Source organism: Umezawaea sp. (assembly GCF_057122925.1).
Genome location: NZ_DBNGPQ010000160.1, coordinates 1 through 51,518 on the forward strand (window position 1 = coordinate 1; position 51,518 = coordinate 51,518).

At 72.4% G+C, this 51,518-nt stretch carries 47 protein-coding genes and 1 pseudogene; 29 read left to right on the forward strand and 19 right to left on the reverse strand.

What is annotated here, in order from left to right; genetic code table 11:
• Window positions 1-172 precede the first annotated feature (172 nt).
• The gene (locus AC156L_RS36370) at window positions 173-2,152 is read left to right on the forward strand and encodes an amino acid transporter (protein ID WP_330878044.1); all 1,980 of its coding nucleotides are present in this window, start codon (window positions 173-175) and stop codon (window positions 2,150-2,152) included.
• Here the strand turns inward: AC156L_RS36370 and AC156L_RS36375 are convergent.
• Window positions 2,149-2,955: an alpha/beta fold hydrolase gene (locus AC156L_RS36375; protein WP_330878045.1), complete on the reverse strand. Its 807-nt coding sequence runs from the start codon at window positions 2,953-2,955 to the stop codon at window positions 2,149-2,151. The genes AC156L_RS36370 and AC156L_RS36375 overlap by 4 nt on opposite strands.
• 118 nt (window positions 2,956-3,073) lie before the next feature.
• On the opposite strand from AC156L_RS36375, the gene AC156L_RS36380 reads away from it, so the two are divergent.
• Window positions 3,074-3,445: a PH domain-containing protein gene (locus AC156L_RS36380; protein ID WP_330878046.1), complete on the forward strand. Its 372-nt coding sequence runs from the start codon at window positions 3,074-3,076 to the stop codon at window positions 3,443-3,445.
• 14 nt (window positions 3,446-3,459) lie between these two features.
• A complete protein-coding gene (locus AC156L_RS36385; RefSeq protein WP_330878047.1) occupies window positions 3,460-3,843 on the forward strand; it encodes a RidA family protein in 384 nt (127 codons plus the stop codon).
• Here AC156L_RS36385 and AC156L_RS36390 read toward each other — a convergent pair.
• Window positions 3,840-4,262: a CoA-binding protein gene (locus AC156L_RS36390; RefSeq protein ID WP_330878048.1), complete on the reverse strand. Its 423-nt coding sequence runs from the start codon at window positions 4,260-4,262 to the stop codon at window positions 3,840-3,842. The two genes, AC156L_RS36385 and AC156L_RS36390, sit on opposite strands and share 4 nt — an antisense overlap.
• Before the next feature lie 116 nt (window positions 4,263-4,378).
• Between AC156L_RS36390 and AC156L_RS36395 the strand changes: the two genes are divergently transcribed.
• A complete protein-coding gene (locus AC156L_RS36395) occupies window positions 4,379-5,641 on the forward strand; it encodes a phosphoinositide-specific phospholipase C-related protein (protein WP_330878049.1) in 1,263 nt (420 codons plus the stop codon).
• On the opposite strand, the gene AC156L_RS36400 is transcribed toward AC156L_RS36395, so the two are convergent.
• On the reverse strand, window positions 5,638-6,453 hold the full coding sequence (locus AC156L_RS36400) for a S1 family peptidase (protein ID WP_330878050.1): 816 nt from the start codon (window positions 6,451-6,453) through the stop codon (window positions 5,638-5,640). The two genes, AC156L_RS36395 and AC156L_RS36400, sit on opposite strands and share 4 nt — an antisense overlap.
• Before the next feature lie 749 nt (window positions 6,454-7,202).
• Between AC156L_RS36400 and AC156L_RS36405 the strand changes: the two genes are divergently transcribed.
• The 9 genes from AC156L_RS36405 to AC156L_RS36445 are packed head-to-tail and all read left to right on the forward strand — an operon-like array spanning window position 7,203 to window position 17,385.
• Window positions 7,203-8,423 (forward strand): serine/threonine-protein kinase, encoded by a 1,221-nt coding sequence (locus AC156L_RS36405; RefSeq protein ID WP_330878051.1) that lies wholly within the window; start codon window positions 7,203-7,205, stop codon window positions 8,421-8,423.
• A complete protein-coding gene (locus AC156L_RS36410; protein WP_330878052.1) occupies window positions 8,420-9,940 on the forward strand; it encodes a DUF4407 domain-containing protein in 1,521 nt (506 codons plus the stop codon). Before AC156L_RS36405 ends, AC156L_RS36410 begins: the two co-directional genes overlap by 4 nt.
• 13 nt (window positions 9,941-9,953) lie before the next feature.
• A complete protein-coding gene (locus tag AC156L_RS36415; RefSeq protein WP_330878053.1) occupies window positions 9,954-10,667 on the forward strand; it encodes a vWA domain-containing protein in 714 nt (237 codons plus the stop codon).
• Complete coding sequence (locus AC156L_RS36420) at window positions 10,667-11,668, forward strand: protein phosphatase 2C domain-containing protein (protein WP_330878054.1); 1,002 nt, start codon at window positions 10,667-10,669, stop codon at window positions 11,666-11,668. The genes AC156L_RS36415 and AC156L_RS36420 overlap by 1 nt, the downstream gene beginning before the upstream one ends.
• The gene (locus AC156L_RS36425; protein WP_330878055.1) at window positions 11,665-12,618 is read left to right on the forward strand and encodes a hypothetical protein; all 954 of its coding nucleotides are present in this window, start codon (window positions 11,665-11,667) and stop codon (window positions 12,616-12,618) included. The genes AC156L_RS36420 and AC156L_RS36425 overlap by 4 nt, the downstream gene beginning before the upstream one ends.
• A 1-nt stretch (window position 12,619) precedes the next feature.
• A complete protein-coding gene (locus AC156L_RS36430) occupies window positions 12,620-13,330 on the forward strand; it encodes a protein DA1 (RefSeq protein ID WP_330878056.1) in 711 nt (236 codons plus the stop codon).
• Between the two features lie 22 nt (window positions 13,331-13,352).
• Window positions 13,353-14,054 (forward strand): nucleotidyl cyclase domain-containing protein, encoded by a 702-nt coding sequence (locus tag AC156L_RS36435; protein ID WP_330878057.1) that lies wholly within the window; start codon window positions 13,353-13,355, stop codon window positions 14,052-14,054.
• Complete coding sequence (locus AC156L_RS36440; protein WP_330878058.1) at window positions 14,051-16,297, forward strand: hypothetical protein; 2,247 nt, start codon at window positions 14,051-14,053, stop codon at window positions 16,295-16,297. The genes AC156L_RS36435 and AC156L_RS36440 overlap by 4 nt, the downstream gene beginning before the upstream one ends.
• Window positions 16,294-17,385, forward strand: coding sequence for a hypothetical protein (locus AC156L_RS36445; protein WP_330878059.1), 1,092 nt, complete (start codon window positions 16,294-16,296; stop codon window positions 17,383-17,385). The genes AC156L_RS36440 and AC156L_RS36445 overlap by 4 nt, the downstream gene beginning before the upstream one ends.
• Window positions 17,386-17,421: 36 nt before the next feature.
• Here AC156L_RS36445 and AC156L_RS36450 read toward each other — a convergent pair whose 3' ends face one another.
• The 5 genes from AC156L_RS36450 to AC156L_RS36470 all read right to left on the reverse strand — a co-directional run bounded on the left by AC156L_RS36450 (window position 17,422) and on the right by AC156L_RS36470 (window position 23,108).
• The gene (locus AC156L_RS36450; protein WP_330878060.1) at window positions 17,422-18,507 is read right to left on the reverse strand and encodes a CaiB/BaiF CoA transferase family protein; all 1,086 of its coding nucleotides are present in this window, start codon (window positions 18,505-18,507) and stop codon (window positions 17,422-17,424) included.
• On the reverse strand, window positions 18,504-19,628 hold the full coding sequence (locus AC156L_RS36455; protein WP_330878061.1) for a Glu/Leu/Phe/Val family dehydrogenase: 1,125 nt from the start codon (window positions 19,626-19,628) through the stop codon (window positions 18,504-18,506). Before AC156L_RS36455 ends, AC156L_RS36450 begins: the two co-directional genes overlap by 4 nt.
• Window positions 19,629-19,636: 8 nt before the next feature.
• Window positions 19,637-20,779: an NAD(P)/FAD-dependent oxidoreductase gene (locus tag AC156L_RS36460; RefSeq protein ID WP_330878062.1), complete on the reverse strand. Its 1,143-nt coding sequence runs from the start codon at window positions 20,777-20,779 to the stop codon at window positions 19,637-19,639.
• Between the two features lie 222 nt (window positions 20,780-21,001).
• A complete protein-coding gene (locus AC156L_RS36465) occupies window positions 21,002-21,517 on the reverse strand; it encodes a DinB family protein (RefSeq protein ID WP_414719978.1) in 516 nt (171 codons plus the stop codon).
• Window position 21,518: 1 nt separating this feature from the next.
• Window positions 21,519-23,108 carry a thiamine pyrophosphate-binding protein gene (locus AC156L_RS36470; RefSeq protein ID WP_330878064.1) on the reverse strand — a complete coding sequence of 530 codons (1,590 nt, stop codon included), beginning with the start codon at window positions 23,106-23,108 and terminating at the stop codon, window positions 21,519-21,521.
• Window positions 23,109-23,586: 478 nt separating this feature from the next.
• Between AC156L_RS36470 and AC156L_RS36475 the strand changes: the two genes are divergently transcribed.
• Both AC156L_RS36475 and AC156L_RS36480 read left to right on the forward strand, forming a co-directional pair.
• Window positions 23,587-24,561, forward strand: coding sequence for a hypothetical protein (locus AC156L_RS36475; protein ID WP_330878065.1), 975 nt, complete (start codon window positions 23,587-23,589; stop codon window positions 24,559-24,561).
• A 237-nt stretch (window positions 24,562-24,798) separates the two neighbouring features.
• Window positions 24,799-25,395, forward strand: coding sequence for an ANTAR domain-containing response regulator (locus AC156L_RS36480; RefSeq protein ID WP_330878066.1), 597 nt, complete (start codon window positions 24,799-24,801; stop codon window positions 25,393-25,395).
• A gap of 3 nt (window positions 25,396-25,398) precedes the next feature.
• On the opposite strand, the gene AC156L_RS36485 is transcribed toward AC156L_RS36480, so the two are convergent.
• Complete coding sequence (locus AC156L_RS36485) at window positions 25,399-27,303, reverse strand: hypothetical protein (RefSeq protein ID WP_330878067.1); 1,905 nt, start codon at window positions 27,301-27,303, stop codon at window positions 25,399-25,401.
• A gap of 359 nt (window positions 27,304-27,662) precedes the next feature.
• Between AC156L_RS36485 and AC156L_RS36490 the strand changes: the two genes are divergently transcribed.
• The 6 genes from AC156L_RS36490 (at window position 27,663) to AC156L_RS36515 (ending at window position 34,138) form a co-directional block, all read left to right on the forward strand.
• Window positions 27,663-28,886 carry a branched-chain amino acid ABC transporter substrate-binding protein gene (locus tag AC156L_RS36490; protein WP_330878068.1) on the forward strand — a complete coding sequence of 408 codons (1,224 nt, stop codon included), beginning with the start codon at window positions 27,663-27,665 and terminating at the stop codon, window positions 28,884-28,886.
• A gap of 87 nt (window positions 28,887-28,973) precedes the next feature.
• Complete coding sequence (locus AC156L_RS36495) at window positions 28,974-29,891, forward strand: branched-chain amino acid ABC transporter permease (protein ID WP_330878069.1); 918 nt, start codon at window positions 28,974-28,976, stop codon at window positions 29,889-29,891.
• A 17-nt stretch (window positions 29,892-29,908) separates the two neighbouring features.
• Window positions 29,909-31,603: a branched-chain amino acid ABC transporter permease gene (locus AC156L_RS36500; RefSeq protein ID WP_330878070.1), complete on the forward strand. Its 1,695-nt coding sequence runs from the start codon at window positions 29,909-29,911 to the stop codon at window positions 31,601-31,603.
• Window positions 31,600-32,472: an ABC transporter ATP-binding protein gene (locus AC156L_RS36505; protein ID WP_330878071.1), complete on the forward strand. Its 873-nt coding sequence runs from the start codon at window positions 31,600-31,602 to the stop codon at window positions 32,470-32,472. The genes AC156L_RS36500 and AC156L_RS36505 overlap by 4 nt, the downstream gene beginning before the upstream one ends.
• The gene (locus tag AC156L_RS36510) at window positions 32,469-33,182 is read left to right on the forward strand and encodes an ABC transporter ATP-binding protein (RefSeq protein ID WP_330878072.1); all 714 of its coding nucleotides are present in this window, start codon (window positions 32,469-32,471) and stop codon (window positions 33,180-33,182) included. Before AC156L_RS36505 ends, AC156L_RS36510 begins: the two co-directional genes overlap by 4 nt.
• A 119-nt stretch (window positions 33,183-33,301) precedes the next feature.
• Window positions 33,302-34,138, forward strand: a complete 837-nt coding sequence (locus AC156L_RS36515; RefSeq protein ID WP_330878073.1) for a hypothetical protein — start codon at window positions 33,302-33,304, stop codon at window positions 34,136-34,138.
• Here AC156L_RS36515 and AC156L_RS36520 read toward each other — a convergent pair.
• A complete protein-coding gene (locus AC156L_RS36520) occupies window positions 34,135-34,581 on the reverse strand; it encodes a PaaI family thioesterase (protein ID WP_330878074.1) in 447 nt (148 codons plus the stop codon). The two genes, AC156L_RS36515 and AC156L_RS36520, sit on opposite strands and share 4 nt — an antisense overlap.
• Window positions 34,582-34,634: 53 nt before the next feature.
• Here AC156L_RS36520 and polA point away from each other — a divergent pair, with 53 nt between their 5' ends.
• A complete protein-coding gene (gene polA, locus AC156L_RS36525; protein WP_330878075.1) occupies window positions 34,635-37,310 on the forward strand; it encodes a DNA polymerase I in 2,676 nt (891 codons plus the stop codon).
• Window positions 37,311-37,425: 115 nt separating this feature from the next.
• On the opposite strand, the pseudogene AC156L_RS36530 reads toward polA, so the two are convergent.
• Window positions 37,426-37,872, reverse strand: a pseudogene (locus AC156L_RS36530) (transposase); the annotation flags it as partial.
• 604 nt (window positions 37,873-38,476) lie between these two features.
• Here AC156L_RS36530 and AC156L_RS36535 point away from each other — a divergent pair.
• Complete coding sequence (locus tag AC156L_RS36535) at window positions 38,477-40,063, forward strand: hypothetical protein (RefSeq protein WP_330878076.1); 1,587 nt, start codon at window positions 38,477-38,479, stop codon at window positions 40,061-40,063.
• A gap of 16 nt (window positions 40,064-40,079) precedes the next feature.
• On the opposite strand, the gene AC156L_RS36540 is transcribed toward AC156L_RS36535, so the two are convergent.
• Complete coding sequence (locus AC156L_RS36540) at window positions 40,080-41,048, reverse strand: helix-turn-helix domain-containing protein (RefSeq protein ID WP_330878077.1); 969 nt, start codon at window positions 41,046-41,048, stop codon at window positions 40,080-40,082.
• 68 nt (window positions 41,049-41,116) lie between these two features.
• Window positions 41,117-41,566 (reverse strand): DUF1453 domain-containing protein, encoded by a 450-nt coding sequence (locus tag AC156L_RS36545; RefSeq protein WP_484407679.1) that lies wholly within the window; start codon window positions 41,564-41,566, stop codon window positions 41,117-41,119.
• A 64-nt stretch (window positions 41,567-41,630) separates the two neighbouring features.
• Here AC156L_RS36545 and AC156L_RS36550 point away from each other — a divergent pair, with 64 nt between their 5' ends.
• Both AC156L_RS36550 and AC156L_RS36555 read left to right on the forward strand, forming a co-directional pair.
• A complete protein-coding gene (locus AC156L_RS36550) occupies window positions 41,631-42,242 on the forward strand; it encodes a TetR/AcrR family transcriptional regulator (protein WP_330878079.1) in 612 nt (203 codons plus the stop codon).
• Between the two features lie 4 nt (window positions 42,243-42,246).
• Window positions 42,247-42,750: an O-acetyl-ADP-ribose deacetylase gene (locus AC156L_RS36555; protein ID WP_330878080.1), complete on the forward strand. Its 504-nt coding sequence runs from the start codon at window positions 42,247-42,249 to the stop codon at window positions 42,748-42,750.
• Between the two features lie 3 nt (window positions 42,751-42,753).
• Here the strand turns inward: AC156L_RS36555 and AC156L_RS36560 are convergent, their stop codons facing one another.
• Window positions 42,754-43,203 (reverse strand): winged helix-turn-helix transcriptional regulator, encoded by a 450-nt coding sequence (locus AC156L_RS36560; RefSeq protein ID WP_330878081.1) that lies wholly within the window; start codon window positions 43,201-43,203, stop codon window positions 42,754-42,756.
• A gap of 82 nt (window positions 43,204-43,285) precedes the next feature.
• Between AC156L_RS36560 and AC156L_RS36565 the strand changes: the two genes are divergently transcribed.
• The 3 genes from AC156L_RS36565 to AC156L_RS36575 are packed head-to-tail and all read left to right on the forward strand — an operon-like array spanning window position 43,286 to window position 45,020.
• The gene (locus AC156L_RS36565; RefSeq protein ID WP_330878082.1) at window positions 43,286-43,807 is read left to right on the forward strand and encodes a GNAT family N-acetyltransferase; all 522 of its coding nucleotides are present in this window, start codon (window positions 43,286-43,288) and stop codon (window positions 43,805-43,807) included.
• Between the two features lie 50 nt (window positions 43,808-43,857).
• The gene (locus AC156L_RS36570) at window positions 43,858-44,454 is read left to right on the forward strand and encodes a P-loop NTPase family protein (protein WP_330878083.1); all 597 of its coding nucleotides are present in this window, start codon (window positions 43,858-43,860) and stop codon (window positions 44,452-44,454) included.
• Window positions 44,451-45,020, forward strand: a complete 570-nt coding sequence (locus tag AC156L_RS36575) for a Rossmann-fold NAD(P)-binding domain-containing protein (protein ID WP_330878084.1) — start codon at window positions 44,451-44,453, stop codon at window positions 45,018-45,020. Before AC156L_RS36570 ends, AC156L_RS36575 begins: the two co-directional genes overlap by 4 nt.
• A 17-nt stretch (window positions 45,021-45,037) precedes the next feature.
• On the opposite strand, the gene AC156L_RS36580 is transcribed toward AC156L_RS36575, so the two are convergent.
• The 5 genes from AC156L_RS36580 to AC156L_RS36600 form a co-directional block, all read right to left on the reverse strand.
• Window positions 45,038-45,634 carry a TetR/AcrR family transcriptional regulator gene (locus AC156L_RS36580; RefSeq protein WP_330878085.1) on the reverse strand — a complete coding sequence of 199 codons (597 nt, stop codon included), beginning with the start codon at window positions 45,632-45,634 and terminating at the stop codon, window positions 45,038-45,040.
• Entirely contained in the window at window positions 45,631-47,511 is a 1,881-nt protein-coding gene (locus AC156L_RS36585; RefSeq protein ID WP_330878086.1) for a YhgE/Pip domain-containing protein, read from the reverse strand. The genes AC156L_RS36580 and AC156L_RS36585 overlap by 4 nt, the downstream gene beginning before the upstream one ends.
• On the reverse strand, window positions 47,508-48,173 hold the full coding sequence (locus AC156L_RS36590) for an ATP-binding cassette domain-containing protein (RefSeq protein ID WP_484407681.1): 666 nt from the start codon (window positions 48,171-48,173) through the stop codon (window positions 47,508-47,510). The genes AC156L_RS36585 and AC156L_RS36590 overlap by 4 nt, the downstream gene beginning before the upstream one ends.
• A 101-nt stretch (window positions 48,174-48,274) precedes the next feature.
• Window positions 48,275-49,207: a GNAT family N-acetyltransferase gene (locus tag AC156L_RS36595; RefSeq protein WP_330878088.1), complete on the reverse strand. Its 933-nt coding sequence runs from the start codon at window positions 49,205-49,207 to the stop codon at window positions 48,275-48,277.
• 85 nt (window positions 49,208-49,292) lie between these two features.
• Entirely contained in the window at window positions 49,293-50,123 is an 831-nt protein-coding gene (locus AC156L_RS36600; RefSeq protein WP_330878089.1) for a class I SAM-dependent methyltransferase, read from the reverse strand.
• 190 nt (window positions 50,124-50,313) lie between these two features.
• Here AC156L_RS36600 and rpsA point away from each other — a divergent pair.
• Window positions 50,314-51,518 (forward strand): 30S ribosomal protein S1 (gene rpsA, locus AC156L_RS36605; protein ID WP_484407683.1); only part of this gene is annotated, 1,205 nt, incomplete at its 3' end.

Here is a 51,518-nt window from a genome sequence, read left to right on the forward strand (position 1 = left end):
GACCGACTCCAGCACCTCGGGCAGCGGCTCCACGCCAATCCGGAAGAAGCGGACTCGTCGCGGTTCACCGGATCAGTGGGACGAACCGGTCGCACAAGGGGGCTGAGCAGCGGTGTTCCGGGGCGTCGGGCATCCTGGCGTGGTCGCGGTCCGGTCAGGTGGCAGGAGACCCATGAGCACCACGCCTGAACTCGTCGTCCCCGAGAGCGTCGACTCGCCGGTGCGGCCGAAGCCGCCCGGCGGCGCGGTGGCGCGGTGGCTGCTGGCGAACCGGGTGCAGCCGGTCGGGCCGGAGAGCGACGAGTCGCACGCGACGCCGCAGCCGTGGTGGAAGGTCATGTGCCTGACGGGGGTCGACTACTTCTCGACGCTGTCGTACCTGCCCGGCATCGCGGCGCTCGCCGCGGGCGCGCTGTCACCGCTGGCGACGCTGCTGATCGTGGCGCTGACGCTGCTGGGGATGCTCCCGATGTACCGCCGCGTGGCGAGGGAGAGCCCGCACGGCCAGGGGTCCGTCGCGATGCTGGAGAACCTGCTGCCGTTCTGGCGGGGCAAGGTCTTCGTGCTGGTGCTGCTGGGTTTCGTGGCGACGTCGTGGATCATCACCATCACCCTGTCCTCCGCCGACGCGACGGTCCACGTGCTGGAGAACCCGTTCCTGCCCGGTTTCCTGCACGGGCACGCGGTGCTGATCACGGTGGTGCTGCTGCTCGTCCTCGGCGGGGTGTTCCTGCTCGGCTTCAGCGAGGCCGTCAGCGTCGCCATCCCGCTGGTGGGCCTGTTCCTGCTGCTGAACGCCGTCGTGGTCGTCGCGGGCGTGGTCGACGTCGTCGACTCCCCGGAGGCGGTGCGCCGCTGGCTCGACGCGCTCACCGCGGGCGGTGGTCCCGGCGACGTCGTCGGACCCGCGATCCTCGCGTTCCCCCTGCTGGTGCTGGGACTCTCCGGGTTCGAGACCGGCGTCAGCATGATGCCGCTGGTCGCCGCCGACGGGAAGACCGCCGGGGAACGGCTGGAGAGCCGCGTCCGCAACACCCGCAAGCTGCTCACGGTCGCCGCGCTGATCATGTCCGTCTACCTGCTGTCGACCAGCTTCATCACCACCGTGCTCGTGCCCGCCGAGGCGTTCCAGGAGGGCGGCGAGGCGAACGGCCGCGCGCTCGCCTACCTGGCGCACCGGGAGTTCGGCACCGCGTTCGGCACGCTCTACGACGTCAGCAGCATCCTGATCCTGTGGTTCGCGGGCGCGTCGGCGATGGCGGGCCTGATCAACATCGTTCCGCGCTACCTGCCGTCCTACGGCATGGCGCCGGACTGGGGCCGGGCCGTCCGGCCGGTCGTGCTGGTGTACACGGTGATCAGCGTGCTGATCACCGTCGGGTTCGGCGCGGACGTCAACGCCCAGGCGGGCGCGTACGCGACGGGCATCCTGGCGATGATGGTGTCCGGCGCGGTCGCCGTGACCATCTCCGCCCTGCGGCGCGGGCAGAAGCGGGCCACCGCCGGGTTCGCCGTGCTCACGCTCGTGCTGCTCTACGCGCTGGTGGAGAACGTCCGCGAGAAGCCGGACGGCATCGCGATCTCCGGGGTGTTCGTCCTCGGCATCGTGGTGGTGTCACTGGTGTCGCGGGTGTCGCGCACGACGGAGCTGCGGGTCGACCGGCTGGAGTTCGACGAGGCCGCGCGCCGGTTCGTCACCGACTCGATCGCGTTCGACGGCGCCCTGAACCTGATCGCGAACCGCAGGCAGGCGGGCGACGAGGCGGAGTACGACGCGAAGGAGACCGAGCAGCGGTCGATGAACCCGGTGCCGGGCCGGGCGGACGTGCTGTTCCTGGAGATCGAGGTGGACGACCCGTCGGAGTTCAGCGAGGTCCTGCGGGTGCGCGGCGTCGAGGTCGGCGGGCACCGGATCCTGCGCGCGAAGAGCCCGGCCGCGCCGAACGCCATCGCGGCGATCCTGCTGTCGCTGCGGGACGCGACGGGCGTGCGGCCGCACTGCTACTTCGAGTGGTCGGAGGGCAGCCCGCTCGGCCACCTGTTCCGCTACCTCATCCTGGGCCGCGGCGACACCGCGCCGGTCGTGCGCGAGGTGCTGCGCCAGAGCGACGAGGACCCCGCCCGCCGCCCCGGCATCCACGTGGGCGGCTAGGACGCGAAGAAGTCCACCAGCAGCCGGTTGACCTCGGCGGGCTTCTCCAGGTAGCCGAGGTGGCCCGCGTCGGCCACCTCGGCGTACCGCGCGCCGGGGATGACGTCGGCGACCTCGCGGGCCAGGTGCGGGGGCAGCGTGCGGTCGTCGGTGAACCCGACCACGAGGCAGGGCACGGTGATCCGGCGGTAGTCGGCCAGCCGGTCGGTGAAGTCGTTGAGCGCCATCTGCGCCCGCACGCCTGCGCCGACGGACGAACCGCCGTACTCGAACAGCTCCAGCCAGTCCTTCGCCGTCACGGGGTCGGCCAGCGTCGCGGGGGACAGGTAGCGCAGCGCGCTGAACGCCGCGTGGAACCTGTCGGGCAGCTTCACGCCGGAGTCGTGCAGTTCCCGCTCGCCCAGCGACAGCGTGGTGCGCACCGGGTCGGGACGGCCGTAGGTGGCCAGCAGCGCGGCGTGCGACACCAGGTCCGGCCGGGCCAGCGCGAGTTCCTGCACCACGCGCGCGCCGAGCGACGTGCCCGCGACCCTGGCGGGCCCGCCGCCGAGGTGCTCGATCAGCGCCGCGGTGTCGCCCACCATGTCGTCGACGGTGAACCCGCCCGCGCACTCGTCGGTCGGGGGGATGCCGCGGTTGTCGAACGTCACGACCCGGTAGCCCGCGTCGACCAGCGCGGGCACCTGGTGCGCCCGCCAGACACCGCCGGGGCTCCCGGTGCCCATGACCAGCACGGCCAGGTCGGCGCCGTCTCCGGTGACCTGGTAGTTGACGGTGATCCCGTTGAGGGTCGCGGACGGCATGCACGAATGCTCGCGTCAGGTCGTGGAAGTGTCAACGAGGACCGCGGCGGACTTCGGTGATCCGACCCACCGCCGCGCCGGGCGGATACGGTGGAGGTTCACCGAGCGAGGGGGTTCGATGGCGAAGAACGGTCCTGTCTTCGACCGGCGCGAGCAGTACGAGCAGATCGTGAGCGGTCTGCTCGACGGCGAACGGGTGATCGCGGTCTACGACGCCATCGGCGCGGGGACCGGGTTCATCGGCATCACCGACCTGCGGGTCGTCATCCAGGACAAATCGTTCATCGGCAAGAAGACCGCGCTGGTGTCGGTGCCGTACTCGAAGATCAGCAGCGTCGCCGTGGTGTCGAACAAGAGCTGGGGCGGCAGCTTCTTCAGCACGTCCGCCATCGCCGTCACGGCGGGCACCCACGTGCACGAGATCGAGTTCCGCGGCTCGGACAAGGCCCACCACGTGCACAACGTGGTGCTGTGGCACATCACCCGCTAGTTACGCTGGCCCGCATGGGCGACCGTCGAACCATCCTGTCCGGGTCCACGTTCGAGGAGCGGATCGGGTACGCGCGCGCCGTCGTGGACGGTGACTGGGTGTTCGTGTCGGGCACGACCGGGTTCGACTACGCCACCATGACGATCGCCGACGACGTGGTGGAGCAGGCCGAGCAGTGCCTGGCGAACGTCGGCGCGGCGCTCGCCGAGGCGGGCTGCGGGTTCGCCGACGTCGTCCGGGTCCGCTACCTGTTCCCCGACCCGGCCGACTTCGAGCCGTGCTGGCCGGTGCTGCGCCGGACCTTCGCCGACGTCCGCCCGGCGGCCACGATGATGGCCGTCGGGCTCGCCGACCCGCGGATGCGCGTCGAGATCGAGGTGACGGCCCGCAAGCGCTAGCGCGGCCCGTTGGCCGCCCACTCGATGGCGGGGCAGCGGTCCATCACCACGGACAGCCCCGCGGCGCGGGTCCGGTCGAACGCCTGCTCGTCGACCACGTCGAGCTGGAACCACACGGCCTTCGCGCCGATCGCGACGGCCTCGTCGGCGACCGCGCCCGCGTCGGCCGAACGGCGGAACACGTCCACGCAGTCCACCGGGAACGGGATGTCGGCGAGCGACGCGTAACCCCGCTCGCCGTGCACGGTGGCCGCGCTCGGGTGCACCGGCACGATCCGCTTCCCGTGCTGCTGGAGGAACTTCGCCACCCCGTAGGCCGCGCGCGCCGGGTTGTCGCCCAGCCCGACGACGGCCCAGGTGCCGCACTTCGCGAGCACCTCGCGGATGGTCTCCCGGTCGCCCCACGGCTCGTTCGTCATCCGTCGATCGTACGTCCCGGCCGAGCATGAACATTTAATGAAACACTTTCGCATCCGTCGCTCGTGCGTGATCCTGTGCGAACCCGCCCGCCGCGGAGGATCCGAGAGGACTCTTGATGCGCGTCATCCGCTCCGCCGTCGTCGCAGCCCTGCTGGCCGGGCTGGTCGTGCCGACCGCCAGGGCCGACGTCCCCGCGCCGGGCCGGTTCTACCTCCAGAGCGTCGCCACGGGCCTGAACGCGGCGGTCACCGGCGACACCGTCGACCAGCACCGGCCGAAGGGCGACGAGGACCACCAGCAGTGGAACCTCCGCTCCGACGGACGCCTGGAAGAGGGCGGCCGGTGCCTCGGCCGGTCCGGCGACCGGGCCGCGATGCAGGCGTGCGACAGCGCGGACACCCGGTGGGACATCAGCTCCGAGGGCGACCTGCTGCGGTTCAAGGTGCCCGGCGCGGACCGCTACCTCAAGCCCGCCACCCCGTTGGCGATCGGCGCGGGCGGCGACCAGTGGTACCTGACGCCCGTGACGCCGAACCGCCTGCCCGCGCTGCCGGACGGTGAGCGGACGCTCGACCAGGTCACGTTCCTGACGTCGCACAACGCCTACGCGAACGGCGTGGACGGCGGGTTCGCGCCCCCGTTCGTGAACCTGTTCCCCAACCAGGCGCGCGGGATCACCCAGCAGCTCGCCGACGGCGTGCGCGGGTTCATGATGGACGTCCACCAGACCCCCGACGGCGCGATCCTGTGCCACAACAGCTGCAACCTGGTCAGCAAGCCGGTCGCGCTGCGGGTCGACCTCCAGCGGATCGTGGACTTCCTGGGCGCCAACCGGAACGAGTTCGTCACGGTCTTCCTGGAGGACTACGTCTCCGCCGACGTGCTGCGCGCCGAGCTGGCGCGGGTCAACGGCTTGCAGGACGTGCTGTACCGGCCGGACCGGACCGGGGTGCGGCAGAACGGCTGGCCGACGATGGCCGACCTCCGCTCGCGGAACCAGCGCCTGCTGATCTTCACCGACCACGTCGCCGACGGCAGGGAGAGCTCCGGCGTGCAGTACCAGCGGGACTGGACCGTGGAGAACCACTGGTCGATGGGCGGCGGCGTCGGCGCGTCGGACTGGTCCTGCTACAGCCGCTGGAACGACGTCCCGCTGTCGCGCACCGAGGGCGGCTTCCGCAGGCTGTTCGTGATGAACCACTTCCGGGACGTCCCGATGACCGGCACGGTCACCGACGACAACACCAAGCTCGCCAACCGCGCGCAGCGCTTCTGCGAGCCCGCCGCCCGCAAGAAGCCGACGTTCCTCGCCGTCGACCACTACCACCTCGGCAACCCGAGGGCGGCGGTCGACACCCTCAACACCTACCGCTACTAGCCCAGCAGGACCAGGGCGGCGGGCTTGGGCAGGCCGCAGCCCGGCGCGGACAGCGTGAACGCGCTGTCCGCGCCGATGCACGCCACCGCGAGGTGGGTCTGCTGGCCGTACGCCGCGCCGCGCCGCACGGTGACCGCGCCCGCCTCGTCGACCTCGCACGGGTTGTTCTGCGTGCAGCGCTTGCCGTTCTCGTTCACCGTGTTGTTGACGCCGACCACCTCGCCGCTCGCGGCGTCGATGACCGGCGAGCCGGACGTGCCGCCGATGGTGTCGCACGACGCGGTGTAGCGGATCGAGTCGCGCCACGTCCACGCGCCCTCGCGCAGCTCGTGGGCGAACCCGTCCAGCTCGCACGAGTACAGCCGCTTCCAGTACCCGGACACGACCCTGATGTCCGCTCCCGCCACCGGACGCCTCGGCGACAGCTCCAGCGCCCTGGTCCCCAGCGCCTCCACCTGCGCGTAGGTCTGGTCGAGGCGGTAGAACGCCACGTCGGTGGTCGTCATCGTGGCGTAGGCGACCGACGTCGCGCGCAGCGTGCCGAGCGTCGACCCGCCGGTGGAGTCGAGCAGCGTGAACGTCCGGTCGCTCGCCTGCTCCGTGATCACCTCGCCCGCCGCCATGAGCTTCACGCAGTGCCCGTTGGACATGACCAGCGCCGCGTCGGTGGGCCTCGCCGTCGGCGTCCGCACCACCGCTCCCGAGCAGCCGCTCAGCGCCACGGTGCCGGTGAAGTCCACGCCCGTCACCGCGTGGGCGGGGGTGGAGAACAGGACCAGCAGCAGGACGACCGGCAGTGAACGCTTGACCATGGCGGAATCAAACCAGCACCGGAGTGCTTCCCACGGCCGAATCGCCTCACCCGATCGGGCTAGAAGTGCACGCGGGGACGCCGGGGTCGGTCCTCGTTCCCGCGGACCGGGTGGGGACCGCTCCCGCGCGGAAATGCGGTTTTCCCGGTGAATAGGCAGTCCATTGCGAGTGGAATTCTGTTGACGCACCGTCATTCGCGATCACCGTAGGTGGTCGTCGCATTCGGTTGGTTGTGGCCTGATCGTTGTCGAAGAGGTGTAACCGAATGGCGTTCTTCGACGAAAACGGGCTTGTGGCCGTTGTTCCGGTGCGATTCGGAAGTGCGGTCGGTCATCAACGCGGTCACCGAGCGTGCGGTGCCGTCGGCCGAATGGGGCGAATATCCGTCGAGAAGTCCCCTGGGTGGCGGTAACGAACATCGATGGTCGTTCGATTGATCTCGCGAAGAGGCACCCGGCGCATGCGTCGAGCAATGACCGATCGGTAACCCGAAAACTGCGGTCGCCTTCGTGGATTGTCCAAGGCTGAATTCCATCATTGTCGAGGAGAGGTCATCGTGGGGAAAACCTCGTCGGGCACAGCCATGTCCGTCGCGCCTGCCGACCTGGGAAAACTTGGAGTTCAGCTGGGAAAGGGCGGGGAGGCGACGGTTTTCGCGCTACCCGACCTCACCTATCCGGACGTCCGTGGACCGCTCGTCTACAAGCGTTATCAGAAGCCCCACGAGTCGCCGCAGAGCCTGCACCGGGTGGTCGCCTCGCGAAACGCCCTGGACGACGCGACGCGCGCGAAACTGGACGCCGTGACCGCGTGGCCGGTGCGGGTCGTGGAGGAGAACGGCCACGCCGTCGGCATTGTCATGCCGCTCATTCCCGAACCGTACTTCGACCTGGTCACGCGCAACGCGGGCGTGAAAAAATCGCTGCGCGAGGTGCAGAACCTGTTCGTCGCGCCGGACCGCGCCCTTCGTCTCGGACGGCCGGTGCCGACCGACGAGCAGCGGCTGCGGATCTGCCGGGACTTCGCGGGCGGACTGGCGTTCCTGCACCACGAGCTGAAGATCGTGGTCGGCGACGTCAACCCGAAGAACGCGGTCTACCGGCTCGACGCCGAACCGATGGTGCTGTTCCTCGACTGCGACGCCGTGCGGCCCACCGGCGTCGTCGCGCGGGTCAAGCAGCTCAACTTCCCCGACTGGCTGCCGCCGGAGGGCGGCGCGCTGAGCCGGGCGACCGACCACTACAAGCTCGGGCTGTTCATCCTGCGCTGCCTCACGCCCGGCGCGTACTCGTCGGTCAACACCGATCCGGCCGCGGCGGCGACCTGCCTCGACCCGGAGGGGCTCGCGATGCTCCGGCGGGCGCTGGGCCCCGTGCCCGCGGACCGGCCGACGGCGCGGGAGTGGGAGGCGCGCCTGCGGCTGCTGCTGGGCGAGAGCCTGGTCCCGCCGCGGTTGGGCGAGGTCCGGCTCGACCGTGCGGTAGTCCTGGCCGGGCAGTCGGTCGTGGTCGAGTGGGAGGCGCGGGACGCGGTCGAGGTCGAGGTCACCGCCGGCGCGGTCACGTCGCGGGTCGACGGCGCACCGGGCCGGGGCCGGACGTCGGTCGCGGTGGCCGAGTCCGGCTGGGTCGACGTCCGCGCGGTCAACAACCTCGGGACCGACCACCGGCGGCTCGGGCCGCTGACCGCGGTGGCCCCGCCCCGGATCCACCCGCTGCCGGTGCCGGTGCCGCAGGTGGCGTGGCCGCTGCTCGGGCAGGCCGGACCGCCGCGCGCCGAGCTGCCGCCGCTGCCCGCGGTCGACGTGCGGGCGATGGCGCCGGAGGCGTTCACGACGGGCGGGCGAAGACCGCCGCTGCCCTCCGTCCCGGCTCCCACGGCCGGGTTCCCGTTCGACCTGCGAGCGATGTTGACCGAATCACCGGGGTTCGACCCCTGGTTCCACGAGGGTGAGGGGGCGGGCCGATGAGCTTCTCGATGTGGCTGGCGAGGTTGTCCGGCGCGAGGGTGTCGATCCTGGAGAAGGCGCCGGGCGACGTCAACAAGCACGCCGCGATGGGCGGTGTCCTGCTCAGCACCTCCGGCGTCGCCGCCGTCTCGGCGTTCTTCGCGCTCTACTCGGTGCTGGAGCTGCCCGCCTACGCGGCGGTGCTCGCGGGCCTGGTCTGGGGCGTGGTCATCTTCAACCTGGACCGGATGCTCGTCGTCACGATGACGCGGAGCAACGGCTGGCTGCTCAACCTGTTCGCCGCGATCCCGCGGGTCGCGCTCGCGGTGGTGATCGGGACGATCATCTCGATGCCGCTGGTGCTGAGGATCTTCGAGCCGGAGATCAACAGCGAGCTGATCGCGATGCAGGCCGAGACGACGAAGCAGAACCAGGGCAAGGTCGCCGACGCGTTCGCCAAGATCACCGAACTGGAGGGCGAGGAGCGCGAGCTGCTCGACGTCCTGTCCGGCAAGTCCACCACGACGATCTCCGACGACCCGGACGTGAAGGCCGCGAAGGCGGGGCTCGACACGGCGGAGAAGGCCTACCAGGAGGCCAACCGGTTGGCGCAGTGCGAGTTCGACGGCGCCTGCGGCACCAACGTCCCCGGAGACGGCGAGTCCTACCAGCAGAAGAAGCGGGCCGCCGACGAGGCGAGGTCGACCCGCGACAAGGCGCAGACCGCGCTCGACGAGGCCACGGCGAAGGTCACCAAGCGCCTCCAGGACGGCGCCTCCACCGAGACCGACAACGCCAGGAAGCGGCTGCCGGAACTCCAGGGCGACCTCGAACGGCTGCGCGAGGACCGCGCGGACCTGGAGAAGCGCGGCAGCACGGCCACGGCGGCCGACACCGGCCTGCTGGCCCGGTTGGAGGCGCTGGACCGGATCACCGAGGGCAGCCCCAGCGGCGGCCGGGCGCACACCGCGCTGTTCCTGCTGTTCCTGTGCATCGAGCTGCTCCCGGTGGTGGTGAAGCTGATGGCCGGGTTCGGGCCGGAGACGCTCTACGACCGGATGGTCAAGCGCACCGACGACGGCACGGACGCCAACGACCGGCTGTGGGCCGACCGGGACCGCGACCTTGAGGTGGACCGCGCCGACCAGAAGCTCGCGATGGAGCGCCAGCAGCTCGACGCCCAGACGCAGGCGCACGCTCAGACCGCGCAGCTGGTCGCGGGCAAGCAGGCCGACCTCGCCAAGAAGGCCGTCGACGTCTGGGCGACCGTCGCGCAGCGGCGCACCGACGAGGAGCTGAACCGCTGGTACAACGCCAACGCGGGAGCCGACGACCGGCACACGGCGCGGTTCCCCCCGGTGGGCGTCCCGAAGCCGAAGAGGGCGGGCGGCAGCGACCCCCTCACGGTGCGCATCCCGAAGACGAGCCTGGCGAACGCCGTCGACGACCGCCTCACCAAGCCGATCCGCACGGCCAAGCTCCCCCGCGCCAACGGCACGCGCGCCAACGGCACGCCGTCCACCACCCCCACCCCCTGAACGGAGAACCCCGATGGCGAGCGACAACGCCAAGCTCCTGCCCTTCTACCTGGTGATCGACGTCTCGGTGTCGATGACCGGTGCGAAGCTCGAACAGGCCAACGAGATCATGCCCGCGGTCGTCGACGCGCTGGCCGACGCGCCGATCCTGTCGGACAAGGTCCGCTTCGGACTCATCGACTTCGGCACCGACGCGACCGTGCGCCTGCCGCTGTGCGACCTGCTCGACGAGAACGTCACCCTGCCCTCGCTGACCGTGCGGGGCGCGACGTCCTACGCGGCGGCGTTCCGGCTGCTGCGCTCGGAGATCGAGAGCAACGTCAAGCAGCTCAAGGCCGACGGCTTCCAGGTGCACCGGCCCGCCGTGTTCTTCATCAGCGACGGCGACCCCACCGACCGCGGCACGGAGTGGCAGGACGCGTTCCGCGACCTGACCGAGAACTTCCCGATCTACCCGAACTTCGTGCCGTGCGGGGTCGACGACGCGAACCCGAAGACCCTGGCGAGCCTCATCCACCCGGCCTCGGGGCCCAAGGCGATGCAGATGTACCTGATGGAGAACGGCCAGAACCCGGCCCACGCCATCGCCGCCATCGCGGAGATCCTCATCTCCAGCATGCTCGCGTCGGGCCAGAGCCTGACGCAGGGCAGCTCGGGCCTCGTGCTGCCGCAGAAGCAGGACCTGCCGTCGGGCATCGCCGCGCACTCCTCGGACGACTTCGTCTGATGGACACGACGACCGGAGCACGTGCGGACGAGGTCCGCCCGCCGCTGCCCGAACCGGAGCGGACGGTGCCGTGGCGAGGACGGGTCGAGCCCTTCGTCGTGGGCGATCCAGGCCGGGCCGCGTCCAGGACCGTGCCGATCCCCGACGAGGACGCCTGGGACCGCAGGGACACCGTCCTCGACGGCGTGGCTCTGCTCGACGGCGCCCGCGGGCGCGTGGGCGAGGTGCGCGCGGCCAGCGTGCGCGGCCTGGCGCACCGCGCGTACGGCACCGTGCGGCAGGACGAGTACGGCTTCCGGCGCACCCCGGACGGCAGGCACCTCGTCCTCGCGGTGGCCGACGGGGTGTCGTCGGGCAGGTACTCCCACCGGGCCGCGGCCCTCCTGGCGCGCCGGGGCACGGAGGTGCTGGCGAACGAGCTGGCCTCGACCCGACCGGCCGACCTGCGGTGGGCGGAGCTCGTCCGCCGGTTCGCGGGCGCTGTCGAGGCGCGGGGGCGCAGGCTGCTGGCCGCGCGGGGGATGCCGACCGCGGACAGCGCCACCGTCCGGGAGATCGCCGACCACCTGGCGTCCACGGTGCTCTACGCGGTGGTCGACCTGGCCCCGGTGGACGGGGCGCACGAGGTGCACGTGCTCTCGGTGGGCGACTCGTCGGCGTGGGTGCTGCGCGCGGGTGGCCGCTGGGAACCGCAGCACCCCGTGAAGAACGACGGCGCGGTCCTGCACTCGTCGTCCGTGCACGCGCTCCCGCTGCTGTCGAGCACCGAGCCCGTGCCGGTCAGGACGACCGTCGCCCCCGGCGAGGTGCTGGTGCTGATGACCGACGGCATCGGCGACCCGCTCGCGGACGGCACCGGCGACGTCGGGCGGTTCCTGAGCGGGGTCTGGGCGACGCCGCCCGCGTCCGGGCTGGAGTTCGCCGCCCACGTCGGGTTCGCGCGCCGGAGCTTCGACGACGACCGCACCGCCGTCGGGTTCTGGCCGGTCGCGACGGCATGAGCGCCCACGTCATCGGTCTGGACGAGATCGGCGCGCTCGGCGAGCTGCTCGGCGCGGGCGGGCAGGCGAAGGTCTACCGCGCGCCGAACGCCTCGCTCCCGGACGTGCCAGGACCGCTGGTGTACAAGGAGTACCGGGCCGGGCAGGCGCCACCGCACGGGCTGGCCGCGGTGGTGTCGCGCAGGCTGCGCGTGGACGAGGCCGTGCGGCGGCGGATCGACGCCGCCACCGCGTGGCCGGTCCGCACCGTCGAGCAGGACGGCGAGGTGCGGGGCGTCCTCCTGCGGCTCATCCCCGAGGGCTACTTCCAGGACAGGGTGAAGCCGAGCGGGAAGCGGACCCGCACGCTGCGCGAGGTCCAGCACCTGTTCGTCGAGCCGAGCCGGGCGGCGCGCCTGGGGATGCCCGCTCCGAGCACCGCGCAGCGGGTCCTCGTGTGCCGCGACTTCGCCAGCGCGGTGCACCTGCTGCACCGCAACGGCCTGGTGATCGGCGACCTCAACCCCAAGAACGCCGTCTTCCGGCTCGACGAGCGGCCGTGCGTGATGCTGGTCGACTGCGACGGCATCCGGATCAAGGGGGCCGCGGCCGTGGTGCGCCAGCTCAACGCCCCCGACTGGGACCCGCCGGAGCCCGTGCTCAGCCAGGCGAGCGACCTCTACAAGTTCGGCCTGTTCGTGCTCCGCTGCCTGAGCCCCGGCGGGTTCGCGTCGGTCGCGCGCGACCCGAGCAGGCTCGACGGGGTGCTGCCGGGGGAGGGGCCCGCGCTGCTGCGCGCCGCGCTGCGCCCCGATCCGGGTGGACGCACGACGGCGCAGACCTGGGGCCGCTACTTCGACGCGGTGCTGGCCGGGTCGGCCGTACCCGCCGCGCGGACGGCCACCGCCCGGATGAGCACGTCCGGGTGGAGGCGGGACGCGCGGACGAGGCGATGGGTTCGGGTGACCTGACATGGCCGACAGCACCTGCGTGGTGTGCGGGACACCGCCCACCGACCGCTACGTCGTGTCGCTGCACGGCGAGAAGACCTGCGTCCGGCACCCGGCGGACGGCACCTGCGCGCTCTGCGGACGACCGGGGCCCGACGGGCGGCGCGGGTGGTCGCGGTTCACCGCCACGACCGCGCGCTGCCCGACCTGCGCCCGCCAGGCGGTCGACACCCTGGACGAGGCCAGGAAGCACATCCCGCTGCTGCGCGGGGAGATGGCGGCGCTCGGCATCGCACTCGCCCAGCGGGTGCGGGTCACCCTGGTCGACCCCGACGGGCTCGTCGACGACAGCGGCGCGCTCTGCCTGGGGCGGACCCTCCAGCGCACGTGGGTGGAGACCTCGGTGACGGACGTGCTCGGCATCGAGATCGCGCGCGGGCTCACCGAGACCCACTTCGGGGCCGTGGTCGTGCACGAGATCGGGCACGCGTGGCTCGCCCAGCGCGGCGCGCCCGACCTGTCGCCGCAGGTGGAGGAGGGCGTGTGCGAGCTGTTCTCCGGCGCCTGGCTCAAGCGGAGGCCGACCGGGTTCGCCGCCGCGCTGCGCCGATCGGCGCTGGACAACCCCGACCCCGTGTACGGCGCCGGGTACCGGATGGTGCGCGACTCCGTCGTGTCCCACGGCATCACGGCCGTCCTGGACTCGGTCTGCGGGCGGGGACGACTGCCATGAGAACCAGTGGAGGGAGAACGTCGTGGACCTCGGGACGAGAAACCGGGCGATCCTGGTCGTGGACATAGAGAAGTCCAGCGAGCGCACCGATCCGCGGAAGGCGGCGCTGCGCGCGGCCCTGTACGGGGTGCTGGGGGGTGCGCTGAGGACGATGCCGCCGCACCGGGTCGACGACCTGGGCGACGGCGTGCTGGCGGTGTTCGACTCGGACGTGCTGCCGGTGCTGGACCCGCTGGTCGGCGACCTCGTGCAGGCGCTCTGGCGGCACAACGCCACCGTCGACCCGCCGGAGTGGATGAGGCTGCGCCTGGGGGTCCACTTCGGACTGGTCGCGCGCGACCCGCACGGCTGGGTCGGCGACGCGCTGACGACCGCGTTCCGCATCGTCAACGGGGCCGGGGTCAAGGCGGTCCTGCGCGCCGCGCCGCGGGCGCAGTCGATCGTGGTCCTGTCGGACGCCGTCCACCAGACGGTGGTGCGGCCCGGCTACGCCGCGCTCCAGCCGGAGACCTACCGCGACCTGCTCGACGACGGCCGCCGGATGTGGATCCGCGTCCCCGGCTACGCGACCCCGCCCGTCGCGACGGGCGCGCCCGCCGCGGAGCCGGTGCGGGTGGAGGCGCCCCCCGCCAAGTCGATCTCCATCAAGGCCAGGGGCAACGTCTTCACCGCCGACACGATCGGCACCGTCGACGCCCGCGTCGGCCTCGGGCCCGCGTCGTGAGCGACGAGGAGGCCGCGGAGCAGCCGGAGGCGGGCGCCGGCACCGGCTCCGACGACTCGGCGAAGCAGGCGCCCGAGGACGGGGAGAAGGCGAAGCCGGACGCCGCCGCGCCCGAGCCGGAGGGGCCGAGCGCGAAGGACACCGCCTCGGACGCGACCAACGCGCGCAAGCTCCACCAGGACGCCCGCGCGATGGAGAACGCCATCGCCTCGCTGCTGGGCGTCCGGGGCGGTGTCGGCAACGTCTTCGTGGCCAACACGATCGGCCTCGTCGACGCCGGCCTCCCCCGCACGACCGGGTTCCACCACGGATCGGTGCCCACCGGGCCGATCCCCGCGGAGGCGCTGCGGGCGGCGGCGGTGACGTTCGTCGAACCCGCGAACTACCGCGAGCTGCGCGACCGGCTGCGCGACCAGCGGCTGGTCCTGCTCCGCGCGCCGTCGGGCTGGGGTCGCACGGCCACCGCGCTGAACCTCCTGGGCCTGGAGTGCGCGCAGGGCGTGGACAAGCTCAGCCCGGACACCGACCTGCGCTCGCCCGCCGCCCCGGTGGACCTGGAGGCCGACCGCGGCTACCTGCTGGAGACGCTGGAGTTCGACCAGGCGGCGTCGCTGCGGGAGTTCTCGCTCGACCAGTGGCGGCGCAGGCTCACCGAGGCCGGGGCGCGGATGCTCGTCCTCCTCGGCGCGGACGCTCCGCTGCGGGAACGGGAGCTGACCGCCTACGTCGTGGACGGCGCGCAGCGGTCGGACGACCGGACGCTGGTGCTGAGCCACTTCCAGGCCGGGCTCGTGGCCGCGGGCCGACCCCGGCAGGACCTGGTCGACTTCCCCGAGTTCACCGAGCTGGTCGAGGAGGTCGTCGGCCGCACGCTGCGCGCGGGCGACCTGGCGGACTTCGGCCGCGGCCTCTGCGCGGTCGTGCTGGGGGAGGCGGGCGTCGACGACGTCCGCCTCCGCTACGCCCGCGGCGCCGAGTCGGCGTTCCGCGAGTGGTTCGACTCCCTGCCGGACAACGAGTACCGCGCCTTCGCCGTCGCGCTCGCCGTGCTGGACGGGATGCCGCTCGCCACCGTCGCCGAGGCGGGGACGATGCTCGCCAGGGCGATCCAGGAGGCCGAGGTCCCCGACCTGCGCGACCGCACCCGCTCGGTGTTCGCGGTGCGCACGGCCAACCTCGTCGAGCGGATGGAGGCCGAGATCACCCTGGCCGTCGACGACAGCGACCTCGGGACGCTGGCCGCGGAGGTCGCCCGCTACCTCGACCCGCACCGCCCGCGCAAGGTGCTCGAACACGTCTGGCGCGAGTACACCGAGGCCCACGGCGTCGTGCGCGACTGGCTGCGCGACCTCGGCAGCTCGCCGGACCGGCACGTCCGCATCCGCGCGGGGGTCGCGGTCGGGCTGCTGAGCCTGTCGGAGTTCGACCACGCCCGCAGGCACGTGATCGAACCGTGGGCCGAGGAGAACGACTACTGGGAGCGCCAGGCCGTGATCGGCGCGCTGCGGCTCCCCGCGCTGCAACCCGAACTCCAGCCGCTGATCAACCGCATGATCGACCAGTGGCTCAAGGGGAGCGCGGCGACCGGGAGGCGGGTCGCGGCCGTCGCCGCGATGGGCGTCCTGCCGATCATGACGACCGCGCAGGTCCTCAAGCGGCTGCGGAGGGCGGCCGACACCGACGAACCGCGCATGATCATCGCGGTCGCCGACTCGGTCACGAACCTGTCGCTGGAACCCGACCGGCTCGACCCGGTGCTCGGCGCCCTGCTGTCGTGGAGCAGGTCGAAGAAGGCCGACCTGCGCAACACCGCGCTGAACTGCGTGCTGCAACTGGTCGTCTACCTCCAGGTGTCCGAGGACGGCAGCACCGACCCGTGGCCCGGACTGCTGTGGGTCGCCGACCTGGACCGCCGGACGCGTCACCCCGCGCGGGGGGTGGTCGTGGGAACGCGCCGGACCACCAGGCGGGAGGCCGTGGTGTCGCTCGTCGCGCGGGTGCTGGAAGCGCCCTACTTCATGGGCGAGGCCTACCGGGTCGTCCACCAGTGGGTCAAGACCGCCGAGCGCGACCCCGCCCAGCGCGAACCGCTCGGCGCGCTGCTCGCCGACGTCGCCAGGGCCACCGGCGGCCCGGCCACCCTGCGGCTGTACCTGACCGAATGGGCGCGCGCCCGGCGCGGCCCGACCGAAGCCGCGAGCGCGCTGCTCGCCGCACTCGACCGCGAGGAGGTCCCCGCATGATCGCCAGGAACCCCGTCCAGCCCGACCCGCCGCTGCTCACCCGCGTGGAGATCAAGGTCGGCGAGCTGATGTTCAAGAACCGCCCGGTCCCCAGCCACGACCGCGCGACCGTCTTCCTCGACCGCTACGGCCAGTACCACCACCTGACCGAGCAGCTGCCGCTCGGCGGGGGCGCGGGCTACAAGGCGCTGTTCCTGGTCAACACCTCGGTGTTCTGCCTCGACCTCCAGCTCACGCTGCCCAGCCTGGACCAGGCGTCCTGCTTCGCCGCGAAGGTGACGGTGACCTGGCGGATCACCGACCCCGTCGAGGCGGCGAAGACCAACCTGGTCGACGCGGGGCCGGTGCTGCGACCGCACGTCGAGCGGGTGCTGCGGGACATCAGCGTCACCTACCCGATCGAGGACGGGACGGCGGCCGAGCGGGCCATGACGCACGCGTTCACCGGCGGTCGCGCCCGGCAGGGGCTGCGGCAGGGCGTCAGCGTGCTCAGCTGCACCACCGCCCTCACCCTCGACGCGAGCACCATCAACTACATCCGGCGGCGCACGGAGGGCGTGCGGTCGCACGAGGTGAAGAAGGACGCGCTGCGGCACTCGGCGATCGAGCAGACGGCCGAGGAACGGCTCGCCGAGATGAAGAACGAGCACGAGATGCAGATCGAGGCGATGCGGCACTCGCACCAGCTCGAACTGGACCGGCAGCGCATGGCCATGTTCAGCGGCGTCGGGCAGAACCCCGAGAGCCTGATCGCCATCACGCTCGCGCAGGACCCCGGCAAGGCGGCCGACCTCCTCCAACTGGTGCTCAAGCAGCAGCAGGCGGAGCTGGAGGACGCCCGCGGCGTGCTCGACGTGACGCTCAAGCACGGGCTGGTGAACCGCAGCGACGTCGCGGCCATCGTGGGCAGGGCGACGTCGGCCATCGCCCAGGGGATGGCGGGCGACGGGCGGGGCGCGTCGCTGCCGCGCGCGCCGCGGGCGGCGGGCTGCCTGGAGGACGCGCTGACCGCCGAGGTGGTGCCCGAGGCGGCGGCCGCGGTGTACGCGCCGCTGGACGACGACGAGGAGGACGAGGACGACGTCTAGAGCCGCTGCCCGCGCACCCCCGCTCGGCAGGGGGCACTACCCCAGCGGGGGCGGCGGGAGGCGGTAGGTCGCGGGCGTGCGGGACATCCTGATCGGGTTCGCCACCAGGTCGAGCCCGTCCAGGGACACCACCGGCTCCAGCCCGAGGTCGCCGGCCAGCTCGAACGCCCCCGCGAGGTCGTTCACGGGGCCGCAGGGGACGCCCAGCGGGGTGAGCGCGTCGAACCAGTGCCGGGCCGTGCCCGTGCGGAGCCGCGGCCCCAGCAGGGCCATCAGCTCGTCCACGTGCGCCACCCGGTCGGCGTTCGCGGCGAACCGCGGGTCGGTCGCCAGGTCCGGCACGTCCAGCGCCGAGCAGAGCCCGGCGAACTGCCGGTCGTTGCCCACGGCCAGCACCACCGGCCGGTCCGCGGTCTCCACCAGCTCGTACGGCGCGATCGACGGGTGCCGGTTGCCCATGATCCCCGGCACGACGCCCGCCGCCGTGTACCCGGTGCTCTGGTTGACCATCGACGACAGCAGCACGGACAGCAGGTCCACCTCGACCAGCTGGCCCTCGCCGGTGGCGTCGCGGTGCCGCAGCGCGGCCAGGATCCCCACCGCCGCGTGCATCCCGGTCAGCACGTCCACCAGCGCCACCCCGGTCTTCACCGGCTCGCCCGGCCGGGAGCCGGTCACGCTCATCAGCCCGCCGACGGCCTGCACGAGCAGGTCGTAGCCGGGCAGGTGGCGGCCCCCGCCCGAGCCGAAGCCGGTGACCGAGCAGTACACGAGTCCGGGGTGGACGGTCCGCAGGTCCTCGTAGGACAGTCCGAAACCGGCCATCGTGCCCGGCCGGAAGTTCTCCACCACGACGTCCGCGCCGAGCACCAGCTCCCGCGCCGCCGACCGCCCTTCCGCGGTGGAGAGGTCCAGCACCGTCGACGTCTTGTTCCGGTTCACCGACAGGAAGTACGTGGCCACGCCGTCAGCGTGCGGCGGGCCCCAGGCGCGGGTCTCGTCGCCGCGCGGGTGCTCGACCTTGACCACCTCGGCGCCGAGGTCGGCGAGCAGCATCGTGGCGTAGGGCGCGGCCAGCACCCGGCCGAAGTCCGCGACGACCAGCCCGCCGAGCGCGCTCACGGCACCTGCCCCTTGAGCCGCATCGCGGCCAGCACCCGGTCCTGCGCCAGCGCGCGGGCGGCGTCGTGCGTGGTCACCCCGAGCCGGGCCGACTCGCGCACCACGAGCGCGGCGTTCGCCCGCAGCTTCGACGACACGGCGGTCATCACGGTCGACGGCGCCACCGGGGACGGCGAGCAGCGCGCGTCCACCCCGAACGCGGCGGCGATGATCCCGCCCGCGTTGGCGATGAAGTCCGGCACGACGGTGATCCCGCGCGCCGCCAGCACCTCCTGCGCGGCGGCGGTGGTCGGCAGGTTCGCGCCCTCCACCACCATCGCGGCGTTGATCCGGCCCGCCCAGTCCTTGTCGATCACGTCCTGCGTCGCGGCGGGCACCAGCACGTCGCACGGTGCCAGCAGCTCCTTGCCCAGCGGCAGCACCCGCCCGTACTCGGCGACCGCCGCGTCCCCGTGGCTCTCCCGCAGCGCCAGCAGGCGCGGCACGTCCAGGCCGTCGGGGTCGTGCAGGGCGCCGTGCACCGACGACACCGCCACCACCGAGGCACCCAGCTCGGCGAACCGCTTCGCCGCCGCGGCGCCGACGGCCCCGAACCCCTGGATGGCGATCCGCTTGCCGCCCACCGACTCCGACAGCTCGTCGGCCACCTCGGCGACCCCGAAACCGGTCACGCCCAGCTCGTCGTACGGCAGGCCGCCCAGCGCGGCGGGTGCGCCCATCATCGCGCCCCGGTCGCCCAGCTCGTCCTGCACGATCGCCGCGTCCCGCTCGTCGAGACCGACGTCCAGGCCCAGCACGTACTCGCCGGGGACCTCGTTGGACAGCGCGCGGGCGAACGCCCGCAGCGCCCTCTCCTTGCCCGGTGACGCGGGGTCGAACACGATGCCGGCCTTGGCGCCGCCGAAGAACAGGTCGACCGCCGCCCACTTCCACGTCATCACCCGCGCCAGCCGGGCCACCTCGCCGGTCGTCACGTCCGGCCCCATCCGGGTGCCGCCCTTGCCCGTGCCGCGCGCCGTGTTGTCGATGACCAGCACGCCCTTCATCCCGGAACGGCGGTCGGACACCACGACGACCTTCTCGGGTCCCCACTCGTCCATGAGGTGCAGCACGTCGGTCATCGGGTCCCTCAGACGGTGTTGAGCTCGGGCCGGTGGGCGTTCGCGGCGAACCGGTTCGCGTCCAAGGTAGACACGTCGATCTCCGGCTCGCGCCCGAGGTACAGGTCGCGCACCACCTCGCCCACCGCGGGACCCTGGAGGAACCCGTGCCCGGAGAACCCCGTGGCGTAGAGGAACCGGCCCGGTGCCTCCCCGATCAGCGCGTTGTGGTCCGGCGTCACCTCGTAGAGCCCGGCCCAGCCGCTCGCGACCCCGACGTCCAGCAGGCCCGGCGCGCGCACCCCGATCGCCTCGCCCAGCCGGGGCAACCACTCGTCGGACCGGTCCAGGTGGAAACCGGGCTCCTGCTCGGGGTCCGACATGCCCATCAGCAGCCCGCGGCCCTCGCGGTGGAAGTAGAACGACGACGCGAAGTCGATGGTGAACGGCACGACCGGGGCCAGGTCGGGGATCGGCTCGGTGCACACGACCTGCCGCCGCAGCGGCGTGACCGGCAGGTCGACGCCCACGAGCCCGCCGATCCGCCGCGACCACGCGCCCGCGGCGCACACCACGGTCGACGTCCGGATGGTCCCGCGGTTCGTGACGACGGCGGTGATCCCGCCTGCGTCCGACTCGATGTCCAGCACCTCCGTGCGCGTGCGCAGCACCGCCCCGAGCCGCCGCGCGGCCGTCGCGTACCCGAGCACGACCGACTCCGGCGTGCAGTGCCCGTCGTCGGGGGAGTAGGTGGCGGCCAGCAGCCCGTCGGTGGAGATCAGCGGCGACATCGCCTTCGCCTCGGCCACCTCCAGCATCCGGCTCGGCACGCCCAGGCCGTTCTGGAGCACCACGTTCCGCTCGAACGCCGCCACCGCGTCCGGGTCCGACAGCAGGAACAGGTACCCGGTCCGGTGCAGGTCGATCTCCTGCCCCGGCCGGTCGCCGAACCGCGCGAACGCCTCCAGGCTGCGCGCCCCCAGCCTGATGTTGACCTCGTCGGAGAACTGCGCCCGCACCCCGCCCGCGGCCTTGCTGGTGGACCCCGACCCGAGTTCGTCGCGCTCCACCAGCACGACGTCGCGCACACCGGCCTCGGCGAGGTGGAAGGCGATGCTGACGCCCATCACCCCACCGCCGACCACGACGACCTCGGCGGAGTCGGGAGTCACGGCCGACCCCCCTCTCGACGGTGTCCACCCGGAACCGCCCGCCGCGCCGACCGGACCCCGGTCACCCCGTCGTCCACGAGCGGTCCGGTGGGGGCGTAGGCGCGTCCAGGTGGCATGAGCCCCAGCGTGCAGTGCGCGCCGCGGCGCTGCCAAGCCCCCGCGGGGCGAAACCGCGGGTTTTCGAGCGGGCGCGCCCGAGGACCGCCGTCGAGGCGACCCCGGCTACTCCCCCTTGACCCCGTCGGCCAGCTCCCGCAGGAAGTCCAGGTGCCCGACGTGCCGAGCCGTCTCCTGGATCACGTGCACCATCACCCACCGCACGGTCTTGTCGTCCGGCAACCGGGTCGGCTCGTCCGGCCCGAGCCCGGCCAGCGCCCGCCCGGACAGCTCCCACTCGGCCTGGTACTCCGCGGTCACCGTCTCGGGGGTCTCCCCGGCCCCGAACGCCCACGAGGCGTCGGCGTCGACGCCCCACAGCGAGGGCAGGTCGACCCCACCGCCCACGATGGACATCCAGTACCGCTCCACCGCCGTCAGGTGCTTCAGCACCCCCATGGCGGTCACCACGGGCGACGTGGGCAGCGGGGCGGCGGCCCCCAGGTCCCTGCTCAACCCGGCGACCTTCGCGACGGCCGTCAGCCGCAGGAAGTCCAGGAACTCCCACTGCAACCGCAACTCGTCCGTCGCGTACGTCCGCGGCCAGCGGCGTTCCGGCACGTTCGAACCCATGTTCGACACCCTAGCCCCGCCGGTACCACCGCGGCGAGGTGGTCGGCGGCGGTGTGAGCCGCGAGCGGACCACCAGCACGTTGGGCCCCTCCGCCGCGACGAACTCGGCCAACCGGGCCCCGAAGACCGACCCGAACCCGTCCACGGCCACCGCGGGCACCCCGAAGCTCTCCGCGAGCGCCACGAAGTCCGGCGTGCGCAGGTCCACCCCGGTGGCCGGGTGCCCGGCGACCTCCTGGTCGTAGCGCAACATCCCGTACCCGCCGTCGTCCACGACCACCGCGGTCACCGGCAGCCCCTCCTGCGCCACCGTGGCGAGGTCCCCGCAGGCGAACAGGAACCCGCCGTCCCCGCAGACCGCCACGGCCCGCCCGACGACCGAGGCGCCCACCGCGGCCGGGAACCCGAACCCCAGCGTCCCCCACCCCACCGGGTAGGCCAGCCCGCGGGGCCTCGGCACCCGGTGGAACCCGCCCACCCAGTACCCGGCCACGCACATGTCCGCCACCAGCGTCGCCGACACGCCCTCCAGCGCCGCCAACAGGTACGCGGCCTCCGGCGACTCGTCCGCCACGGTCCGCCGCACCGCCGCGTTGACCCCGCTCACCAGGTCCACCGGCGGCGGAGCGGGCGGCAGCGCCGAGACCAGCGCCGACACCACCCGCCGGGCGTCACCGACCAGCACCGCGTCCGCCGGGTAGTTCTTCGAGGCCTCGTCGGCGTCCACGTTGACGGCCAGCAGCCGAGGGGGCGGCGGCAGCGCCCAGTTCTGCGTCGACATCCCGTCGAAGTCCGTTCCCACGGCGACCACCAGGTCCGCGGCGTCCCACAGCGCGCCGACCTCGGGCACGTGGACGGGCCCGTGCACCGCGCACGGGTGGTCGAGCGGCAGCAGGCCGCGCGCCCCGAACGTGGTCAGCACCGGCGCCCCGATCCGCGAGGCCAGCTCCCCGACGTCGGCGCCGGAGCGGGCCGCGCCGCCACCGGCCCAGATCACCGGCCGCCGGGCACCGGCGATCAGCTCCAGCGCCTCGGACAGGTCCGGCACGGGGGACTCCGCGGCGGGCTCGGCGGCGGCGGGAGCGGCCGGGGCGACGAGGAGGTCCGCGGGGATCCCCAGGTACACCGGCCCCTGCGCGCCGGACAGCGCCGTCCGCACGGCCCGGTGGGCGGAGGCGGCGAGCGAACCGGCGTCCGGCACGGTCCACGCGTCCTTGACCACCGGCCGGAACATCCCGGCCTGGTCGCGGGTCTCGTGCAGCACGCCGCGGTGCACGCCCGGAACCCGCAGCGTGGACGGGATGTCCGTGGCGACGACCAGCACCGGCGACCCGGACGCCATCGCCTCCCCGACGGCGCCCAGCGTGTTCGCCGCGCCGGGCCCGGTCGTCACGACCGCCACCCCGAGGCGTCCGGTGGCCCGCGCGTAGCCGTCCGCCGCGTACGCGGCCGTCTGCTCGTGCCGGACACCGATCATCCGGATGCCGGAGTCGCGCAGCGCCTCCCAGACGGCCAGGTTGTGCACCCCCGGCAGGCCGAACACCACCTCCACGCCGTGCGAGGCGAGCACTTCGAGCAGGCGGCGGGCTCCGGTGACCATGGACCCGACGGTAAGCAGCGCCGCTCAGCGGGGCAACGCGCGTGCGGCGGCCCCGGTGCTCGGGCCCGTCCGAGCGGGTGCCTCGACACCTCCACGTCGAGGCCTCGGCCGATCAGCGCCCGTCCGGACCGCAGCCGGACGGGGGTCGAGCCCTGGCTGCTCCGGGGCGTCCCACCCCTCGACCGCGCACCGCCCGGCGGCGCGCAGGCGCTCCTCCGCCACCTCCCGCCCGTCCGCCGAACCGGTCCGGCCGCACCCGTTCGCCGAATTCGCGGAGGAACGGGTGCGGCCGGAGGTATGGTGGTCACCGGCGTGCGTGAGCAGACGTGAGGCTGGAGCCACTCCCCGGCAACCGGGTGGCAGATCCGCCGCGGGGTAGAGGTACCCCTGCTCATCGAGCAACACCTGACCACCAGACCGACGCACGAGTGCGCGCGTCCTACTTCGCCGAGCCGGGCGGTGCGAGCGGGAGCCCACCGTGTCACGCACGTCCCTCACCGACCAGCTGGTCGACCTCCGCCGGGTGTACACCGGCGAGAACCTCACCCAGGCGGTGCCCGCGGTCAAGGCCGCGCTCTCGGCGTTCACCGCGGACGACCGCGACCTCGTCGTGGACGCCCTGCGCGGCCGGGGCGCGCTGCCGGAGCGGCTGAGCCTGGAACTGCTGCCCGGCGCGCTGTCGCGGGCGCAGCGGGAACTGGAGTCCGCGCTGCTGCGCGTCGCCTCCGACGCGGCGGCCCACTTGCAGCTCCGCCCTCCGGCGAGCATGCTGCGCCCGGCGCACGCGTTCCGCGCGGTGGAGCCCTTCGCCGTGCCGCGCGTGCACCTGGCGGACCACGCGCTCGGTCCGCTGCTCTACGAACTCCTGCCCCGGCTGGAGGAGACGTGGGTGGCGGGCCTGGCGGGCGTCCGCGTCCGCAGGCACCCCCGCGCGGTCGAGCTGCACGTGCTGGACGACCCGGACGCCCGGATCGTCCTCGCGGGCGTCGACACGACCGCCTGGGACACCGCGATGGCCTACGTGCGCAGGCTGCTGGCCGACCGCGGTCTCACCTCCACGTTCGCCGAGGGCGACCTGACCGGGCCGGAGCGGGCGCACCTGGCCGAGCACGGCCGCACGCCCGGTCCCTCGGGCATCGGCAGCGCCCTGCTGCGCCGCGTGGCCCTGTTCGCCAGGGCACCCTGGCTGCGCTCGTGGTCGCAGGGCGAGCAGTGGTGGCTGGAGTGGCCGGGCGGCCTCGGCCTGCCGTGGGTCGCCGACCGGCTGTCCGACGGCGTGTTCGGCCTGCCCGGCGCGGTCGAGGTGCCCAGCTCGGCGGGCGGCCTCGGGCTGGCGGTCGGCGGCGACGCGCTGTTCCTGCGCGAGGTCGACGCCCCCGATCCGGCGAACGAGGAGGCCCTGGCGGCGTTCGAGTGGCCGGACGGCGTCACGGGCTGGTCGGCGATCACGTAGTCGCGCCGCGGGGGGCGTGTGCCTTGCGCCCCCTGCGGTTCGCGCCGCGAGTCCGTTGTGGACCGAACGGTGCGGTCGGCCCGGCCGACCGTCCCGCCGTGCCGGGGCGGCGCCGCCGGGGGCCGCTCGTGTCCGCGATCACGGCGCTTTGCGATGGTGGGGGCCACCGGCGTCGGTAGACTGCCCTCGACCAGCCGCGACCGCGTCCGGTCGGGCAAGACCGTCAGGAGGACCCCGGTGACCCAACCGGCCGAGGCCCACCCCGCGCCGCGCCGCGTGCTCGTCGCGGAGGACGAAGCGCTGATCCGCCTCGATCTCGTCGAGATGCTGCGGGAAGAGGGCTACGAGGTGGCCGGCGAGGCCGCCGACGGTGACGAGGCCATCAAGCTCGCCACCGAACTGCGCCCGGACCTGGTCATCCTCGACGTCAAGATGCCGAAGGTCGACGGCATCGAGGCGGCCTCCGCCATCGCGGGGGGCCGCATCTCCGCCGTGGTGATACTGACCGCCTTCAGCCAGCGCGAACTGGTCGAGCGCGCGCGCGACGCCGGCGCCATGGCGTACCTGGTCAAGCCGTTCGCCAAGCGCGACCTGGTGCCCGCCATCGAGCTGGCCATGAGCCGCTTCGCCGAGCTCCAGGCGCTGGAGAACGAGGTCGCGGGCCTGACCGACCGCCTGGAGACCCGCAAGGTCGTCGAGCGCGCCAAGGGCCTGCTGATGAGCAAGCAGAACCTGTCCGAGCCCGAGGCCTTCCGCTGGGTGCAGCGGACCGCGATGGACCGCCGCACGACCATGAAGGCGGTCGCGGAAGCGGTCATCGAGAACTTCGGCTGACCCTCAGCCCTCCAGCGTGACGAGGGTGGACCGCTCCCGTTCCGCCGGGTCGACCGGCACCACCTCCAGCTCCACCCGGTGCCGTCCGGCGGGCAGCCGCCCCAGTTCCAGGCCGACGGTGTACGTGCCCCCGAGCCCAGGGCCGTCCCGCGCGGTGTTCACGGTCGCGGCGAGCTGCCCGTCGATGCGCAGCCGGAACCCGGCCACGCCCGCGACGGACCCGCTGACGGCCTCCGCGCCGAGCGGGTCCAGCGTGATGGACAGCACCACCCTGCGCTGGCCGAGCGGCTGGTCCGGCGGCAGGACCTGGTTGTTCTGGTCGCGCACGACCAGCGAGCCCGCGGGCAGCTCGTCCGCCGGTGTCGACCGGGGGCGGCCGGTGGTCGCGGGCGGCGCCTCGGTGGTCGTGGTGTCGACCTCCAGGTAGCTCGACCGGACCGTGCCCATCGCCGCCCTGCCGCCCGCCACGCGCAGCACGAACGGCGACAGCGAGTCGGGGCCGGTCTCGGCCAGCAGTTCGGGCGGCAGCTCCGCCACGACGGTGATCGCCGTCCCCTGGCGCACCACGCCCGCCACGACCGGGGCGGGGGCCGCCTGCACGGCGGGCAGCCGGGCGTCGCCGAGCTGCACCACCACCGCGGCCGGGTCGACGGGGCCTGCGAACGTCACGGTGGCCCGCAGCCGGGCGGCGGTCGCGCCGCGCAGCGGGGCGCGGGAGATCCCGACGCCGGGCGCCTGGTCGTCCAGGTCGAGCACCTGCTGGGTCGCGGGCACGGTCGGCGTCTCCACCACGCCCCTCACCGGGGTCTGCGCGCCGCTGAACCCGGCGGCGTCCAGGCGCACGGTGCTCCGCCGCCCCCTGGCGCCGCGCAGTCCCAGCAGGACGGTCGCCTCCCGCCACGCGGGCACCGCGCCGGACGAGCCGATCTGCCTGCCGTCCTGGAGCACCCGCACCCCGGACTTCGTCAGCAGCACGTCGAACCGGTGCAGCACACCGGTTCCGCGCCGGGTCGCGGCCTCCGAACCCCGGTCCGGCACGGTCGGGACGTCCGGGGCCGCCAGCACGCGGGCGCCGTCGTCGTCGAGCGCGACCCGGACCGCTCCCGGTGGCAGCGCCGGGTCGGACACCTCCTCCGAGCCCACCTGGTCCGGGCCGCCGGGCACCAGGTCCACCGTGAGCCCTCCGCGGGCGCCCGCCGCGTCGGTGACCACGCCGACCCGGCCGAGGACGTCGTCGTCCACTTCGGACAGCACCAGCGGGCGGCGGGCGCGCAGGACGGCGGAGTCCGCGCCGCAGTTCATCTCCACCAGCAGGTGCCCGCCCGCGTTGTCGGTGTTCACGCAGCCGCGGTAGCCGTCGACGTGCCACAGCGAGCCCGAGCGGCGCGCGTCGGTGGTGGCGGGGTCGTCGAAGTCGTCCAGGAGCCCGGTCAGCCCGTCGCGCCAGTCGCCGTCGTCGCCCACGCGGCCGGTGGTCTCGACGGCGGGCGACCGGCGGCCGACCGCGTCCACGGTGCGCACGGCGATCCGGTGGTCGACGCCCTCGGCCAGCCCGTCCAGCTGCACCTCGCTGCTCGCGACCCGCCGCGTCCTGGCCGGTTCGCCGTCGCGGTGCCAGCTGACCTCGTACCCGGCGGCGTGGGCGGGGTCCTGCCCACCCGGCAGCGCCGAGCCCCAGGCGACCCTGATCCAGCCGTGGCCGCCGAAGGCCTCGACCTCCGCGGGCGCGGCGGGCGGCTCGCCGGGGTTCGGCACGAGGAGGTGGGGCGCGGTGAAGTCCGCGAGCGAGACCGGCGGGGGCGCGGGCGGCCCGGTCGAGCCGCTCTGGGCGTGGCGAAGGGCCGCGACCACTGCGGCCAGGACGGCGAAGGCCACGAACGCCGTGGCTAGCCGCCTCCGCGGTGTCATGAGGCAATGTTATGCCGACATCACCCGCTCGATGGATACAAGTGGCTTAAGATCCGCACGTATTGTGACTGCACTATCACAGCAGGCACTCGATCCGAAAATCGTTCGGGTGGTCTGCTGGCGGCGTCCTGACCAGCGACGACAGCGGCAAGCGGCAGAAGCGCGCTGGTGTTACGGGGTGTATAAATTATCAAGTCAAACATAACACCGCGTTGCGTTATGGTCACGAGCACCTTGCCTGTGGTGACGGTGACCCACTTCATCGCCTAGGTTCCGGCCAACCCTCAGTGAGAGGGATTTAAGCGCGGTACGCGGTGACCTCGCTGCCGCCAAGAGCTTGGATTGAGGAGGGACATCACGTGCGTAAGCACTCAGTGAAGTCCGCAGCAATCGTCGTCGGTGTTCTGCTCGTCGCGGGCGCATGCGGCACGAACAAGACCGAGTCCGGTGCTTCCGGTGGTGCGTGCGACACGAGCAAGGGCACCCTCATCGTCGGCGTGATCGCCCCCCAGTCGGGTGGTCTTTCGGCCCTCGGCCTGGGCATCAAGAACTCGGCCCAGCTCGCCGTGGACGAGGCCAACGAGAAGTGCACGGTCAAGGGCTACAAGCTGGCCGTCGACACGCAGGACGACGAGGCGAACCCGGCCAAGGGCGCCCAGGCCGCGACCAAGCTGTCGTCGGACCCGAACGTGGTCGGCGTCGTCGGCACGCTGAACTCGTCCGTCGCCCAGACCGTGCAGCCGATCCTCTCCCAGAAGAAGATCGTCCAGGTCTCGCCCGCGAACACGAACCCGACGCTGACCCGCGGCGAGGCGTTCGCCACCGCTCCGAAGCGCGCGTTCGACACGTACTTCCGCGTGTGCGCGACCGACGAGCTCCAGGGACCGTTCGCGGCCAACTACCTGGTCGGCAAGGCGGGCAAGAAGAAGATCGCGATCATCACCGACGGCAAGACCTACGGTGAGGGCCTCGCGGCCGAGTTCGCCAAGCAGGCCACCGCCAAGGGCGCGCAGATCGTCGCCCAGGAGAAGGTCGGCGAGAAGGACACGGACTTCGCGGGCGTCATCGCGAAGATCGCGGGCTCCACGCCGGACGCCCTGTACTACGGCGGCGAGTACCCGCAGGCCGCCCCGCTGAGCAAGCAGATGAAGAGCTCCGGCCTCAACATCCCGCTCATGGGTGGCGACGGCATCTACGACGACAAGTACATCAGCCTCGGCGGCGGCGACGGTGACCTCGCCACCTCGGTCGGCGCCCCGACCGACAAGCTGGACAGCGCGAAGGCGTTCGTCGACGCGTACGCCAAGAAGGGCTACAAGGACGCCTACGGCGCCTACGGTGCCTTCTCCTACGACGCCGCCAACTCCATCATCGGTGGCCTCGCCACCGCCCTCAACGGTGGTGACTGGGCCGAGAGCAAGCGCGAGGACCTGCTGAAGGCCGTCGGCGCCTACAGCGGCAGCGGCGCGACCGGCAGCATCAAGTTCGACGAGTTCGGCGACAGCACCAACAAGGTGCTGACGGTCTACCAGGTCACCGGTGGCAAGTGGAACTCCGCCGAGACCGGCGAGTTCACCGGCTGAGTGCACGACTACTGATCGTTTGACGTCAGATGCGGTGGGGGCGGACAGTTCTGTCCGCCCCCGCTGTCTACGGAGGTAGAGGTAGTCGTGTCAACCCTGCTTCAACAGCTGGCCAACGGGGTGGTGCAGGGCGCGTTGATCGCCCTGATCGCGCTCGGGTACACCATGGTGTACGGCATCATCCAGCTGATCAACTTCGCGCACGGTGAAGTCTTCATGGTCGGCGCCTACGGCGGCCTGGCGACGTACACCTGGCTCGTGCCGGAAGCCGTCAAGGACGTCTGGTACGTGTCGCTCCCGCTCGTGCTCCTCGGAGGCGTCGCGATCAGCGTCGTGGTCGCCCTCCTGATGGAGCGCTTCGCCTACCGGCCCCTGCGCAACGCCCCCAGGCTCGCACCGCTGATCACCGCGCTGGGTGTCTCGGTGTTCCTCCAGGAGTTCGTGCGCAACTTCTACCCGAACGCCACCGCGGCCCTGCCCTTCCCCGGTGCGTTCGTCCAGGGCCAGCTCTCGCTCGGTCCCATCAAGATCAGCTGGACCGGTGTCCTGCTGATCTTCGTGTCGATCATCCTGTCGCTGCTGCTCCAGACCTACATCAACCGGTCCCGCATGGGCCGCGCGATGCGGGCGACGGCGCAGGACCCCGACACCGCGAAGCTCATGGGTGTCAACCCCGACCGCGTGATCGTGCTGACGTTCGTCCTCGGCGCGGCGCTCGCGGGTGTGGCGGGCGTGCTCTTCGGCACCTACTACACCAACATCAACACCGACATGGGTTTCCAGACGGGCATCTTCGCCTTCACCGCGGCGGTGCTGGGCGGCGTCGGCAGCATCCGGGGCGCCGTGGTCGGTGCGTTCATCATCGGTCTCGTCAAGACCCTCGCGGGTCAGTACATGCCCGGTGGGACCTCGTACGACTACGTCTGGATCTTCGTCGTGCTCATCCTGGTGCTGGTGTTCCGGCCTCAGGGCCTGTTCGGTGAGCCGGAAAGGGTGCGCGCGTGAGCAAGATCGCCAATACAGTGAAGCCCTTCGCGCGTCCGTTGGCCGTCGTCGGTGGCGTGCTGCTGATCGTGGCCGCGCTCCTGCCGTGGGTGACGTTCTCGCTCAACTCGGGCAACTACCCGGACCGGGCCACCCTCCAGTACTTCGACGCCCCGTTCGGGGTCACCGGGTTCCGGTGGCACATCCTGCTGCTCGGCGTGCTGGTGCTGATCGCGACCTTCGCGCCGATCCCCAACAAGGGTCGGGTCATCAGGTCCCTCGGCTGGGGTGGCCTCGCCGTCGCGTTGATCAACTCGGTCTTCATCGTCGCCGAGGGCGGTGGCCTCGGCGCCATCACCGCCGCTGACGGCAGCTCCGCCTTCGGCGGGGTCGTCGGCGTCGTGGCGGGCATCGCGGTGATCCTCGCGGGCACGGGCCTCGGCATCGAGCCGCCCACCAAGTGGAAGCTCACGCTGTCCACGCCGCTGGCCTACCTCGTGCTGCTGGTGACGTTCGCCGCCGTGCTCGTCGCCGTCTCCGCGACGCTGACCGCCGGTGGCCAGGGCGGTCCGGCCAACCCGTACGCGGGTGGCCTGTTCCTGTCGTTCCTCGGCTTCGCGGCGGGCCTGCTGACCGCCCTCAACGGGGTCGGCCTGGTCGGCTGGATCTCCGAGCTGTCGGAGAAGCACCGCATCTTCAGCGTGGTCGTCCTGTTGGCGTGCGCGCTGCTGCTCCCGTTCACCGGGGCCGGGTCCGAGTACTGGATGACGGTCGCCGCGAACATCGGCATCTACGCCGCCACCGCGATCGGCCTCAACATCGTGGTCGGCCTCGCCGGTCTGCTCGACCTCGGGTACGTGGCGTTCATGGGCATCGGCGCGGTCGTCGCGGCGAACCTGTCCGGCGCCGCCGCGTCCAAGATCGGTCTCGACCTCCCGTTCCCGGTCGCCGCCGTCATCGCCGCGATCATCGCGGGCATCTTCGGCGCCATCGTCGGTTCGCCGACGCTGCGCGTGCGCGGCGACTACCTCGCGATCGTGACGCTCGCGTTCGGTGAGATCTTCACCAGGTCCGCGCAGAACAACATCGGCGGGCTCACCAACGGCGCCAACGCCATCCCCGGCGTGCCGCCGCTGGACCTGTTCGGCAAGGAGTTCAACCAGTCCCTGTCGATCGGCTCGGTGCAGCTGCCCGCGGGCGTCCTGTACTACGTCCTGATCGTGCTGCTCGTCGCGGGCGTGATGGCGATCTTCGCGAACCTCAAGTTCAGCCGCATCGGCCGTGCGTGGATCGCGATCCGCGAGGACGAGGACGCCGCCCGCGCGATGGGCATCAAGACCGGCAAGGCGAAGATCCTCGCCTTCCTGGTCGGTGCCACGCTCGCGGGTCTGGCGGGCGCGGTGTTCGCGCACAAGAACGGCACCGTCTCCTACGAGAGCTTCAAGTTCCTGGAGTCGGTCACGCTGCTCGCCGCGGTCATCCTGGGCGGCATGGGGTCCATCCCCGGCGCCGTCCTCGGCGCGTCGCTGCTGTTCGTGCTGCCCGAGAAGCTGCGCGAGTTCAGCGACTACCGGCTGATGATCTTCGGTCTCGCCCTGGTGCTGATCATGCGGTTCCGGCCGCAGGGGCTGGTGCCCGACCGGCACCGCAGGGCCGAGCTCGCCGATGAGGACGTCGGCGGAGTTCCGGTCGACGAGGTGCACGAGCACGACACGAAGGGGGCCAAGGCGTGAGCACGCCAGTCCTGGAAGCGCGCGACGTCTCGATGGTCTTCGGTGGCCTCAAGGCGCTGCAGAACGTGTCGCTGAAGCTCGACGAGGGCAAGGTCGTCGGTCTCATCGGCCCCAACGGGGCGGGCAAGACGACGTTCTTCAACTGCCTCACCGGTCTCTACACGCCGACCACGGGCAGCGTGCTGCTCAAGGGCGACGTGCTGCCCGGCGACCCCGCGAAGGTCACCACCGCGGGCGTGGCCCGCACGTTCCAGAACATCCGGCTGTTCCCCAGCATGACCGTGCTGGAGAACGTCATGGTGGGACGGCACGTGCGGATGAAGCAGGGCCCGCTGGCCTCGCTGTTCCACGGTCCCTCGTACCAGAGGGGCGAGAAGGCGGCGCGCGAGCGCTCGACCGAGCTGCTGGAGTTCGTCAACCTCCCCGGCATCGAGGACGAGCTGGCGCGCAACCTGCCCTACGGCGACCAGCGCCGCCTGGAGATCGCCAGGGCACTGGCGACCGACCCGGCCGTGCTGCTGCTGGACGAGCCGACCGCGGGCATGAACCCGCAGGAGACCGAGGCGACGCGGCAGCTGATCCTGGCCATCCGCGACACCGGCGTCTCCGTGGTCGTGATCGAGCACGACATCAAGTTCATCTTCAGCCTGTGCGACTCGGTCTCCGTGCTCGTGCAGGGTGAGCTGCTCGTCGAGGGCAGCCCCGAGGTAGTGCGCCGTGACCCGAGGGTCATCGAGGCCTACCTCGGCAAGCCGCCGGACGAGGTCGAGGCCGAGGTCCAGGCGATGGTCGAGGAGACGCAGCACAACAGGGCTGCCGACCCGCACACCGCCGCCGACACCACGAAGCCGGAAGGGGAGCAGGCATGAGCGCGCTCCTTGAGGTCCGCAACCTCAGCGTCGCCTACGGCGCGATCGAAGCCGTCCGCAACGTCTCGTTCACCGTCGAGGCAGGCCACATCGTCAGCCTCATCGGCAGCAACGGCGCGGGCAAGACGACCACGCTGCGGACCATCTCCGGTCTGCTGCGGCCGACGGGCGGCGAGATCCTGTTCCAGGGCCAGGCCATCCACGACCAGCCCGCCCACACCATCCTCGGCAGCGGCCTCGCCCACTGCCCGGAGGGCAGGCGGCTGTTCCCCCGGATGACCGTGGAGGAGAACCTCCAGCTCGGCGCCTACGTCCGCAAGGACGACGGCGTCGAGGCGGACATGCAGCGCGTGTACGAGTTGTTCCCCGTGCTCGGTGAGCGCAGGCACAACAAGGCGGGCCTGTTCTCCGGCGGCGAGCAGCAGATGCTCGCCATCGGCCGCGCGATGATGTCGAAGCCCCGCCTCCTCATGCTCGACGAGCCCTCGATGGGCCTCTCGCCGATCATGACGCAGCTGATCTTCGACACCATCAAGGAGTTGCAGACCCTGGGCACCACCATCCTCCTGGTGGAGCAGAACGCCCTGGCGGCGCTCGCCCTGTCCGACCACGCGTACGTGATCGACCTGGGCAAGACCACCCTCGAAGGCCCCGGCCACGAGCTGCTGGCCGACGAGCGGGTCCGCGCGGCCTACCTCGGCGAGGACTAGGACCGACCGCACCACCTCGGCGCCCCGTCTCCCCTGCGCGGGAGGCGGGGCGCCGTCGTGCGCGCGGTGGGTCGGCTCCGGTCGCCGGACCGTTCGGCGGGTGTGGCAGCGTGCACGCCGTGAACCCGCTCATGTCGGCGAACCTGGTGCGCAGCGCGGAGCTGCTCGCGGACACGTGGTGGTCGAGCGCCGTGGAGGCCGTCGCGCAGGGCGCGGTGTACGCGCTGCTGGCCGTCGCCTGCACCCGCCGCGCCCGCGCCGTGGACCCGGCCCAGCTCGGCGCGTTCGGCCTCGGGCTGTTCGCCGCCTACCTGACCTACCGGGCGCTGGGCTTCCGCCCCGGCCCCACCCCGGACGTCGCGCTCGCGCCGCTGCTGGGCTTCCTGGCGCTCGGCCTGCTGGCGGCGGTCGCCGCGGCCACCGCGCTGTCGTTCGTCGCGGGCCGGTCGGTCCTGGCGGGACTGGCGGCCTTCGCCGCGGTGGAGCTGGGCGCGTGGCTGCTGCTCGGCGACGCCGCCGCGCCCCCGGTCCGCCTCTTCCGGCCGCACGAGCCGCTGCCCGGTGTGGACGACGTCCAGCTGACCGTCGTCGCGCTCGCGGCACTGGCCCTCGCCGTCGCGCTGCGCGACGGCGTCCGCCCGTTCGTGGCGGGCGGCCTGCTCACGGGCACGGCCGCGTTCCTCCACCTGCTGAAGGTGCCCGGCTCGGCCTGGTACCTGACCGCCGTGCTCGTGGGCGTCTACGCCGTGACGGCCGCGCTGCTCGCCCGCACCGCGCGGGGCGTGGTCGTCGCCGCGCTCGCGCTGGGCTGCGTGCAGGTCGTGGCCGAGGCGGTGGTGGGTCCGCGCTGGTGGCTCCCGTTCTCCCTCGGCCTCCTGCTGGTCGCGCTCGTGGTCCGGTGGCTGCGGAACCGGTTCCGGGCGCGGAGGACGGTGCCCTCCGCGCCCAGGGGCTAGGCCTTCGGCTCGCCGGGGGGCCGCTCGCGCAGGATGCACGTCAACCGGGCGGTGCAGACCGCCCTGCCGTCCTCGTCGCTGACCGCGATCTGGAACGTCGCCGTGCTCCGCCCGACGTGCAGCGGCGTGCAGACGCCCGTCACGAGCCCCTCGCGCGCGGCGCGGTGGTGCGTGCAGGACAGCTCCAGGCCGAGCGCCACGCGGTCCGGCGCCGCGTGCATCGCCGCGGCCACCGAGCCGAGCGTCTCCGCGAGCGACGCCGTCGCGCCCCCGTGCAGCAGCCCGTAGGGCTGGCGGTTGCCCGCGACGGGCATGGTGCCGACGAGCCGGTCCGCATCCCATCGGGTGATTTCGATGCCCAGTTTCGTCGTGAGCTGCTCGGCGGCCAGGTCCAGGTTGAGGCCGGGGAGCTGGTCGGGCGTGGGTGGGACGGCGGCGGTCACCGGCTACCTCCGGTCGGTGCGGAACTGTCGGTGCTCCACCCTAGACTCGGGCCGTGAGCACTTCCGACGCACCGCGCCTGCTGCTGATCGACGGCCACTCGATGGCGTACCGGGCCTTCTTCGCGCTGCCCAAGGAGAACTTCTCCACGAACACCGGGCAGACGACGAACGCCGTGTACGGGTTCACCTCGATGCTCATCAACCTGCTGCGCGACGAGGCCCCCACGCACGTCGCGGTGATGTTCGACGTCTCGCGCAAGACGTTCCGCTCGGAGGCGTTCGCCGACTACAAGGCGAACCGCAGCTCGTCGCCGGACGAGTTCAAGGGGCAGGTCAGCCTGATCCAGGACGTGCTCGCGACGCTGTCGATCCCGACGATGGCGAAGGACAACTTCGAGGCCGACGACCTGATCGCCACGATCACGACGCAGGCCGTCGCCGAGGGCTTCAAGGTCGCGATCTGCACCGGCGACCGCGACGCCCTCCAGCTCGTCAGCGACTCGGTGACCGTGCTGTACCCGGTCAAGGGCGTGTCCGAGATGGCCCGGTTCACGCCCGAGCTGGTCGTGGAGAAGTACGGCGTGACGCCGGAGCAGTACCCGGACTTCGCGGCGCTGCGCGGCGACCCGTCGGACAACCTGCCGAAGATCCCCGGCGTCGGCGAGAAGACGATCACCAAGTGGATCCAGCAGTTCGGGTCCCTCAACGGGCTCATCGACCGGGTCGACGAGGTCAAGGGCAAGGCGGGCGAGGCGCTGCGGGACAACATCACCAACGTGATGCTGAACCGCCACCTGACGGAGCTGGTGCGCGACGTCGAGCTGCCGCTCGGGCCGCACGACCTGGAGAAGAAGCAGTGGGACCGCGAGGCGGTGCACCGCCTGTTCGACGAGCTGGAGTTCCGCGTGCTGCGCGACCGGCTGTTCGCGACCCTGCCGTCCGAGGAGCCCGAGGTCGAGGACGGGTTCGAGGTCAACGGTGGCGCCGTCCCGACCGGGCTGCTCGGCGGCTGGCTGGACGAGTACGCGCGCGGCGCGCGGGTCGGCATCGCGTTCCGCGAGAGCGCGGGCGACCTGGAGGGCATCGCGTTCGCGACGGCCACCGGTGACGGCGGGTACGTCGAGGTCGCCGGGCTGGACGAGGCCGACGAGAGGGCGCTGGCCGCGTGGCTGGCCGACCCGTCGGTCCTGAAGGCCGGGCACGACCTGAAGCTGCCCCTGCGCGCCCTGCGGGCTCGGGGGTGGACGCTGCGCGGGTTGACCAGCGACACCGGGCTGGCCGCCTACCTGGTGCGGCCGGGGCAGCGGTCGTTCGCGCTGGACGACCTGGCGATCCGGTACCTGCACCGCGAACTCCGGGCGGAGGAGTCGTCGGACGGGCAGCTCTCGCTGCTGGCCGACGAGGAGGAGGAGCTCCAGAAGACCGCCACCGGCGCGATCATCCGGGCCCGCGCCGTCGCCGAGCTGGCGGACGCGTTGGACGAGCAGCTGGTGGACATCCACGGGACCCGGTTGCTGGCCGAGCTGGAGCTGCCGTTGATGGCGGTGCTGGACGAGGTCGAGGCGGTGGGGATCGCGGTCGACTCCGCGCACCTGGCGGAGCTGGAGGCGCACTTCGCGGCCGGGGTGAAGCAGGCCGCGCAGGACGCCTACGCGGTGATCGGCAAGGAGATCAACCTCGGCTCGCCCAAGCAGCTCCAGGTGGTGCTGTTCGACGAGCTGAACATGCCGAAGACGAAGAAGACCAAGACCGGGTTCACCACCGACGCCGAGGCCCTCCAGGACCTGCTGGAGAAGACCGAGCACCCGTTCCTCCAGCACCTGCTGGCGCACCGGGACGTCACGCGGTTGAAGTCCACCGTGGACGGACTGCTGAAGTCGGTGGCCGACGACGGTCGCATCCACACGACGTTCCACCAGACGATCGCGGCCACCGGACGGTTGTCGTCCACCGATCCGAACCTCCAGAACATCCCGATCCGGACCGACGAGGGGCGGCGGATCCGGGAGGCGTTCGTGGTCGGCGACGGGTACTCGGAGCTGATGACCGCCGACTACTCGCAGATCGAGATGCGGTTGATGGCGCACCTGTCGAAGGACGCCGGGTTGATCGAGGCGTTCAACTCGGGGGAGGACCTGCACACCTACGTCGCCTCGAAGGCGTTCTCGGTGCCCACCGCCGAGGTCTCCGGGGAGATGCGGCGGCGGGTCAAGGCGATGTCGTACGGGTTGGCGTACGGGTTGTCCGTGTACGGGTTGGCGCAGCAGCTGAGGATCCCGGCCGAAGAGGCCCGCGAGCAGATGGACGCGTACTTCTCCCGGTTCGGGGGGATTCGGGACTACCTCCAGGAACTGGTGGTGCAGGCGTCCAAGGACGGGTACACGGAGACGATCCTCGGGCGGCGGCGGTACCTGCCCGACCTGAACAGCGACAACCGGCAGCGCCGGGAGATGGCTGAGCGGATGGCGTTGAACGCGCCCATCCAGGGGTCGGCCGCGGACATCATCAAGGTGGCGATGCTGGGGGTGCACCGGGCGTTGGAGTCGGCCGGGTTGCGTTCGCGGATGTTGTTGCAGGTGCACGACGAGCTGGTGCTGGAGGTGGCCGAGGGGGAGAGGGCCGCTGTGGAGGCGTTGGTTCGGGAGGAGATGGGGAACGCCTATTCGTTGTCGGTGCCGTTGGAGGTGTCGGTGGGGTATGGGCGGTCGTGGGACGCGGCTGCTCATTAGGGCTGGGCAGTCGGGTGCTCTTCAGCGCCTGTTTCCGAGCTGCCGCGGCTGAGTCGGTCGACGGCTGGTGGTGCGGATCATCGGCCACCGCACCAAGAGTCCTGCGCGCCCAGCCGAGCAGGGCACCGGTACAGCCGCCATCGGCCCACACCACCCCGACACGTCCGCCCGCGACCGAACGCAGGCGCCGCAGGCAAGGGGCGGCGCCCCGGCCCTGCGTGGACGCTGGCGCGACCAGCGATCCCGGGGTGTCCACGACGATGTGGCGCTTGCGGCCCTGGACCTTCTCGCCCGCGTCGTAGCCGCGGGTCGCACTGCGGACGGTCTCCGCGGCCCGCACCGACTGCGAGTCGACGATCTCCGCCGACGGTGCCGCGGCACCGTCGGCGGCCAGGCGGACCCGGTCCCGCCGCGCGTCGGGCACCCGCTGGGACGCGCCCGCCCTCCACAGTGCGAACCCGCTCGTCGACCAGGTAGAGGATCGCGTCCACGACCACCCGGCGGCGGTGCTGTTCGTGGCGGTCGGAAACGGGCGCTCAGGGTTGGGGAGTGGGCTGGCCACTGGGATGTGGTGGGTGGGGCTCGCCCCGATTGTTGGTCGTTTCGATGCCCGGTGCGCACCGCGCTGGGGATCGGGGGCGGGTGGGGAGCGGGCTCGCCCTGCGGGCTTGCGCGTCTTGCGGCTGGTCTGCGCGGCGGGAAGGCCTGGTGCTCGGGTGTGGTGGCGGAGTTGCGACTTGTCGTGGTTGTGCCAGGGGCGAACTAGTGACTCGTTGAGCCGGTCTCAGCAGGCTGTGGCCATGTACCGGAACTCTTGGAAGCCGGCTGCGCTCGCGTTGGCTGTGGGTGTTGTGCTCGGGACTGGTGTGCCCGCTTCGGCTGGGCCGGTCGAGGGTGAGTCCGCTGGTCGGTCTTCGTGGGTGTCGATGGGGCCGAACGCCGGTGGTGGGGATCTCGCGTTCACGCGGGCGATGCCGTCGCGGTTGTACGTGCTGACGGCCACTGGTCGGAACGTCTACCGGACCGACGATCGTGGGAAGACCTGGCGGGCGCCCGTGGGGCTGGACCTGCCCGCTGCTGCTGGGCGGCAGATCGCGGCTGATCCGCGGGATCCGAACCTGGTTTACGTCGTCGCTGCACCGCAAGGGGGTGAGCGGGGGTTCGTTGTGCGCAGTCGGGATGGTGGGCGGTCGTTCTCGTCGGTGTTCGAGACGCCTGCCGGCTTCACGAGTGTTGTGGTGTCGCGGGACGGGCGGTCGGTGTTCGTCGGTGGTGACGACGGTGTGCACCTGAGCACCGACCGCGGGTCGCACTGGGAGTTGTTGGCCGGGTCGCCGCAGGGGGTGCGGCAGCTCGGGCTGGACGACCGGGACCTCTACATCGGTACGGGTGCTGGGGTGCACCTGGTCGAGAACGCCACGTCGCGGCCCCAGAGGGCGAAGAAGTTGGCCGTCGACCTCGCCGTGGACTCGCTGTCCGTGGGGGAACGGGTCGTGGTGGCCGCCGGGATCTTCAGCGGGGCGGTGCTGTCGACCGACCGCGGGAAGACCTGGCGGACGGTGAGCGGGCCGTGGAACGCGGACGACGCCGTGCCCTACATCGGTGTCGGCCCGGCCGGGGACGTCCAGGTGCAGACGATCGAGGGCTCGCCGGACGGCAGCGGTGCCAAGAACCTGTGGGTCAGCCGGGACCTCGGCCGCACGTGGAGGGCGAAGCCCGCGTTCGAGAAGGTCGACGTCTACAACGAGGTCGGGAGCTTCCCGGACCGGCCGGACGTGCAGGTCGTCGCCGCGTCCGCGGGCATCTTCACGACCCGCGACTCCGTCGACTTCCAGCGCATCGGCGTGCCGGACACCTCGGTGAACGCGCTGGCCGTCGCCGGGTCCGCGCTGCTCGCAGGCACGCCGACCGGCAGCTACCGCTCCACCGCGCCGCTCGGCCGCGACCTCGGGGCGGGCTACCAGGACTGGGGGTGGACCGGCAAGGTCCCGCACACGGTCGGCAACACCGTCAGCGCGCTGGAGACGTTGCCCGGCAAGGGGAACGAGGTGCTGCGGGCGCGCAACGCCTACTGCCCCGGCGAGTGCTTCTTCATCGAGGAGTCGGGTGACGGAGGACGGACGTGGACCGGGCTGGCGTCGTTCCCCGGCAACTCGCACTCGGTGGTGGCCGACCCGAAGGACCCGAGCCGCGTCTACACCGGCGCCTACCTCGCTCCCGCGCTGTACGCGAGCACGGACGGCGCCACCAGCTTCACCCCTCTGCACGACACCGAGCTGTCCGGGGTGAACGGTCTCGCGATCGACCCGACCCGCTCCGGCGGGGTGTGGATCGCGGACGTGAGCGGGCTGTACCTGAGCACCGGCGCGGACCTGCCGCTCGCGAAGGCGTTCGACGGGCGGGTCGAGGCCGTCGCGGTCGACCCGAGGAACCCCGCGCACGTGGTCGCCGTCGGCGACGGTCTGCTGAAGGTCAGCCACGACGCGGGCAAGTCGTTCGCGGACGGTGCCGGTCCGTCGCTGTTCTCCACGTCGGTGGTGTTCTCCCGCGACGGCGCGCTGTTCGCCGGGTCGCGCGACTTCGACGTGCCCGGGCTGGGCGTGCTGCGCAGCACCGACGGCGGCACGAGCTGGAGGGCCCTGCCGAACCAGCCCGCCGACCACGAGGTGCGGTCGGTGCTCGTCTCGCCGGACGGCGCGTGGTTGTTCGCGGGCACGATGGCCAGCGGGGTGCACCGGCTCGCGCTGCGCTGACCCGACCCGCGCGGGCTCACCAGCCCGAGTCGCCGAGCCAGCCGAGTTCGTTGACCCGCCACGCCAGGTGCATCCGGCTCTGCGCGTTGGCCCGCCGCATCAGGTCCTGGAGCCTGCGCTGGAGGGTGCGGCCGCTGACGCCGAGCTGCGTGGCGATCGACTTGTCGCTGACCCCGGCGAGCAGCAGTGACAGCAGCTGCCGCTCGTCCGGGGTCAGCGGCACGTCGGCGCCGCCGTCGATGCGCAGCGGGATCGCGCGTTCCCAGTAGCTCTCGAACAGGGCGACCAGCGCGCTGAGCAGGCTGCTCTCCATGACCAGCGCGGCGGTCGGCTCGCCGGTGGCGTCGTCGGTGACCAGCGGGCACAGGGCGATCTTGCGGTCCGCGACGGCCAGCCGCACGGGCAGCGCGGGCAGCGAGCGCCCGATCAGTCCCGCGCGGACCGAGGCCATCACCTCGGCCAGCTCACCCGGCTCCTCCAGCAGCGCCGTCTCGAACACGGCCTGGTAGCGCACGCCCCGTGCCAGCGCCTTCGCCTCCTCGTCGTTCTCCGGCGAGGACATCGCGATCGGCGCCTTGCGGCAGAACCACAGCATCTCCTCGCGGGCCCCGCGCTGGAGGCTCAGCAGGTGGTGCCGGATCGCCTCCGCGCCGGTCACGACGTCCACCAGCCGGGCCGAGTCGCGGCGGCGCGCGTCACCCCGGTACTCGTCCGCGAGCTGCGACACCGCCGCCCGCGCCTGCTCCAGCTCGGCCTGCCCCTTCACCAGCATCGGGCCGAGCAGCACGTCCGGCGGCGCCGCCGCGTAGTGCTCGCCGGTGCGGGTGACGAGCCCCTTGGTCAGCAGGGTCTTCAGCGTCGCCGTCACCTCGCCGCGGTCGGCGCCGAGGCTCTCGGCGATGGCGTCCGCGTCGCTGCGGTAGCCGCTGACGACGGCCCGGTAGATCCGTTCCTCGGCGGGACCCAGCCCGAGTGCTCCCAGCACGACCACTCCCCACGGTGAGGCCACCACGTTCGCGGTGGTGACGATACTTTCGCGGCCGATCGACGTGGTCACCCCGGTGTGGCGGTCGGCGCGCCCGCCCGCAGCGCCCGCAGGCCGACCGGGACGGCCTCGCCGAGCAGGCCGACGCCGATGGACAGGGTGATCGGCCGAGCGTCGGTGTAGTGGCTCGCGGCGAAGCCGACGGCCAGGTTGACCGCGGCGGACAGCCCCCAGTACGCGAACGTCCGCGCGGTGCAGCGCTGCCACGGCACGCCGTCGCGGGTGGCCAGCCGGACGGACGACCCGCGCAGCACGCCCATCGCGAGCCCGACCAGCGAGCCGACGACCAGCCACAGGACGTCGACCGCGCCCAGGTCCACCTCCAGCAGGCCGTGCACGCCGACCCCGAGCAGCACCAGCGGCGGCACGGCCAGGTCGCGGAGGTCGACCGGCTCGCCGACGGCCCGCTTCACGATCACCGCCACCACCCCGACGACGATCAGCACCCAGGTGGTCATGGTTCCCCCTCGTTTGTAACATGGTCGTGCTACTTAAATTAGCATGGGTGTGCTAAAAAGGGGAGTGCCCAGGATCGTCGACGCCGAAGCCCGCCGCCGCGCCGTCGTGGACGCGTTGTTCCGCGTGGTCCGCAGGGAGGGCGTCGAGCAGGCGTCGCTGCGCAACGTCGCGGACGAGGCGGGACTGGCGATCGGCTCGGTCCGGCACTACTTCGACAGCCACGACGAGCTGCTGGTGTTCGCGCTCCAGGAGCTGGAGGAGCGCGTCGGGGTCCGGCTGCGGACCGGGGCGGAGCGGATCTTCGCGGCGGGCACGTCCGACGAGCGCGGGCCGCTGGTCGAGGCGCTGCTGGGTGAGCTGCTGCCGCTCGACGCCGACCGCCGGGACGAGTCCGTCATCTGGCTCGCGTTCATCACCGCCGCCCGCACCCGCCCCTCGCTGCGGCCGTCGGCGCTGCGCCTGCACCGGGGCGTGCGGACGGTGGTCGGCAGGGTCCTCGCCGGGGCGGTCGCCCACGGCGCGCTGCCCGAGGGGCTGGACCCGGCCGTCGAGACCGAGCGCCTCGCGGCCCTGCTCGACGGGCTCGCCGTCAACGCCGTGCTGCACCCGGACCTCACGACACCCGAGGTCATGACCACCGTGCTGCGCCGCCACCTGGCCGAACTGGCAGGCTGACGGCGTGGAGATCGAGGTCGTCGAGGGTGACATCACCGAGCAGGCCGTGGACGTGGTGGTCAACGCGGCCAACTCGTCGCTGCTCGGCGGCGGCGGTGTCGACGGCGCGATCCACCGCCGGGGCGGCCCGGAGGTGCTGGCCGCGTGCCGGGCGCTGCGCGCCGCGCACCTCGGCGGCGGGCTGGGCGTGGGGCAGGCGGTCGCCACCACCGCGGGACGGCTGCCCGCGAAGTGGGTGGTCCACACGGTCGGCCCGGTGCACTCGGCCACCGAGGACCGCTCGGAGCTGCTGGCGGCGTGCCACCGCAACTCGCTGCTGGTCGCGGCCGAGCTGGGTGCGGAGACCGTGGCGTTCCCCGCGATCTCCACCGGCGTCTACCGGTGGCCGCTGGAGTCGGCCGCCGAGATCGCGCTGGCCGCGGTCCGCGAGCCGGTGGGACCGGTGCGCCTGGTGCGCTTCGTGCTGTTCGGCGCGGCCGCCCACCGCGCGTTCGCCGACCGGCTGTGAGCCTCAGGCCCGGTTCGGGGTGGTGACCCGCACGTCCCGCGCGGTCAGCTCCTCGCCGCAGCCGGTGCACTCCACCTTCGCGTGCACGCCGCCGCCGCAGTCCCGGTGGTGCAGCTCGAACGACGGGCCGTCCACGGGTGGCATCCACTCCGAACCCCAGTCGCGCAGGGCCATCATCACGGGGTAGAGCGCGCGGCCCTTGTCGGTGAGCCGGTACTCGTAGCGGGTGCGGGCGTCCTTGTAGGCGACGCGGCGCAGGACGCCCTCGTCGACCAGCTCCGCGAGCCGCTCGGTGAGCACGCTGCGGGAGATGTCCATCGCGGTCTGGAAGTCCTCGAAGCGGCGGGTGCCGAGGAAGACCTGGCGCAGCAGCAACAGGGTCCACCTCTCGCCGAGCAAGGCGGCGGGGCGCGCGATCGTGCACTGCGGGTCGGCGAGCTTCGCGTGTGCCATCTCTCCAGAATACGCTTGCGTTCGAAAAACAGACCCAGCTATGGTGGAGTTCTGAATCCGAACCCAACTAGGTGGTCGCACCATGACCGGTCCCAGCGTGCGCGCGCTCGACCGCTGGAGCGCGCCGGCAGCCGTCGACGCCGTCTTCGCCGGGCTCTCCGACCACAGCCGCTACCTGCGGTTCCACGCACCCGTGCCGCGGCTCACCAGGTCGTTCCGCGACAAGCTGATCGACCTGGACGGCGACCGCCACGCGGCCGTCGTCGCCGAGGTCCTCGGGCAGCCCATCGGCATCTCCCGGTTGGTCAGGACCGGCCGGGGCACGGCCGAGGTCTCGGTCGCCGTCGTCGACCGCTGGCACCGCCGCGGTGTGGGCCGGATGCTGCTCACCGAGATCACCGCGCTCGCGGGCGGGCTCGGCTACCTCGAACTGCACGGCGACGTGCTGCCGGAGAACACCCCGGTGGTGCGGCTCGTTCGCGGCGCGATGCCCGGTGCCCGCACGGTCCACGCGGACGGCGTCGTCCACTTCTCGTTCCCCGTCGGCTGGGCGTTCGGCCTGCCGACCCACGAGGACCTGCTGGCCGCGATCAGCCGTCCGTAGGGCTCGTCCAGCACCCGGTTCCTGTCGGTGCCCGCCGGTAGCCTGGGCGCGTGCCGATCCTGGGACCCTCCGATCCGCTGCCGCACGCTCCGAGACGGGTGCTCGTGGCGGGCACGGCGGGCGCGGGCAAGTCGACCATGGCCGATCGGATAGGCCGCGTGCTCGACCTGCCGTACGTGGAGCTCGACGCGCTGTTCCACGGCCCGCGGTGGACACCGAGGCCGGAGTTCGCGGCCGAGGTGCGCCGGTTCGCGCGCGGACCGGCGTGGGTGACGGAGTACCAGTACCGGGAGGTGCGACCCCTCCTGCTGGGCGAGGCGGACACCGTCGTCTGGCTCGACCACCCCCGGCACGTGGTGATGAGGAGGCTGGTCCTGCGCACGGTGCGCAGGAGGCTGCGGGGCCAGCACCTGTGGAACGGCAACTACGAGCCACCGCTGCGCACGGTGTTCACCGACCGCAGGCACCTCTGGAGGTGGGCGTGGAAGTCGCACGCGAGCCTGCGGCGGAAGTTGGCCGTGATGCGCGATGGTGAGGACGGGGCACGGCTGGCGATCGTGCGGCTGTGCGGCCAGAGGGAAGTGGACCGGTGGCGCGCGGGCCCGCTGCGCCACGCGGCAGGACTCAACGAGGAGTCATCGCTATGAGTGACCGGATCGCGTTGGTGCTGGGTGGGACGGGGATGTTGGCCGGGTGCGCGTCAGCGCTGCTGGCCGACGGCTGGAAGGTGGTGCTGCCCAGCCGCAGACCTCGGTTCGGCCTGGCGGCGCGGGCCGCGGTGGTGGCGGCGGGCCACCGGCCGACGGCCGCGGAGCCGAGAGCCCGTGAGATCGCCGCCGACTGGGCGCGGCCCGCCGAGCTGGCCGAACGCGTGCGCACCACCCTCGACCACCCCGCCGACCTGCTGGTCGCCTGGGTGCACTCGACCTACCGCGAGTCGGTGCTGAAGGCCGTCGCGCCGCTGCTGGCCCCGCACGCCCCGGTGGTGGAGGTGCACGACTCGGGGGCGGCGCACCGCGTCCACGGCCTGCCGGAGCCGATCCTCGACGGCCACCCCACCCAGCAGGTGGTGCTGGGGCACGTCAAGCACGGATCGGGCAGGCGCTGGCTCTCGCACCGGGAGACCTCGGACGGCGTGCTCGCCGCCGTGCACCGGGCGCTGGAGGGCAAGCCGCCGTCCACCCACCACGTGGGCGACGTGGACGTGTGGTGACGCCCGCCTGAGCCCGGTCAGCCACGGGGGCCGAGGCCGCGCACCAGCAGCAGCACGGATTCGCGGACCTCGGCCAACGACCGCTCGGGCTGGAACACCTGCCAGTCGAGGGCGATCACGAGCAGCGTGCCGAACAGCGCCGCCGACGCCGTGCCCACCTGGACCCCCTCGGGGAGGCGGCCCGCGTCGTGCGCCCGCTGCATCTGCGCCTTCACGATGGACACGATGTCGTCGCGCAGCAGGCTGAGCGTGCCGTGCCACTGGCCCGGCGTCCGCCACAGCTCGCTGACGAGCAACTGGCCGAAGGCGGGGTACTCGGCGAAGAAGCCGAGCATCCCGTCCACCAGCGCGGCCAGCGCGTCCTCGGTGCCCTCCTGCTCCTGCGCCGGGCGCAACCGCGCGGCGAGCAGGTCGACGCCGTGCCGCAGCAGGGCGTCGACGAGGGCGTCCTTGCTGCCGAAGTTGTAGTAGACCGTGCCCTTCGCGACCCCGGCCTCGGCGGCGATCTCGTCCACCGTCACCGAGGCCGCGCCGCGCTCGCCGACGAGCTTCAGCGCCGCGTCGAACAGCTTCTGCTTGGTGACCCCGGTGCGACCGGGCCGGGGCGTGCTCACAGCACCAGTTCCGGCTTCAGCCGCGACGGCGTCCAGACCCGCTGCCGGTGCGCGGCGAACGTGGAGACCGCCAGCGCTCCGACGAGGTAGGCCACCAGCACCAGCGCGTCGTGGCCGACACCGCTCAGCTCGCCGCCGTACATGAGGTGGCGCAAGCCGTCCACCGCGTAGCCCATCGGCAAACCGTAGTGCAGCGGGTACAGCGGCTCCGGGATGGTCTGCCACGGGAACGTGCCGCCGGCGCTGACCAGCTGGAGGATCAGCAGCACGAGCCCGACGAACTTGCCGACCGCGCCCAGCAGCGCGTTGAGGGCGTGCAGGACCGCGACGAACGTCATCGACGTGAGGAACAGGAACGCCAGCGTGCCGACGGGGTCGCTGGGCCGGATGTCCACGACCAGCGCCACGACGGAGAACATGACGACCACCTGCGCGAGGCCGAGCAGCGCGCCGGGCAGCCAGCCGCCGACCGCGACCCGCACCGCCGACTGGCCCGAGGCCAGCGCCCGCCGCGACAGCGGTCGCAGCAGCAGGAACAGCACGAACGCGCCGATCCACGTGGCCAGCCCGAGGAAGAACGGGGCGAGGCCCGCGCCGTAGGTGCCCGCGGCGGTCTGGCTGACGCCGCGCACGTTCACCGGGTCGCCGATGGTCTTCGCGGTGGCGTCGCGGGTGGGGTCGTCCGGGTTCGGGATCTGGCCGACGCCCTCGTTGAGCCCGTCGCGCAGCTTCGTCGTGCCGTCGACGAGCTGCTGCTCGCCGTCGCGCAGCGCGGTGGCGCCGTCGCGGAGCCGCACGGCACCGGACGCGAGGATGCCCGCGCCGTCGTCCAGCCTGGTGATCGCGTCGGTCAGCGCGGGTGTCGAGGCCGCGAGCCGCGCGGCCCCGTCGGACACCTGCTCGGCGCCGTTGGCGAGCTGCCGGAGCTGGCCCGCCGCGCCCTGCACCTTGCCGTTGGCGTCGTCGACCGGCGCCTTGGCCTGACCGAGCGCCGTCAGCACCTTCTGCACGTCCTCCTCGGGCATCCCGCCCGCCCGCAGCTTCGCGGCGATGTCGCCGTTGACCTGGTCGAGACCCGTCACCAGCGCCTGCGCCTTCGCGGCGTAGTCCTCGGCGGTCGTCGCGGCGGTCGCGTTGCCGTCGGCCACCTGCTTGGCGCCGTTGGCGAGCTGCTGCGACTTGAGCGGCAGGTCCTTCGTCTGGGCCTGGAGCTGGTCCAGCCCGTTCGCCAAGGTCCCGGCGCCGTCCGCCAGCGGGGTCGCGCCGTCCACGAGCTGCTGCGTCCCGGTCAGCGCGGACTGCTGCGCGTCGGCGAGCCTGGTCGCGCCGTCGGCCGCCTCGACGGTCTTCTGCCGGATCGTCGAGAAGCCGAGCAGCAGCCGGTCCGCGGCCTCCTCGCCGATCTTGACCGACACCGACCGGCGGACCTCCGCGACGACCTGGTTCGCGATGGTGCTGCCGAGGTAGTTGTTCGCGTCGTTGGTGGTCAGCGTGATCACGCCCTGGCGCGGGGTGAAGTCGCCGGAGGACGAGAGGGCCTGCGAGAAGTCCTCGGGCAGGGTCAGCGCGAACGTGTAGGTGCCGTCGCGGACGCCCTTCTCGGCGTCGGCCTCGCCGACCTGGTGCCAGTCGAACCTGCCGCCCCTGACCAGCTCGTCGGCCACGTCGCGACCGGCGTGGACCTGGTCGGTGCCCCGGTCGGCCACGACGAGCGCGGCGGGCACGTTCTTCAGGTTCGAGTACGGGTCCTTGTTCGCGTACAGGTAGAGCGACGCGTACAGCAGCGGCACGAGCGCCAGCGCCAGCAGCGCGAGCTTGGGCAACGTGCCGGAGCTGACCCGGCGCAGTTCGTTGAGCGCCATCCGAATCGCGGTCACGCCGTCTTCTCCTGGGCTTCTTCCTCGTCGTCGACCTCGGGGGTGTTGTCCTCGCCGAGGCGCGCGGCGGTGACGTCCAGCAGCCGCGCCGAGCTGGTCGAGCAGAGCACCACGACCGAGCGCTCCGGGGTGACCAGCGCCCTGGCCAGGCCCAGCCACGTCTCCGGTGTGCCGTGGTAGCGGTCGGGGCTGTCGAGGACGAGCGCCCCGACGCCGGGCCGGGCGGCGGCCAGCTCCAGCAGCAGCGCGCACCGCAGGTCGGCGGGGACGTGCTCGAAGCGGCTGGTCGCGTGCTCCTCGGCGCCGTGCTCGACCAGCCAGTCCGCGACGGCCTTGCGGCCGCTGCGCTCGCCGATCATGGCCAGCTCCTCGCCGACGACGGTGCTCAGCTTGAGCGCGGCCTCGGGTTCGTTGACCTCGGGCGCGTCCACGAGCGCGACCCGTCCGCGCAGCTCGGAGGGGTTGTCGGTGCCGTCGAGCAGCACCGAGCCGGTGCTGGGCCGCAACCTGCCGGACAGGGCGAGGCCGAGCGCGGTGTGGCCCGCGCCGGGCTCGCCCGCGACGAGCACGAACTCGCCGGGGCCGACCCTCAGGGTGGTCGGCCGCAGCAGCGGGCCGTGCGCCCCCGTGACGCCGACGCGCTGGGCGTGGATCTCCACCATTACCTCCTTGAACTGACCGGTCAGTTCAAATAGTGGTCCGCGGGGGAGCGGCTCGCAACCGGAGGTGGTGTGACGTTCTCGGCAACCTCGCGAAACGGACGTCAGCGCAGCGCGAAGGCCGGGCGCACTTCCCACACGGTCCACAGTGGACGATAGCCCTGGCGCGGCCAGAACACCGAGGAGAGCGGGTTCGGCGGGTTGTAGTAGAGGTAGCTGCCGACCGTGCCGAGCCGTTGCAGCTCGCGGTGGGCGAACGCCATGAGCTGCTGGCCGATCCCGGTCCCGCGCGCACCCGGCAGCACGGACAGGCAGTTCACGTACCCCCAGCGGCCGTGCGGCAGCCTGGTCGACGTCCAGTTGCCCGGCTCCGACGACACGACCGCGCACTCCGCCAGCGCCACGGCGATCCCGTCCCGCTCGGCCAGCCACGCGGGCCCGCCCGACGCGAGCCGGTCGCTCAGCGTCCTGCGCTTGAGCGCGACCGCCTCCGGCCGGGCGACCGTCGAGCCGACCAGCGACGAGTAGTGCAGCTCCGCCAGCGCGAGCTGGAGCACGGCGTCCAGGTCCTTCGGCGTGGCCCTGCGGATCCGCAGCGTCGGCGGCGGACCCCCGTTCGGGTGACCCTGGTTGCGCCGGACCGCTATCACCGACAGCGGCACCATGCCGTGGTCGAGGAACGCCTTGGCCGACTCGGTGTCCCGGCTCGGCCACGTCACCACGCAGGACGAGTCCGGTCCGGCCCCGCCGACCCGCTCCACGGTCCGCCGCCACGCCCGCAGCAGCGCGTCCATCCCGCGCCCGCCCGACGCGCCGAGCAGCGGCGTCAGCTCCCACACCTCGGTCGCCGACCACAGGCGGTGCAGCGACGTCCGGTCGTACACCTGCCGCTGGAGCACGCCCGCCACGCGCGTGCCGTCCGGGAGGGCCGCGGTGAGCACGTCGCCGTCCGGCGGCTCCGGCACGGCGGGCAGCACCGGGTCGAGGGAGGCGAACCGCGCGGACTGCGCGTCCAGCAGCGCTCGACCGACCGTCATGGGGCCAGGTTACGACGTGGGGACCCCCGGACCGGGCGCCCCGCCGGTCCACCGGGACGACCGGGCCGCCGGGCGCGTCGAGCGGCTACCGCTTGCGGGTCAGGAAGATCGCCGTGCCGGGGAACAGCTTCCCGCGCAGCGGGCTCCACTGGCCCCACTCGCGGTCGTGCCCCGCGGGCCACTCGGGTTCGAGCAGGTCCACCAGCTCCAGGCCCGCGGCGGCGAGCTGCCGCACGTAGTCGCCCATCGTCCGGTGGTGCTCCACGTAGGTGGCCCTGCCCCGCTCGTCCACCTCGACGTACGGCGTCCGGTCGAAGTACGACTGCGTGACCGTGAGCCCGCCGGGGCCGGGGTCGTCCGGGAAGATCCACCTGATCGGGTGAGTCACGGCGAACACCCACGGCGCCCCCGGCCGCAGCACCCGCGACACCTCGCGCATCACCGTGCCGGAGTCCGCCACGAACGGCACCGCGCCGAACGCCGAGCAGGCCGCGTCGAACGACCCGTCCGCGAACGGCAGCTGGTCCGCCGACGCCTGGACCAGCGGTACGTCGATCCCGGTCTCGCGGTTGGCCGCGGCGGCGTGCCGCAGCATGCCCGCGGAGATGTCGAACGCGACCGCCCGCGCCCCCTGCGACGCGAGCCACCGGGCGCACGGCGCCGACCCGCAGCCGACCTCCAGCACCCGCTTGCCCGCCACGTCGCCGAGCAGCCGCGCGTCCTGCTCGCGGACCCCCTCCGGGCACCACACGAAGTCCGCCGCGCCGAGGAAGTCGCCGTGCTCGGCGTGGTAGTCGTCGGCGTCGGCGTCCCACCAGATCCGGTTGGCGGTGCGCGACTCGGCGGCGTCCACGGGCCTCTTGGCGATCCCGGTCGTGCCGAGGGTGAGTTCGGCACTGGCGTGCTGCGTGGACACACTGCTCCTAACGTGGGGGTACCGGTTTGCCCGCTGGTCGCGAAGCCGCGTACGATACCGCCTGCGTAGTGGGTTAGCTCTGCCCATGATCCAGTAGCACGAAAACTGGCCTGTGGGGGTCGGGTGTGCCCGCCGCGCGACGCACTTTGCAGGCCACCCAATCCCAATCCGTACCGGAGCCACCTACCTAATGTCCACCGACACCACCATTGTCCCGGTCGCCAAGGCGCCGAAGCAGGTCGCGATCAACGATATCGGTACGGAGGAGGACTTCCTCGCCGCTATCGACAAGACGATCAAGTACTTCAACGACGGCGACATCGTCGAGGGCACGATCGTCAAGGTCGACCGGGACGAGGTCCTGCTCGACATCGGCTACAAGACCGAGGGCGTCATCCCCTCGCGCGAGTTGTCGATCAAGCACGACGTTGACCCCAACGATGTTGTGAAGGTCGGCGACGAGGTCGAGGCCCTCGTTCTCCAGAAGGAGGACAAGGAAGGTCGGCTGATCCTCTCCAAGAAGCGCGCTCAGTACGAGCGGGCGTGGGGCACCATCGAGGCGCTCAAGGAGAAGGACGAGCCGGTCAAGGGCACCGTCATCGAGGTGGTCAAGGGTGGTCTGATCCTCGACATCGGCCTGCGCGGCTTCCTCCCCGCGTCGCTCGTCGAGATGCGCCGCGTGCGCGACCTCCAGCCCTACGTCGGCCGCGAGCTCGAAGCCAAGATCATCGAGCTGGACAAGAACCGCAACAACGTGGTCCTGTCCCGCCGCGCGTGGCTGGAGCAGACCCAGTCCGAGGTCCGCAGCGAGTTCCTCAACCAGCTCCAGAAGGGCCAGGTCCGCAAGGGCGTCGTGTCCTCGATCGTCAACTTCGGTGCCTTCGTGGACCTGGGTGGCGTGGACGGTCTGGTGCACGTCTCGGAGCTCTCCTGGAAGCACATCGACCACCCGTCCGAGGTCGTCGAGGTCGGCCAGGAGGTCGAGGTCGAGGTGCTCGACGTCGACCTGGACCGCGAGCGCGTCTCGCTGTCGCTGAAGGCGACCCAGGAAGACCCGTGGCGCCAGTTCGCCCGCACCCACGCGATCAACCAGATCGTGCCGGGCAAGGTCACCAAGCTGGTTCCGTTCGGTGCGTTCGTCCGGGTGGACGACGGCATCGAGGGCCTGGTGCACATCTCCGAGCTGGCCGAGCGGCACGTCGAGCTGCCCGAGCAGGTCGTGCAGGTGGGCTCCGACGTCCTGGTCAAGGTCATCGACATCGACCTGGAGCGCCGCCGGATCTCGCTCTCGCTCAAGCAGGCCAACGAGGCCTTCGTCGAGAACGAGGAGCAGTTCGACCCGACGCTGTACGGCATGGCCGCGCAGTACGACGACCAGGGCAACTACATCTACCC

Bases quoted from the DNA above. Each gene is read 5' to 3' on its own strand.
- AC156L_RS36385 (WP_330878047.1), top strand. From the start codon at position 3,460: ATGGGCGACCGTCGAACCATCCTGTCCGGGTCCACGTTCGAGGAGCGG.
- AC156L_RS36370 (WP_330878044.1), top strand. From the start codon at position 173: ATGAGCACCACGCCTGAACTCGTCGTCCCCGAGAGCGTCGACTCGCCG.
- AC156L_RS36420 (WP_330878054.1), top strand. From the start codon at position 10,667: ATGGACACGACGACCGGAGCACGTGCGGACGAGGTCCGCCCGCCGCTG.
- AC156L_RS36565 (WP_330878082.1), top strand. From the start codon at position 43,286: ATGACCGGTCCCAGCGTGCGCGCGCTCGACCGCTGGAGCGCGCCGGCA.
- AC156L_RS36455 (WP_330878061.1), bottom strand. From the start codon at position 19,628: ATGACCGACGTGCTGCACCTCATGGACGAGTGGGGACCCGAGAAGGTC.
- AC156L_RS36595 (WP_330878088.1), bottom strand. From the start codon at position 49,207: ATGACGGTCGGTCGAGCGCTGCTGGACGCGCAGTCCGCGCGGTTCGCC.
- AC156L_RS36510 (WP_330878072.1), top strand. From the start codon at position 32,469: ATGAGCGCGCTCCTTGAGGTCCGCAACCTCAGCGTCGCCTACGGCGCG.
- AC156L_RS36375 (WP_330878045.1), bottom strand. From the start codon at position 2,955: ATGCCGTCCGCGACCCTCAACGGGATCACCGTCAACTACCAGGTCACC.
- AC156L_RS36430 (WP_330878056.1), top strand. From the start codon at position 12,620: ATGGCCGACAGCACCTGCGTGGTGTGCGGGACACCGCCCACCGACCGC.
- AC156L_RS36485 (WP_330878067.1), bottom strand. From the start codon at position 27,303: ATGACACCGCGGAGGCGGCTAGCCACGGCGTTCGTGGCCTTCGCCGTC.
- AC156L_RS36410 (WP_330878052.1), top strand. From the start codon at position 8,420: ATGAGCTTCTCGATGTGGCTGGCGAGGTTGTCCGGCGCGAGGGTGTCG.
- AC156L_RS36470 (WP_330878064.1), bottom strand. From the start codon at position 23,108: ATGGTCACCGGAGCCCGCCGCCTGCTCGAAGTGCTCGCCTCGCACGGC.
- AC156L_RS36575 (WP_330878084.1), top strand. From the start codon at position 44,451: ATGAGTGACCGGATCGCGTTGGTGCTGGGTGGGACGGGGATGTTGGCC.
- AC156L_RS36445 (WP_330878059.1), top strand. From the start codon at position 16,294: ATGATCGCCAGGAACCCCGTCCAGCCCGACCCGCCGCTGCTCACCCGC.
- AC156L_RS36380 (WP_330878046.1), top strand. From the start codon at position 3,074: ATGGCGAAGAACGGTCCTGTCTTCGACCGGCGCGAGCAGTACGAGCAG.
- AC156L_RS36390 (WP_330878048.1), bottom strand. From the start codon at position 4,262: ATGACGAACGAGCCGTGGGGCGACCGGGAGACCATCCGCGAGGTGCTC.
- AC156L_RS36425 (WP_330878055.1), top strand. From the start codon at position 11,665: ATGAGCGCCCACGTCATCGGTCTGGACGAGATCGGCGCGCTCGGCGAG.
- AC156L_RS36415 (WP_330878053.1), top strand. From the start codon at position 9,954: ATGGCGAGCGACAACGCCAAGCTCCTGCCCTTCTACCTGGTGATCGAC.
- AC156L_RS36560 (WP_330878081.1), bottom strand. From the start codon at position 43,203: ATGGCACACGCGAAGCTCGCCGACCCGCAGTGCACGATCGCGCGCCCC.
- AC156L_RS36590 (WP_484407681.1), bottom strand. From the start codon at position 48,173: ATGGTGGAGATCCACGCCCAGCGCGTCGGCGTCACGGGGGCGCACGGC.
- AC156L_RS36545 (WP_484407679.1), bottom strand. From the start codon at position 41,566: ATGACCACCTGGGTGCTGATCGTCGTCGGGGTGGTGGCGGTGATCGTG.
- AC156L_RS36395 (WP_330878049.1), top strand. From the start codon at position 4,379: ATGCGCGTCATCCGCTCCGCCGTCGTCGCAGCCCTGCTGGCCGGGCTG.
- AC156L_RS36400 (WP_330878050.1), bottom strand. From the start codon at position 6,453: ATGGTCAAGCGTTCACTGCCGGTCGTCCTGCTGCTGGTCCTGTTCTCC.